Source organism: Pseudomonas sp. MB-090624, from assembly GCF_003205245.1.
GTDB classification, from domain to species: domain Bacteria; phylum Pseudomonadota; class Gammaproteobacteria; order Pseudomonadales; family Pseudomonadaceae; genus Aquipseudomonas; species Aquipseudomonas juntendi.
On sequence record NZ_QJRK01000002.1, the window covers coordinates 54306 to 111599 of the forward strand.

Here is a 57294-nt window from a genome sequence, read left to right on the forward strand (position 1 = left end):
CGGCCAGGAAGCTCGCATCATCGCCGGTGGCCAATCGCTGATGGCGGTGCTGAACATGCGCCTGGCTCAACCCAAATTGCTGATCGATATCAATCATGTGGATGAGCTGGCCTATATCGAGCTGCGCAACGATTGCCTGGCTGTCGGTGCCGGGGTGCGACAGGCGCAGTTGCTGGCGCGTTCGAGCCTGATGGACGAGGTGCCTTTATTGGCGCTGGCCATGCCCTGGATCGGTCACTTCCAGACGCGTAACCGCGGCACCGTCTGTGGCTCGGTGGCTCATGCCGACCCCAGCGCCGAGTTGCCACTGTGCCTGGTGACGCTGGGCGGCGAAATCGTCCTGGAGTCGAAAAAAGGCAAGCGCATCGTCAAGGCTGCCGACTTCTTCCAGGGCATTCTCACCACCGACAAGCGTGCGGATGAACTGGTCGTCGAGGTGCGCTTTCCGCTCAAGCGCGAAGGCATCACCTATCGCTTCCGTGAAATCGCCATGCGCCACGGTGACTTCGCCATTGTTTCCCTGGCCGCGGCCATCGGCACGGACCAGGTCGAACTCGGCATCGGCGGGGTCGCCGACCGTCCGCAACGTCGCAGTCTGCCACGTGGTGCGGCGCTGCCCGACGCGCTCAATCAAACCGCCTGGTCGCTCGATGCACAAGACGACGTGCAGGCCAGTGCTGCCTTTCGCCGCCAACTGATTCGCGAGCTGGGTCATCAGCTGATCGAAGGAGCCTGACATGCGTGTAACTGCCGACCAAACCTTTCCGATTCGCCTGGAACTCAACGGCCGCTCCCGCCAAGCGTTGGCTGAACCGCGCACCCAACTCTGCGATTTCCTGCGCCACGACCTCGGTGCCACGGGTGTCCATGTTGGATGCGAACACGGTGTCTGCGGTGCCTGCACGGTGCTGGTGGACGGAGTCGCCATGCGTTCCTGCCTGATGCTCGCGGTACAGGGGCACGAGCGGCGTATCGAGACCGTCGAGTCCCTGGCCGACGACGACACACTGAGCGACCTGCAACAAGCTTTTCGCCGTCATCACGCCTTGCAGTGCGGCTTTTGCACTGCGGGCATTCTCATGTCCTGCGTGGATTTCCTCGAACGGGTACCCAACCCGGACGAGACCCAGGTACGCGACATGCTTTCGGGGCATCTATGTCGCTGCACGGGCTACACCGGCATCGTCCAGGCCGTGCTCGAAGTCGCCGCCCAGCGCCAAACGAACAAAGGGGTATAACAAAAATGTTCGATCTCGGACGCAGCTTCCTCGCAGCCGTTGAACGCCGACCGCACGCCGTGGCGGTCAGTGACGGTGCATTGAAGAAAACCTATGAAGACTGGTTCGTCGATATCCAGAGCGCAGCCAGGGGCCTGCAACGCCTGGGGCTGCAACGCGGCGACCGACTGCTGGTAGCGATGCAGAACCGCTGGCAAATGGCGACCCTGCATTGGGCCTGTCAGTTTGCGGGCGTCGTCATGACCCCGTTGAACTGGCGTTCGACTGCCGATGAGCTGGGCTACTGCATCGAAGATGCGCAAATCCGCGCGTTGGCCTACGACGACGCGACCGTGGCCGCCGTAGCCGGCTGCTGTGCCGCCACAGGGCTGCCACGGATCGCCGCCGGTCTGCGTGCCGCCGACTCCGACCTGAGTTTCGAGGAACTGTGTTCGCAAGCGCCTGCGGCAATCATTCTGCAGGCCAACGCCGAAGACTTTTCACTGCTGCTGTACACCTCCGGCACCACCAGCAAGCCCAAGGGCGTGCCCCGTCGCCACCGTAGTGAACGCGCCGCGGCGGTTGCCCACGTAGCGCAAAACCTTTACCGCCAGAGCGAGTGCACGCTGGGAGTCATGCCGCTTTATCACACGATGGGCGTGCGTTCGCTGTTGTCCATGGCGCTGATCGACGGACATTTTGTCTGTGTGCCGAAGTTCGACGTCGAAGCCACGCTGCAGGCCATCGAGCGGGAAAAAGTCAGCAACCTGTACCTGGTGCCGACGCTCTACCACATGCTCATCGAACACCCGGCCTTCGCCCGCGAGCGAGTCGCCAGTGTGGAGAAAATCGGCTTTGCCGGTGCGCCGATGAGCGACGGCTTGATGCGTCGCGTCGAGGCGGCGTTCCAGCCGCAATTGTTCGTCAATCATTACGGCAGCTCGGAAATCTACACCTTCACCATCGACCAGCAAGCCAGCCGCAAACCCGGTTCGTCAGGGCGTAGTGCAATGAACCAGCGAGTGCGCGTGGTGCCGCTCGATGCAGAAACGGCAGACGTGCAGGCCAATCCGTTGGAGGAGGGCCAGATCATCGCCGACCTGGCGAGTGACGAGGCGTTCGAAGGCTACCTCAACCGCCCCGAAGCGACCGCCAAGGCGTTGCGTGACGGATGGTATTTCACCGGTGACATCGGCTACTTCGATCTGGAGGGCGATCTGTTCGTTACGGGTCGGGTCGATGACTTGATCATCACCGGCGGCGAAAACGTCAGCCCGGCGGAAATCGAAAACATGCTCTCCCTGCACCCGGCAGTGGAAGAAGTGGTAGTGGTCGGCCTGCCCGACGAGCAGTGGGGCAAGATCATTGCCGCGTTCATCAAACTGCGCGCCGAAGTCTCGGAATGCGACCTCGATGCCCATTGCATTGCTTCGGGCCTGGCCAAATTCAAGCGGCCACGGCGTTACCAGTTCATCGACCAGATTCCAAAATCTCCCGTTGGCAAGGTGCTGCGGCGCGTGCTGCTGGCCCCATTCCAGGAACAGGCCTTGAAGGCCATCAGCTAATCATCCAGAGGACACTCCCATGCAACAACAATCGATCCAGCAATTTCTCGAGACTCAATTCGATGGCTTCCAGGTAGAAGTCGATGTGTCCCGTGAGCGCGCCGACATCATCCTCAACCGGGCGCCGTTGAACGTCATTTCCATGGGGCAGCGTGATGAACTGCGCCTGGTCTTCGAAGCCCTCGATGCACACAAAGAGGTGCGCGTCATCGTGCTGCGCTCGGTGGGTGAACACTTCTCCAGCGGCGGCGACATTAAGGGTTTTCTCGAAGCGTCGCCAGAGCACGTTTCCAAGCTGGCCTGGAACGTCGCGGCACCGGCACGTTGCGAAAAACCGGTGATCGTTGCCAACCGCGGTTACACCTTCGGTGTCGGTTTCGAACTGTCCCTGGCCTGCGATTTCCGCATTGCGTCGCAAACCACGCGCTACGCCTTGCCTGAGCAGAACCTGGGGCAGATCCCGGGCTCGGGTGGCTCCGCACGCCTGCAGAAAATCATTGGCATCACCCGCACCAAGCAGATGGTGATGCGCGCCAAACGCATCACGGGCGACCAGGCCTATGCCTGGGGTATCGCGACCGAGGTCGTGCCGGACACCGAACTGGAAAGCACCGTCGATGCCTTGGTCGATGAGCTGCGTCGCTTCTCGCCGCTGGCTCAGCGCACGGCAAAAAAACTGATCAACGACAACGAAGATGCGCCGCTGACCGTCGCGATCGAAATGGAAGGTCACTGCTACAGCCGTCTGCGTAGCTCCAAGGACTTCAAGGAAGGCGTCGAAGCCTTTCACAGCAAGCGTCCGGCAGTGTTCACCGGCGAGTAAATGTGTACCGGCGAGCAGGCCCGGGAGCATGTCGGCTACGGCGTGCGTCTCTACGGAGCAGGGCCTGCCCCCCCTTCACTGAAACTGATAGGGCACATCAATATTCGTTAATGGAAAACCTGTCGCGAGGCTCTTAGGGTGAGATCGGCTGCACCGAAATCCGTCCAATAAATATAAGAATCGGAGTTCCACTTATGGCTTCTAGCTGGCTGGTTTTAACCATCGTGGCCGTCTACATGGTGGTCTTGGCGTTGATCAGTTTCTGGGTTCGACGCTCTACACAAAGTGCGAAAAACTTCACGACAGGAGGCAAGGACTTCCCGGCGGTGCTGATCGGTTTTCTGATGATGTCCGAGTTCATCGGCACTACCGCGAGCATTGGTACGGCCCAGGCGGGTTACACCTATGGCATTTCCGCCGCCTGGAACATAGCCGCCCTGGGCGTCGGGTTCGTGATCTTCTCCATGTTGTTGGCGAAGAAGTACAAGGAGCTCGGCGAGAACACCATTTCCGGGGCGCTGGCCCGCACTTACGGCGAGCCGGTACGTTTTGCCACATCGGTGATCATGATCTGCGCACTGTCGATCGTCGCGGTCTCGATCTACGCCAGCGGTGGGGCAGTGCTCGCGACCTTGCTGAGCATCGAGCGGACGTCGGCGATCATCATCGTCGGTATTGTCTCGGTGCTGTATGTCGGCATCGGCGGCATGCGCTCGGTGATCTATACCAACGTCTTGCATGCGTTGATGATGTACGCCGGGATCATCCTCGCCCTGGGTTTTGCCTTGAGCAAAGTGGGCGGCATGGGCGAGTTGGTGGCGCGACTGCCAGCGCCGATGTTCGAAGTCGGCAACGTCGGTTGGCCGAAGATTTTCGCCTGGCTGGTGGCCGGCATCGGTGCGACGTTCGCCACCCAGTACGTGGTGCAGGCGGTGAATACCGTCAGCGACGGGCGCAAGGCCCAACACGCGAGTTTCTACTGTGCATTGATGTTGATTCCCTACGGCCTGATCGCGGCAATGGTGGGGATGTGCAGCGCGGTGTTGTTTCCACAGATTCCCACGTTGCAGGCCTTTCCGCAAATCCTCGGGCACATGCAGGAATGGATGGCCGGGATCGTCGTCGCCGGACTGGCCGGGGCGCTGTTCGGCACCATGGCCGCGCTAACCATGGGCATCGCCACATTGTTGCTCAAGGACTTCTATCAGCCGTTCTTCAACCCACAACGTGATGATCGCAAGAACCTCAACTTTGCCCGGACCGCGACCATCGTCGCCGGCCTGCTGCCCATCACACTGGCGCTGTACGCCTCCGACGTTCTGGTGGTGACCTTCCTCGCCAAGGCCTTGCGTGCCTCACTCGCGGTACTGGTGCTGATGGTGTTTTACGCGCCGACATTCGGCACGCGGCGGGGTGCGTTCATCAGCATCATCGCGTCACTGACCATCACCATCGGCTGGTTCCTGATGGGCAATCCCTACGGCATCGACAACGCCTACATCGCACTGGCCACGCCACTCGTGATCATGACCCTGAGCCACTTGCTGCGGGGTGGCAAGCCCGAGCGAACCGACAGCGCCAAACCCATTGGTGCGACCGCAACCGGAAGCTGAAGCCCAGCGATTTCAACGGGCGTGCCGTCGGGTGACCGGGCATGCCACCAGAACAATAATGACGAGGTAAGGCCATGCAGCCTGTGACTCTTTCCACCCCCGAAGCCGACATGGCCGGGGACCTGCCAGCAGGCGCCAGCCTGCGTGGTTGGCTCGACCATTTGCAGCGCCAGCAGCGCTTGGCAATGATACGCCCCGGCGTGGACCTGCGTTTCGGCGTTGCAGCGATTGCCAATCGCCTGGACGGCAAGAGCGCTTCACTGTTTCCCCAGCCTGGCGGCCACTCGATTGCGGTGGTGTCCGGCCTGCTGTCCGACCGGCAGTGGATGGCCGAAGCCATGGGCGTGGAGTCCGCTGAAGTGTTGGCGCGTTTCCAAGCCGCCAGCCTCAATCCGCTGCCGTGGCGCGAAGTCAGCGATGCAGCTTGTCAGCAAGTGGTGCATCGCGAGATCGACCTGAACAAACTGCTGCCAATTCCCACCCACAACGAGCACGACAGCGGCCCTTACATCACCGCTGGCCTGCTGATTACCCGAAACCCGCGCACCGGGGTACAGAACGTTTCGATTCACCGCTTGCAAGTGAGCAGCCCAAATCGCCTGGGCGCACTGCTGTTGCCACGCCATGCGCTGGCCTTCTTTCAGGAAGTCGAGGCGCTGGGAGAGGATCTGGACGTGGCGGTGGTCATTGGCGCTGATCCGCTGACCTTGCTGGCGTCCCAGGCCATCGTGCCGATCGATCACGACGAACTGGAAATTGCCGGTGCGCTGCATGGCCGTCCGCTGGCGGTGACGCGCTGTGTCACCAACCAGATTCGCGTGCCTGCCGATGCCGAGATCGTCATCGAAGGCCGGTTGCTGGCCAAGGCGCGGGAGATGGAAGGGCCGTTTGGCGAGTTTCCGCAGTACTACGGCGAGCGCGCCGAACGCCATGTGATCGAAGTCGACGCCGTGACCCATCGTCACAACCCGATTTTTCACACCATCGTCGGCGGCGGCCTGGAGCACTTGCTGCTCGGCGGCATCCCGCGCGAAGCGACCATGCTCGCGCACTTGCGCCGCAGCTTTCCGTGCGTGCGTGACGTGCATCTGAGCAAGGGCGGAGTGTGTCGTTATCACCTTTATGTGCAGATCGACAAACGCTCCGAGGGTGAGGGCAAGAACGTCATCCTAGGCGCGCTGGGCGGTCACTACGACATCAAGCATGTCACCGTGGTGGATCTGGATGTGGACATTCATGACCCCACCGAAGTCGAGTGGGCGATTGCCACCCGCTTCCAGGCCGATCGCGACCTGGTGCTGATCCACGAATCCCAGGGCTCGAAGCTCGACCCGTCCACCCGTGACGGTGTTGGCTCGAAGATGGGCTACGACGCCACGGTGCCGCTGTCGGCACCGACCATGCGCTTCAAACGAATCCAGGTGCCAGGCCAACAGGAAGTCGAACTCGACAAGTTGGCGCACGCGGCCCCGCAGGACTGGCAGCGCGTGCTCCAGATGCACGATTGAACCCGGTGGCCGCTGGAGTTCGACGGCCTGTTTCCGATAGTTCCAACCAACTCAAGACACGTCTTGCGTGAGGCAACCATGACCACGACAACAACAACAACAACAACTGCATCGCCAACCAGCGCCGCTATCGATATACCGCAGATTCCACCTGGCAAGGCCTTGCTCGCGGCATTTGCCTCGACATTTGGCTGGGCGCTGGATTTGTTTGACCTGTTCATTCTGCTCTACGTGGCGCCGATCATCGGCCGCATGTTTTTCCCCTCGGACACCCCGACTCTGTCGCTGGCCGCGGTATACGCCTCATTCGCCGTGGCCCTGCTGGTGCGCCCCCTGGGTTCGGCAATCTTCGGCGCGTATGCCGACAAGCACGGCCGCAAGCGAGCGTTGATGGTGTCGATGGTCGGCGTCGGTATTTCCACGGCACTGTTTGGCGCGCTGCCGACCATTCATCAGGCCGGCATATTGGCGCCGATACTGTTTCTGCTATTGCGGGTGATTCAGGGCATTTTCGTTGGCGGCATCGTGGCCTCCACTCACACCATCGGCACCGAATCCATCTCCCCGCGCTATCGCGGCCTGATGTCCGGGTTGATCGGTGGTGCCGGTGCCGGCATGGGCGCGCTGTTGGCGTCGTTCACTTACCTGGTGTTGTCGGAAATTTTCCCTGGGGATGAATTTGACGTCTGGGGCTGGCGCTTCATGTTCTTCTGCGGGCTGCTCAGCACGTTTTTCGGGCTGGTGATGTTCCGCTATCTGGAAGAAACCCCGGTCTGGCAGCAACTGTAACAAGCCCGCAAGACCAAGGGGCCGGCGGTAGTGGTCGTGTCGCCGCTCAAGCGTCTGTTTGGTCGCGAGTACCGCAGCGTGATGCTGGTCAATCTGCTGATTACATTCGGCGGCGGAGCAACGTATTACCTGGCCTGCGGTTATCTGCCGACCTTGCTCAACGTGGTCGCCAAAGTGCCCCATACGGAAACTTCGCAGATGCTCATGTACGGGTCGGTGGCAACCATTGTCGGAGCACTGGCCTTCGGTTTCCTGAGTGACCTGATCGGTCGCAAGAAGACCTTCATGCTACTGGGTGTGATTAACCTGGTGAGCTTGCCGATGATGTTCCTCGGTGTCGCCGAGCCGGGTTCGCTGGCGCGCACTGCGCTGTATTGCGTGGGCATCGCCTTCATGGGCGGGGCGATCATCGCGCCGATCCTGATCTTCCTCAACGAACGCTTCAGCACCGAGCTGCGCGCCAGCGGCACAGGATTGTCCTGGAACATCGGTTTCGCCCTCGGTGGAACCATGCCGACCTTTGTGTCCCTGTTCAGTAGCAGTCCCGCGCAGATCCCGATGGTGCTGGCGATTTTCGCCGCCGGCCTGTCGGTGATCTACCTGATCGGCAGCGTGGTGATTCCGGAAACCCAAGGCAACTTCAAGTAAAGGAAAACGCAATGAGCAGACTGAAGGGAAAAGTCGCGATCATTACCGGTGCCGCGCAAGGCATCGGTGCCACGTATGCCCAGGCCCTGGCGGTCGAGGGCGCGAAGGTGGTGCTTTGCGATTTGAAGGCGCCTGATGACACCGCTGCCGCGATCCGCAACAAGGGCGGTACGGCCCTGGCAATCGCTTGCGACGTGACCGACGGTGCCGCGGTTCAAGCCATGGTCGAGGAAGCCGTGGCGCAGTTCAGCGGTGTGCACGTACTGATCAACAACGCGGCGTTGTTTGCCACCCTGGAACTCAAACCGTTCGAGCAGACCAGCTCGGCGGAATGGGACCGGATCATGGCGGTCAACGTGCGCGGTTCTTTCGAGTGCGCGAAGGCGGTCATGCCGGTGATGCGCCGTCAGGGCTACGGCAAGATCGTCAACATTGCCTCGGCAACGGCGTTCAAAGGCGCGCCGATGATGGCGGCGTATGTCGCGTCGAAGGGCGCGGTGATTGCCCTGACTCGCTCGATAGCGCGGGAAGTCGGCGACGCCGGCATCCGCTGCAACTGCCTGGCGCCCGGCCTGACCATGAGCGCCAACGTCCAGGCCAATGCCGCCTGGGCCGGGGATATCGTGCGCAACAACATTGCCAGCCGTTGCATCAAGCGCGAAGCGGTGCCGCAGGATCTGATCGGCGCGCTGCTGTTTCTGTCCAGCACCGACAGTGATTTCATGAGCGGCCAGACCATTGTGGTCGACGGCGGTTCGGTGACCCATTGATTCAAGGAGGACTCATGCAAAGCCAACACTTCATCGATGGACAATGGACCGCTACGGATCGTTGGACCGACAGTCTCGATCCGGCAAACGGTGAGCTGATCGGACGCTTTGCCGACGGCGGCGAGGCCGAAGCTGAAGCGGCGGTGGCCGCCGGCGCCCGTGCCTTCAACGACCCGCAGTGGGCGCAGAATCCACGCCTGCGTCAGCAGCTATTGCTGGAGTGGGCTGCCGGCCTGACAGCGCGTCAGGAACAACTCGCGCATTTGCTGACCCGCGAGAACGGCAAGGCATTGGCGCAGTCCCGAGGAGAGATCGGCGGGGCGATTTCCGAGATTCTTTATTACGCCGGCCTGGCCCGGCACAACCCGGGGCACATGCTCGAAGTGGCACCCGGTGAGTTCTCCAGCATGCTGCGCGAACCCGCCGGAGTGGCGGGGCTGATCATTCCGTGGAATGCCCCGGCGGTGCTGCTGGTGCGTGCTCTGGCGCCGGCGATCGCGGCGGGTTGCACGGTGGTGATCAAACCCGCGCCACAAACCGCGCTGTTCAACGCGGCGATGCTCGAACCGCTGTTCGCGTTGCCGGGCCTGCCGGCAGGGGCAGTCAATCTGTTCACCGAGAGCGGGCATGCCGGGGCAGCGCATCTGGTGGCTTCGCCGCGGGTGGATGTGCTCAGTTTCACGGGCTCGACCGCTACCGGCCAGCGCATCATGCGCGCCTGCGCGGCGAGCATGAAAAAGCTCTCTCTGGAACTGGGTGGGAAGTCCTGCTGCCTGGTCTTTGAAGATGCCAATATTGCCGCCATCGCGCCGAAACTGGCCGCGGCAGCCACCATTATCTCTGGCCAGCAATGCACTGCCGCCCGACGCGTGCTGGTGCATGCCAGCCGTTTCGCCGAAATGAAAACCGCGCTGACCACCGCTCTGCAGCAGGTGCGTCTGGGCAATGGCTTCGATCCAGCGACAACTATGGGACCGCTGATCGACTGGCAATCCAGGGATAACGTCGAGCGACGCATTAGCGAGGCACTGGACAGCTGTGACGAAGTGCTGCTGGCCGGTGGTCGTGGGCAGGGTGAACTGAGCAAAGGCGCATTCCTCGCACCATCGCTGATTGCCCACCGCGACAGCAGCGCGTTCTTCTGTCAGGAAGAAATTTTTGGTCCGTTGCTGATACTGGAGTCTTTCGAAGACGAAGCCGAGGCTGTTGCGCGGGCCAACCATACCGAGTTCGGCCTGTCTGCGAGTGTCTGGACCGAACAGGGTGCGCGCGCCTGGCGTGTCGCTCGGGCATTGCGCAACGGCACGGTGTGGCTCAATGAGCACAACAAATTGTTCGCCGAGGCGGAAACCGGTGGCTACCGCAAGAGCGGCCTGGGGCGCTTGCATGGCGTCGATGCGCTGCTGGATTTCAGCGAGCTCAAACACATTTATCAGAACGTCGGCACGCTCGGTTGAGCGCGCACGCGAGGGTGACTATGGAGCTGCGCCATCTGAAGTATTTCACCTGCCTCTATGAAGAGGGCTCCGTCACCCGGGCTGCACAGCGCTTGAATATCGTGCAACCGGCGTTGTCGATGCAGATCGCCAGGCTTGAGGAAGAACTCGGGCAGACGTTGTTCGAGCGCAGCTCCAAGGGCATGGCGCCGACCGAGGCCGCAGATCAGGCTTATCGCTTGTTCATGCCGATTCTTGGCCAGCTGCTGGCGGCGCGTCAGGCCCTGATCGACCGTAGCGGCCAGATTGGTGGACGCATCAGCGCCGGGCTGATCGCGTCTGCCGCCAACAACGCGTTGGCGAGCACGCTGGCGCATTTCGTCGAGCATCAGCCACAGGTTGAATTGAGCGTCACCTCGGGCTACAGCCAGGAATTGATCGCGAAGGTCCTGACCGGCGTGCTGGATTTCGCGGTCATCAACCAAAGCTTTCAGCATGAGCACCTGATCGGCCACGACATCTTCGATGAGGAGCTACTGGTCGCCACCGGTGCAGCCAATCGCCTCAACGGAGCGTTGCCCTTGCCGTTGGCCAGTCTGGCGGGATTCAGACTGGTGCTGCCCTCGCCTCGTCACGGGTTGCGCAGGGTGATTGACCAGCACCTTGCTGCCCAGGGCATTGAAGTCACCCCGCAGTTGGAGGTGGACGATCTGGCGGTCATCGAGGACTTCTTGCGTCGCAGCGACTGGGTCGGCGTGCTGCCGGCAACCATCCTGCATCGCGGATTGCACGAAGGCGCGTTGCGCGCCTATCCGCTGGCCGCGCCAGGAATCAGCCGGCGCATGGTCTGTGTGCACGACGCCCGTCGACCATTGACCCCGGCGGCAATACTGTTCATCGAGATGATCGGCAAAACCATGACCACCGCACTCGACACCATCCATTTCTACAAAGAAGGTCCGATAGAGGAAGGCAACCATGGGCACTCCCGGTAATAGCCGGCCGCAGCGGCTGATCGTAGGAATTTCCGGTGCCTCAGGCGCCGTCTATGGCGTGCGTCTGTTGGAGCTGTTGCGCGACACGCCGATTGAAACCCATCTGGTGGTCAGCAAATCGGCGCTGATTACTTTGGCCCATGAAACCGAGATGTCCTGGTCCCGGATCAAGACCCTTGCGGACGTCAGCTACGTCAATCAGGACATTGGCGCGGCAATCGCCAGTGGCTCGTTCAAAACCATGGGCATGATCATCGCGCCGTGTTCGATACGCAGCTTGTCGGAGATTGCCAGCGGCGTGACTTCAACACTGCTGACTCGCGCCGCCGACGTGGTGCTCAAGGAACGCCGGCGCCTGGTGCTGATGGTTCGCGAGACGCCACTGCACCGCAATCACCTGCGCAGCATGACCGAGTTGGCCGAACTCGGTGCAGTGATCGCGCCGCCAGTGCCAGCGTTCTATGCCAAGCCGACCAGTCTGGAAGACATGATCGATCACACCGTTGGCAGGGTGCTGGATATGTTCGATATCGAACTGGGTGTCGTCCGTCGCTGGCGTGAACGGCCGGAGCGCGTAGCAACGCTGGATGAGGTGGTCGATGGTTGAGTCACGTTCGGTACATTCAGGCGGGGAGGCGCTCCAGGAATTCGCAGACCAGTTCCAAGGTCCGCTCGGTCGCTTCGGTCTGGGGAAAGTGCCGGCAGTCATCCAGCAACACACAGCGGCACGGCCCAGGCACCTGTCGTTCGATGACCACCAGTTGCTCGGGCGTGGCGTAGTGGTCTTCACGACCCTGAATGACCAGCAGCGGCTTTTCGATATAAGCCAACTGCGCTTCAAGATCGTCCAGGGAAAAGTCCGGGTGCAACCAGCTGTCGCTCCAACCGTGAAAGGCGCCATCGACATTTGTCCCATGGTGACGTACCAGGCGTTCGCGCAATGGGCCCCGATGCCAGGCTTCAGTGGTATGGCGAATGCCATCGAGGCTTTCGGCCTCGACAATTACGTGGGGTGCCAATGCAATGCTGCCCAGCACCCGTGGGTCGTTGGCGGCGGCATAGGCGAGGACGATGGATGCACCGTCGCTGTGACCGAGCAAGACCACTTGCGGCAGTTGCAAGGCATCGAGCAATTGCTGCAGTTCACGAGGGCCGTCGCTGGTCAGGTAGTTCAGCGGGCGCGGCAGGGTCACCGGGCTCGATTGCCCATAACCCTGACGGCTATAAGTGACCACACCGCAACCGCTGACCTGGGCCAGACGCCGGGGGAAGTCTTTCCATTGGTCAGCGCTGCCAAGGCCTTCATGCAGCAGTACAAGTGTCGGTCGCGATGGGTCAGCCGCACGAATGTGGCGATATTCCAGGCGCAGCGACCCAAGGTGCAAAAACGGTTGTGGCGACATGTTGAACCAACGTTTAAACAAGGTTGCTCGCAGGTTACCGTAAACGTAACCCTGCAGGCAGCACCACGCTTTGCTTGAGGTGTAGAAATCATGCGTCATCTTGATGTTCGGGTGATCCAACAGGCACTGCAATGGGCTCGCGAAGGGCAGGCGCAGTGGCTGTGCACAGTGCTCTCCACCTATGGTTCGGCGCCGCGTGCACCGGGTGCGATGCTGGTGACCAATGGCACGGGCGAACACGTCGGTTCGTTGTCCGGTGGCTGCGTCGAAGAAGAATTTCTTGAAAGCCTGGCGCGTGGAGAATTACGTGAACCGGCACAGATCGTCAGTTATGGCGACAGCGTAGAGCAACGGCATCGTTTGCGATTGCCTTGTGGTGGCGTGCTCATCGTGTTGGTCGAGCACCGCGCTGCCAGTGTTGAATGGATCGTACATCTGGAGAGTCTGCAAGCGGCATTGCTGGGTCAGCGCCGTCTGCAGCGCCATATCGAGTTGAGCAGCGGTGCAGTGCGCCTGGATCCAGACAGCGGACACGGTAGCGAGCGGGTGCAAGTCATTGATGAGCGAGTGCGCATCAGTGTTGGCCCGGCGTTACGCCTGATTCTGGCAGGGCTCTCGCCGGTCGCGGAAGCCTGCGCCAGTTTTGCCCGCGCCATCGGCTGCGAAGTCATCGCCTGCGACCCTCGGGAAGAGATGCTGCATGTCCAGCTCGAAGGCGTGGAGATGCAACGTGTGCTGCCTTCAATGTTTATTGCCGCCGCAGGTTGCCACGCGGCGACCGCCGTGGTGGCGCTGACTCATGATCCACGAATCGATGATCTGGCGCTGATGGAAGCGGTCCATACCCCGGCGTTTTACATTGGCGCCATGGGGTCTCAGGCAACCTCGGCCAAGCGCGCCGAACGACTCAAGCGCATCGGTGGTTTGACGGATGAACAGATCGCCCGTTTGCACATGCCCATCGGCCTCGACCTGGGGAGCAAGGCCCCGGCGGAAATCGCTCTGGCAGTGGTGGCCGATATCCTGCGTGTTTATCACGGCAGAGAACGCCATGCCTTGTGAGTCGGTTTTTCCGACGAGCGTGGGGGCTGCGAAAGTCGAGGTAGACGCTCGGTCATTCGCGCGCGATAGTGGCCAGCCAACATTGAGAGATCGCCGGGGTCTAGAAACAGATAGGCGCCGCGATTATTCTTCATTGTGGCCGATAACAACATCGCTTCAAGCGAGCGGAGGAATCTGATGTCCATAGCCCAACGGGTTTTCCACGGCAGGTTTGGCCGGGTCGCCTTGCTGAATATGGATCGTTCGCTGGTTACCCACACCCATTCCGAATGCCATGTGCTGGTCAAGGTGTCCGGCGAAGACACTTATTTCAACGTCAACGGTCGGCGGGTTCCACTCAGCGATCGCACGGCGGTGCTGGTCAACGCCTGGGAGCCGCATTTCTACGATCCGCAGCCAGGCGCCGGTGCCACCGTAATCCTGGCGCTTTACATCGAGCCCGCTTGGCTGGCCACTGCTCAGCAGTCGCTGGCACTCAGCGCCCGACCTGACTTTTTTGCCCAGTCGTGCATCGAATTGAAGAGCCGTAATCGCACCTTGGCCGACATCCTGGTCGCCGAAGCCCATGGCTGCGGGATCGTGCCGAAGGAGCGCATGGAATTCATGCTGTTCGACTTCCTGATTGAACTGATCGAGGACTTTTCCAGCTGGCGGCATTTATCGCTACTCGGTGCGCCGAACTCAGCTGAGTTCCGTGACGCGCGCGTGCGTCGTGGCACCGCATGGTTGCTTGAGCACCTCGATGATCCGAACCCGATCGACAACGCCGCGCGGGCTTGTGGTCTGTCGCGGGCGCACTTCTTTGCGCTGTTCAAAAAAGATACCGGCCTGACGCCTACCCTGCTGCTTAACGATGCGCGCATGCGGCGGGCTTTTGCCTGGCTGGAACGTGAGCGCAGTGGAACGTTGGGCCTGTTGTCGGAGAACCTCGGGTTCTCCGAGCAAGGTCATTTCACACGGTTTTTCCGTCAGCACATCGGAGCTTCACCCAGCCAGTATCGGCGCGTAGTGGATTGTTATACGACGGCTTGAACCGAGAGGAGGGCGGGGGGTATTGGGTAATACTCCCGCCGATGAAGTTAGTCTTTCATCTTGAAATTGCCGGTTTTTATAGACGATCAAACTTGTAGAGTCTATTAATTGTCGAGAGAATCATAGATCTCTTTCATGCGTTCTTCGCGCATCAACTCAAGTTCTTCTTTGGTTTCAGCTACCCACTGCAGGATAAAATCCCAGCAATCGCAGTCGTGAGCATCCGCTTCTGTTTCAAAAGCTTCTTTGAGAAATTTAAGGCGATATTCTTCTGGCGAGAGCCTGCAGTTTTCAGCGAGGCTGTAATTCAGCTCGCTGAGTTCAAGCTGAATCCATAGATTGGCGTCCAGGAATTTCTTTAGGGCAAGTTCGGCTCTAAGTTCTTTTGCGATCATGAATGCTCTCTTGTGGCATGCAATAAGTAGCTGGTTGTTCAAGGTCGGTCCAGCGCTAAATTGGACTATGTCAATTTCCTGCCGTCATCCATCCTCGAACGCCATGACTTTCACTCAGCTCTTTCACGACTCGAGCCGCGTCCTGCTTATGTTTATATGGGCCTATGACGACAAAGTTGTTTTCTTTACGCGCTACCGGCAACTCCAGTTGCTGAATGGCTTTTAGTGCGCGATGGCGGCTGGGCGTATTCAATGCAATTTCGATCACCCAAAGGCCGAATGAAGGCGTGGCTGAAGCTGCTTTTTTAGCGTGGAAAATGTAGCCGCCGCACGTCAAGCACGTGCGTTCCAGCGTGATTAGCGAGCCTGGTACGGTGCCAAAGACATGCCATTGCGGATCATCGGTTCTTTTGCGGGCGAAGATTGCCAAGAGCAGGCCGGTAAAGGCAATCAGCCCGCTGAGGATGATTGTCCATATGCGTGCCTGTGCGGGTAAAGAGGACAGCGTAAGTACTGGTGTTTCGTCTGGCTTTTCGTACAAAAACTGTACGGCGTCAGCCTCCGTTGAGTCGGGTGTGCGGGATTCGTTTTTTGCAAGGGGTGTGAGTTCGTCGGGAAGATTTGTACTGATCTCTGTCGCAACTTTATTAGCAATGTCGTTAAATTCGTGCTCGAAGTCTGTCACTTTTTGCTGGATGTATGAATTGTCGACGTTATTTTCACAAGTTGGTCCTGTGGACGTGTAGATACATAGTAGAGCTGATAGTTGCCCTAAAACGTTAGTTGCCAGTAAGCCCAAGCTAAGCTTTCGCACGGCGCCCTCTCCAAATCAAGTGAATAGTTATTTGTGCCATTTCTTTTTATAAAGAAAGGTTTAATTTCTGATCCTGAGATGGTCTGAGTTCTCGAGCGCGTCAGTGTGCCCAAGCGCCAAAATTAGTTGGCTGCTTTTTGTTGTTTTAAAGAACATCGGGCGTGCACTTTATAGACTACTGATTCACGAAAAAGGCTCAGATAGTCGAAAAAAACCATATCAGAATGGGAGGGGTTAATCCTATGAAATACATGTATTTAAGATAAATATCGTGACCAAAGTGCCTTGTGGAAAACCGCGAAGGATCTGCATTCGCCACTTATGTGATGAACACTCAAAATTCAAAAGTTATAGAGCCCGGTCGCTATCCATAAAGTCATCGAAGTCGTCGAACATGACCGGAATTGTGTCGGGTCCCAGCCCCTTAAATCAGACGCAAAGACAAATTTCCAGACTTCGGCGCAAAACTCCATCTCCCCAGGCAAGGCGCTCCCTGCGCCTTTCACACACACTTGGCTCTAGCGCTCTCGCGCTGTAAAACAACAAGAGCCACGAAAAATGACCAGATTCCCACCTGCTATCGAAAGGCAGACCTGCCATATCGGCGCCCTCCGGGTACGCTACATGCGACGATCATCCGTTCACCTCATGCTCATGTGCAGGTCACCTCGGTGGTTTTTTCCAACCCGCTGCCATGGAGCAGGATGTTCAGAAGAATAAAATGGCGTGCCAATTATCGGGTTAGTTGAAATTGACTAAGTACCGGTCCTTCGTGTGCGTTGCGTTGACCTCTAAGATTTTGCGTTGCTTCTATTACTTTAAAATAACAAAGGGAGCGCTATACAATTGAGTAGGAAAAAAATTGCTGCAAGTTCGGTGTTTCTTGGTATCACCCTGAGTGCACAGGCGCATGCTGACTTTCTAAGTGATAGCAAGGCCACCTTGGGGATGAGGAACTTCTACTTCAATAACGACAACCGCGATGGCACTGCCGCCCCTTCCAAAACCGAAGAATGGGCGCAGGGTTTCATGTTGGACTTCAAATCGGGTTATACCGATGGCATGGTTGGCTTTGGTGTCGATGGCCTGGGATTGCTGGGGGTTACCCTGAACAGCGGCAAAGGACGGCATGTCGGCAGCACCATGATGCCTTCTGACAGTGACAACCGTGCCGTCGACGAGTGGAGCCGGGTGGGGCTGACCGGAAAAGTCAAAATGTCGAAAACTGAACTTCGCTACGGCACCTTGATTCCGAAACTCCCAATTCTGGTTGCCAACGATGGGCGCGTACTTCCACAAACCTTCGAGGGCGGTCAAATCACCTCGAGCGAGTTCAAGGGGCTGACCTTGACTGGAGGTCGGATCGAACATGCGACAGGGCGTGGTTCAAGCGATCAGACGGGGTTGGCCGTTGCTGGTGGTACGCGTGAGAGCAATCAGTTTGACTTCGCCGGGGGCGATTGGAGTGTCACCAAGGATCTGACAGCTCAGTACTACTACGCAAACCTCGATAACTACTATACGCAGCATTTTTTTGGATTGATTCACACCCTTGCGCTCTCGGACAATCAGTCCCTTAAAACCGACCTGCGCTACTTCAAAACTGACTCGTCAGGTGCAAATAGCTCCGGTACGTCAGGCTACAGAATTAATGGCTACACCAAAAACGGTGATGGAGAGATCGACAACCGTACCTGGAGTGCCGCGTTGATTTACACGCTGGGTGGCCACGCGATTACTGCGGGGTACCAAAGTGTGTCGGATGGCAGCAACTTCACTCAACTCAATCAGGGCAGCCTGATAGACAAGGGCGCCGGTGGAGCAAGCCTGTATCTGTATACAGACCGCCTGATCCAAACGTTCACCCGCGCAGGCGAGCGCACAGCTTTCGGTCAGTATGCTTACGACTTTGCCGCTCTGGGAGTTCCTGGCCTGAAAGGCTCGGTCATGTACCTCTCCGGCGATAATATTAAAACTACGTCCGGCGACAACCAAAAGGAATGGGAAAGAGACATTAGCCTGGACTACGTCCTTCAGTCCGGAGCGCTTAAAGGTGTCGGGTTCGGCTGGCGTAACGGCAAGTCCAACAGCGAAGCGGCTCGTAACGTAGATCAGAACCGAGTTTTTGTAAGCTATAGCATTCCGCTTCTCTAACGAGTGTCATGAGGACGAATAGCCGCTTTCAGTCCGGCCACGCTGAGGAAGGCACCCGATAACACGGGTGCTTCTGTGCAGGATTATCCGCCCGACGCTCAGGACATTAGGTAGGTGGTGCAGCCGGTTTGATTTATTTTGTCTACGCCCTCTTAGAAGCCTTCCAGCACGATCTTGCCCTTCGCCTTGCCGCTTTCCAGCAGAGCATGGGCTCGACGAAGATTTTCTACGCTGATGCGCCCGTAGTTGTCGCCAACGGTGGTGCGCAAGTCGCCCCTATCAACGCGCCGCGCAATTTCATTGAGGATGTTGTGCTGCTCCTGCATGTCCTCTGTCTCGTAAAGCGAGCGGGTGTACATCAGCTCCCAGTGCAACGACAGGCTCTTGCGCTTCATCGGTACGACGTCAAGCGTGGCCGGGTCATCGATCAGGCCCAGCCTGCCCTGAGGTTTCAGTGACTCGATAATTTGCTCGAAGTGCCGATCGGTCTGGGTCAGGCTGGCGACATAGCTGACTTGTGCGATACCGAAGCGTTTGAGCTCCTCGCTGAGTGGCTTGGTATGGTCAATGACATGATGCGCACCAAGCTCGGTGACCCAGGCCTGCGTTTCAGGGCGCGAAGCCGTACCAATGATCGTCAACCCGGTTAGCTGACGAGCCAGCTGAGTCAGGATTGAACCCACCCCGCCTGCAGCGCCGATGATCAGCAGCGTTTCGCCTCGGTCGGTGGTATCGCGTGCAACACCCAGGCGATCAAAAAGTAATTCCCAGGCGGTCAGGGAAGTCAGCGGCAATGCCGCAGCCTGGCTGAAATCCAGCGACTGGGGCATTGAGCCGACGATGCGTTCGTCCACCAGTTGCAGCTCACTGTTGCTGCCCGGGCGGATCAGCGATCCGGCGTACCAGACCTTGTCACCGGGCTTGAATAGCGTCACGTCGCTGCCGACCGACTTGACCACGCCGGTAGCGTCCCAACCGAGGATACGCGGCTGGCTTTCGTCCTCGTGCGGTACGTATCCCTGCCGCACCTTGGTATCGACAGGATTGACCGATACGGCCTTTATCTCTACGAGCAAGTCGCGCGGCCCCGGCACTGGCTCGGGTATATCGATCTCCACCAAGGCGTCGGGATGTTCAATAGGCAGGCATTTGAAGTGTGCAATGGCTTTCATTCGAAGATCCTCAGGAGATGCGATACATTTTCGTGATGGTGAGCTTTTCAGCAGCACGTTCGATGAAAGGGAGCGCTGTCTGAAAATGCGGTGTCGCTTCGTGAGCAGTCAGCGCCGCTTCGTCCCGCCACTGCTCGATCATGTGGAAAGTGCGAGCCTGCTCGGCATCACGGTGGAAATCGTACTGGATGCAGTCCGCTTCGCTTCGGCTTGGGCCTTGCAGGCCCTGCAGCGTCTGCTCGAGCTCGACTTCGAAGCCGGCCTTGGCGACCAAGGTGGCAATCAGTGTCAGAGGGGTGGTCATCAAACCTCCTGTCTGTGTGCGATATGAAGAGGGAGCATTGGCTGGCACGGGTGTATCGAAGATGTCCATGCCGGCCATGCGGCCAAAAACCTGAATCCGGGTGAGAGCGCGACAACAATCTTGCCCACTTGGGCATTCGACCAAGTTGATAGCCCTAAGGCCACGCGAGCGCTCTCGCTCCGGCGGGATCACCTGTAGCGTTCAAGCCAATGGGCATAGGGAGCGGGCAAGGTCCAGGCAGCACGCTCTACACCCAGCGCCTGGGCGGCTGAATAGGACCAGTTAGGATTGCCCAGGTGCGCCCGGCCAATCATCGCCAGGTCCAGTTGACCACTTCTCACCGCTTCTTCGGCGACGCTCGGCGTGCCGAAGCCCCATGCCGAGGCCACCGCAATCCCCGCCTCGCGCCTTACGCGCTGAGTAACTTCGCCCATGAATCCGGGGGCCCAAGGAATGTTGGATTCAGGGATGGTGAACCCGATACTGACGCTGAGCAAGTCCAATCCACCGTCCTTGAAACGACGTGTCAGTTCGATAGCCTCTGACAAGGTCTGCTCGTCCCGGCCGTCGTATTCGATGACACCCAGGCGAGCGGTGAGCGGCAAGTGCTCTGGCCATACTTCGCGAACCGCCGCCAGTGTTTCCAGCAGAAAGCGGCTACGGTTATCGAAGTTTCCGCCGTAGGCGTCGTCACGAAGGTTGGAGTGTTCAGAGAGGAATGACTGGGCCAGATAGCCATGGGCGAAATGCAGCTCCAGCCACTCGAAGCCGGCCTCACGTGCACGGCGAGCGGCTGAGACAAAATCCTCGCGCACCCGGGCGATATCCTCCAGCGTCATGGCTTTGGGCAGCTTGGCGAGATGAGCGCCAAAGGCAACAGCCGACGGGGCGATGGTCTGCCAGCCACGCGCATCATCCTCGCCGATATGATCGTCACCTTCCCAAGGGCGGTTCGCACTGGCCTTGCGCCCCGCGTGGGCAATCTGGATACCTGGCACTGCGCCGGCAGCCTTGATCGATTGCACCACCGGCACGAAGGCGCGGGCGAGCTCATCATTCCAGATACCAGCGCAGCCAGGCGTGATCCGTCCTTCGGGGGACACGGCGGTCGCCTCGACGACCACCAGTCCCGCCCCGCCCCGCGCGAGGGTAGCATAGTGCACAGTGTGCCATTCGTTGATCAGGCCATCATCAGCCGAGTACATGCACATGGGGGGAATCGCGATCCGGTTGCGAAGGGAAATATCCTTGAGCGTGAAAGGTTGGAACAGCGCAGACATCAGGTTTTTCTCCGAAGTTTATATTTCTGTTGTTCGATAATATTCGAACTATTGGCATAGAGCAAACCCGTGTGTGATTCGCTCATGCGCCCCTTCAAACACCTTCCTCTCAGCGAATTCGTTCTTGAGCGTCTGTTTTACGCCTTGAGCGACCCTGTGCGCCTGGAGATAGTCCGGCGTCTCGCCGAGCTGGGAGAGGCCAGCTGTGGCGAGCTGGACGGTGGCCGAGCGAAGTCCACCATGTCCCACCATTTCCGGGTGCTGCGAGATGCCGGACTGGTTCAAACCCAGACCATCGGCACGACCCCCATGAACTCGTTGCGTAGGGAAGATTTGAGTCACCGTTTTCCGGGCCTGCTGGAAACGATCCTGTCCCAGTACGACGAAAAAGGAAGATGAGGCTCACGGGTGTTTTTCCACACAACTCTTTCAGCGCGCGCTCTGCGCAAAAACACGCGGATCTGAGAAGCAGTTGACCAGGTGGTCGTACACCAGCCTCACTCTCGGTGCCACGGGCCCTGATTGCGGGCGATACATGATCAATTCGGAAGGCGGCGGGGCATCGTGTTGCATGACCTCGACCAGTCGCCCTTCAGACAGATAGGGTTCTGCCAGATAACCGGGCATTTGCCCAAAGGCGATTCCCGCCAGAACAATCTCTCGCTCGGTTTCTGGATCGTCGCAGGTAAATGCCGGGGAGGCAGGCAGGAACGTTTGCCCCTCAGCAAGCACCCACGGCCAGGGGCGGCCGTTGTTGCGATCGATCAGCATCGACAGGGGCAAGCGTTTCAGATCCTCGATGCTGCCAGGGCATTGCACGGTGTCGAGGAGTGACGGCGCCGCGACGATTTTCAGGTCGACATGGGCCACCGTTCTGGCGATATAGCGCCGATCCCGCACAGCTCCAACACGAATACCGATGTCAATCTTGTTGGCCACCGCGTCGGTGAGCTGGTCATCCAGGCTCAGGTCGATGCTCAGGCCCGGATTCTCAAGCATCAGCGGTTTCAGAAACTCAATCAGATACAGCTTGCCAATGGCGTGGGGGGCCGTGATGCCGACGGCGCCTTTTACCTCCTGTTTACTGTTGGCGATAAACAACTGATCTACCCCATCCAGGGTTTCCCGGGCTTGCACGGCAAGTTTGGCACCAAAAGCGGTGACGTGAACCTGCCGCGTGCTGCGGTGGAACAACAGCTCCCCAAGCGTGCGCTCCAGTTCTTTGATGGCGCGTGTCACGGTCTGCGGAGAGGTGCCGAGACGGGTGGCTGCATCGCGAAACGTGGTCGATTGCGCCGCCACCGAAAAGATCCGAATCAGCTCCATGCGATTGAGCATTGGCGTCAACTCCCGTTGCAGAAAATGGAATTCTCAAATCCGAACTCTTCCATTTTCTGACGAATAAAACCAGCGCAGACTGCACTCATCAACCCAAACAGGTCTCAACAGGAGCGCTGAACATGAGTAAAAACATCCAGGGTAAAGTGGTCGTTATCACCGGTGCGAGTAGCGGTCTGGGCGAAGCAACGGCGCGTCATCTGGCAGCGCTCGGGGCCCATGTGGTGCTTGGCGCCCGTCGCCAGGACCGTCTGGACGCGATTGTCCGGGAGATCGCCGCAGCAGGCGGCAAGGCGATTGCCCATCCGATAGATGTCACAAACAAAGAGGACTTGTCTGCGCTGGTCGCCAAGGCTGTCGAGGCATTCGGTCGCATCGATGTGATGATCAACAATGCAGGGCTGATGGCGATCTCTCCGATTTCGCAACTGCGCACCGAAGAGTGGGATCGCATGATCGACATCAACATCAAGGGCGTGTTATATGGCATTGCGGCCGCGTTGCCGCTTTTCGAACAACAGGCCAGCGGTCACTTCATCAACATCTCGTCGGTTGCCGGCATCAAGGTGTTCAGCCCCGGTGGATCGGTGTACAGCGGTACCAAATTTGCGGTGCGCGCTATTTCCGATGGCCTGCGTCATGAAGTCGGCGGGAATATTCGCACGACGACCATCGAGCCGGGCGCGGTGGATTCCGAGCTCAAGTTCGGCAGCGGGCACCAGCCGAGCGCCGAGGTTGTTGGCGAGTTTTACAAGAAGGCCATCCCGGCTGATTCGGTTGCACGGGCCATCGCTTACGCGATCGAGCAACCTGCCGATGTCGATATCAACGAGATTGTTCTGCGTCCGACGGCGCAAGACTTCTGATAGGTACCCTGTGCCGTTTGTGCCCTTGCACAAAGGCACGGGTGTGAGCGATTAAGCTTTAGCACTATTGGATACTTCGAATGAATGGCCGGGAGCCAAACTTCCACGCAAGCCAACCAATATCGGTGATATCAACCCGTTTGTTTTTACTGTGAAGGCGGGAAGCTTTACCGCCGCGGCGATTACACTGGGCATGGACCGGCATTGTTCGCTTGGAGGGCCGGATGGGCGCACGGTTGCTCAATCGCACGACGCGCAAACTGAGCCTGACGGACGAGGGACAGATTGCGTATGAGCGCTGGCGGCAGATTATCGAGGATCTTGATGAGGTCGAGGTGACCATGGTCCGGGCCGTGGGCGGCCGACCGGTACCTTTAAACTCACGGTCCCGCTGTCCTTTGGTCAGCGCCATGTCCTGCCGATCCTTGATGCCTATCTGAAGCAGTGGCCGGAGCTGCACGTGGAGTTGTGGTTTACCGATCGCTTTGTCGACGCCCTTTTTACCACAGATGTAGCCGACTCCTCATCCTTCCTCGGAGCGTCATCCCATTTTTTCAACGCCTGTTTCAACCAGAAGCACTCACTATCGGTCCGATTTTGCCGCTGGAAACCCATCCCGGTCGAGCGGCCCCGACCATGCGCGGTCATTTCGAGATGGTGCAACGCGTCGAAGCGCTGGACTTTGGTGCGCTCTGGATGCGTGACATTCTTTTCTACGATCCGGATTATGGCGACGTGGCGCAGATGTTCAAACCGCTGGGCCATCCACAGCCAGCCAAGCGATTATGCCAACAGCCAGCCGATGATGGTTCTCACCGACACGGCCGTGTTCCCAATAATGTGAATATAAGCAGCTCGCATGTTGTGGTCACGGCTATCCACTTCAAGGTTGTTGTGAGCATGCTCCGTGAATTCGACGGTCCGTTCACCAGATGGCAGAGCAACGGCTACTTTTGAACCCATGCGGCTCCGGAATTTCGCTGGTGGTTTCCAGAAAGCCGGCTGTTTGCATAGTTAAACACTTGCCTCGAACCGTCCTGGCGTATCGTCGTAACAGTGACATAGCCGGCCGAGAGAATACCATTCATCCGGAAGTCACTGTTGATGGGGGGCGAGCCTGTGAAAAGCTTACCATTGACTGGTCTAATCTCATTCAGTCTGGAATCTTCAGCATGCGAACTGTCGACATCCAGCAGGCAAGAATAAACCTGTCCCAGCGTTGATGAGGCTGTCAAAGGATGTCATTCCTGATTTCCAAGTCCGGCAGGCGGCTCTCCTCATCTGTTGTACAGAGTTGGTAACGGGCCGTGTTGGCAACGGGTGCCACCTTAAGTTGTAGGCTGGTTTCTACGGAGAGCGGCGGTGCAGTGGCGGTGAGTCGGGCGAGAACATTTAGGATGTGATCGGCACTCAGGGCGCCAGACAATCCTCGCAAGCGCCAATCGATTTCGCGCGTGCAGCGCTCAGCGATTCACACAGGAGGACCGAAGGTCACGACTCAAGCACCAGTTCTACCGCTACCAGCACCGGGTCGAGACCAGCGATGGGCACAGCAGCCAATACCTACGTCATAATTTGATCACCGTTGCTGTGATGTCTCAGGCCCCGCTTGAGAAGCCGCAACGGAGTGGGCAGATCTGCAAACGGCGTGCCATTGCACAGTGCACTGGGTTTGCGTTCGATGAGTGGGATGTAATGCTGCCAGTCAAACCTGACCTGATCTCAATCAAATAGGCACTCGTGGCTGGCAATCATCGTGTCATCGGCGATGACCCTGATCCGGGAGGGATATAGACGACTGCTGACCCATTGGCCGACTCGCTCACACGGCACCGAATCGCGATTTCGTGCCACGCAGATCAGGCAGGTGCTGGAGACCCTTACGGTGTGCTCGACGTAGCCATCAAAGGCGGTCGGCATCCATTTCGACCCGCTCCAGCTCCAAAACGTCCGCCACCGTCAGCCCGTTGCACTAGGGGTGTAGCAGCTCGCTCCAGAGCGCACGCACGACAGCGTTGGCCCAGCCAGGCATTCAGTTCCTCGAGGGTGTGGAACATGCAGTTTGAGCGTCAATCCTGATGCGCCGTCGACTGCCTTGAACGTTCTTATCGACAATGCCCTTTTTCCAGCCAGAGGCTACGTTGCAGAATTTTGCGAGTTTGCCGGGCACGATGCTTCCGACGTCCTTTTCCAGCTGGAGCGAGTACGCAGCATCCAGCGTCACCGCTTTCAGGGCGCCGAGGCGACTAACCCGTTGTTCGGGGCCGCGCAGGTTGCCATCGTTGGTGATGCGATTTACGCCGGTCCACATCAGGAAAAGCGGCTGGCCGGGGGGCATCGGCATATCGGAGTGGAAAGAGTAGGAAATGCCGGCCCTCTCGACATCACCCATGCGGGCCAGGTTATCCGCCCGCGCGGGGTCGAGCCCGTTGGTACGGTAATTGTCTGCAAGTGCCACTGGGTAGTACGGGTTCCCGCTCACGATGGCACCCAGTCGTTTAATACGCGCAACTTGTTCAGGCGTCGAGACCGCGAAGTGAACGATCACAGTGCGGTGGTCGGGGGCGAGGGTGACGGCGCATATTGAGCTCAAGCTGGTCGAGCAACATGTCGAGGCCGGCGTCACCGTTCACGTGCACATGGATCTAGTACCCGAGGTCCCAGTACACGCGGAACGACGGGCAAACAGATCGGGATCCATCATCCACTCGCCTTTATGCCCGTCGGTGTAGCCATCCTTAACCTGCATGAGCTGGGAGAAGATGGCGCCGTCCGCGAACAGCTTCACTTGCTTGGGAAGATACGCGGTCATACCCTGTCCCCAGGTCAGGATCTTCTCGCTTTCCTCGGCGATCTTTTCATCGGGGTAAACGCCGGTGATCGATTGGCCGTCAACGATGTAATAGAAGCGGAAGGGCGACGAGGAACTGCTCAGCACTGCATTTTGGGCTTCCTGCAACTTTTTCGACGAAATGCCGCCCGCCGGGCTCGCACCCAACGTTACGCCGTTGGCGTGGTAGTAGGTCTGAACGAACTCGAGCCCTGCGCGTAACCGTTGCGGCGAGGCGATTACCGGACCGATCAGCGGCAGGACAGCGAATCCGCCCGGTTCCCAACTGTGGCCATTGGCAAAGTCCGACTGTCTTTTTGCGCTGTCGGACAGCCTGTCGTGCCAGGCTTTCGTTACACCATACTTTTTTCGGCAGCGGAGTTCACGTAAAACTCATGACCCGACCGGTGCCAGATGATAATCGGTCGAGTCTTGCTCATTGTATCAAGGTCGGCCTTCTTCAGCGCAGCATGGAAGTATTAGTATAGCCCCAACTGATCAGAGGCGCATCTGGATCCTTCAGCGCAGTGTTGGCAGCCTTCAGGCGCGCGAGGTATTCCTCATGGTTCTTGGCTGCTTTCGATGTTCCCTTCGGCAGCACCCAGTCTTCGATGGAGATGATCTCGCTGGTCATTGTCAGTGCGGCCAGCAATGGATGATCGTGCTGGGCAATGAAGCCTGGCACGATGACCTGGTCGGCAAAGGTGTTGTTGACCGTGTAGGACTGCTTGCCAGCCGCGGCCTTGAGTTCGTCAAGCGATTCCGTCTCGAGAATGCGATCGCCGACGACCGCCACGGCCTGGACGGTGGGTTTCGCCGGGTCAAGGGTGACGATTTCCTTAGCCGGGTAAAGGATGATTTCGGGCAGTGTCTCCACCGCCTCGACCATATCCTGCAGCGATGAGGTGGTTCCTGCGGTCGCCGTACTCGCACCCTGCCGCCAAGAAGATGGCAGCTAATAGACCTGACCGAAGATGATGGACAGTTGGCATGTTCGCTCCTCGCTCACTCATTCCTGACCGTTAGGACCGGTGGCATTGTTGAACCCACTAAGTAGGTAACGAAGTTAGTTTCCGTATCCAAAGTCTGTGCCCGACAGCATTCCTTGCTCTTTCCTAGTGCCAAAATATAACTTGAGATGAGCAGAAAGCACGACAGCGTTTTGGGGCGCATCACCGAGTCTAGCAGCGACCCTCCAGCCTGCTTTTTTTATCCCCAACGCAGAGTTATCTATGATCAAGAAAACCCTATCCGTTGCGTGGACGGTAGGCAGCGACTGCTACCACCTCCAACAGGCTCGTAAAAGCTTCCCCGAGCCCGAGTAACTATTCAACCGCAAAGGCGAGCCACCAAGGCCCAGTGCCTCGCTTTCCACGACGTAGGCCCTGTAACGCCAAGCTGCGTGTCAGCGCAAAGCTGGCAGCGCCCCAACGGCGGCCAGCATTTCATCAAATACCACTCGAACCCGTCCCGGAACGGGGCCACGCTGGGGTCGATAGACGTACAACCCCCATGCCGGAGGCTCTTCGTCTTGCAACACTTGCACGAGTTTCCCGCTGGCAATGTAGGGGGCCGCCATGTAGTCCGCTAGTTGGGCGCAGGCGACCCCGGCCAGTGCGGCGCCTATTTCCATGTCGGCATTGTCGGCAATGAGGGTGGGAGCTGCGGGTATCCACTGCTGCCCCCCTTTGAAGTGCCAAGGCCAGGGGCGGCCGGTATTGGTATCCAGGGCTGCGGCGATCGGTAGGCCGGCCAACGCATCGATATCGCCAGGTGCGCCCACTTTCTCGATAAGACTTGGAGCGGCAACGATTGGCAACCTCATATCGGCTGCCTTGCGCGCGACGAAGCGACTATCGCGCATGAAACCAACTCTGATGCCAACATCGATCCCGTCGTCAACCGTGTTGCTGATGCGATCGGACAGGCGCACATCCAGGTTGATCCCAGGATGACGTGCGACAACGCGCTCCAATGCAGGTAAAACTGCTCTGGTACCCAGGCTGTGCGGTGCAGTGATGCGGACCGTGCCCGACAGGGTAGTCTGCTGGTCGGCCGCAGGCGTTCGCCATAGATCCTCGAACCGCTCCAGCACAGGGCGCACCTGTTCCAGCAGGCCTTCGGCAAAGGCGGTGATGCGCACCTGTCGCGTGCTGCGATGGAACAGCACCTCGCAGTAGTGTCTCTCCAGTTGTTGGATAGCTCGCGTGACGCCTTGAGGGGAAGTCCCCAGACGCACGGCTGCGTCGCGAAAACTGCTGCATTCGGCCGCCACCCGAAATATGCGCAGCAGTTCGATATCTTTGGTCATTACCCATACCTCATGTCCAGCTTCGTTGATCGTTAATTGTTCCACAAATGGAATTATAAAATCGAAAAAATTCCATATTTTGCAGCTTTGTCGTCTCCTATACTGACAACTCAGCGGAATGCTCCGCTCCTGTGCCCCCTGATAAGGAAACGACATCATGAAATCCCGTGCAGCAGTCGCCTTCGAGCCTGGAAGGCCGCTGGAAATCGTCGAGATCGACGTTGATCCGCCTCGCAAAGGCGAAGTGCTCGTAAGGATCACAAATACTGGCGTTTGCCATACCGACGCCTTCACCCTGTCGGGCGATGACCCCGAAGGTCTATTCCCGGTCGTGCTGGGTCACGAGGGGGCGGGTATCGTCGTGGAGGTGGGTGAAGGTGTGACCAGCGTGAAGCCTGGCGATCACGTCATTCCTCTTTACACCGCCGAATGCGGCGAATGCCTGTTCTGCAAGTCCGGCAAGACCAACCTGTGTGTCGCTGTTCGCGCAACCCAGGGCAAGGGGCTAATGCCCGATGGTACGACCCGCTTCTCGTACAACGGCCAGCCGCTTTACCACTACATGGGCTGCTCGACCTTCAGCGAATACACGGTAGTGGCTGAGGTATCGCTGGCCAAGATCAACCCCGACGCCAATCCCGAGCACGTCTGCCTACTGGGTTGCGGTGTGACCACGGGCATCGGCGCCGTTCACAACACGGCCAAGGTGCAGCCAGGTGACTCGGTGGCCATCTTCGGTCTCGGCGGCATCGGGCTCGCAGCGATTCAGGGTGCGCGCCAAGCCAAGGCAGGTCGCATCATTGCCATCGATACCAATCCAGCGAAGTTCGAGCTGGCTCGTACCTTCGGCGCGACCGAATGTCTCAACCCGAAGGACTTCGACAAGCCGATTCACGAGGTTCTCATCGAGATGACCGGTTGGGGTGTCGATCACACCTTCGAGTGCATTGGCAACGTCAACGTGATGCGCTCGGCACTGGAAGCAGCACATCGTGGCTGGGGCCAGTCGATCGTCATCGGCGTGGCTGGTGCAGGCAAGGAAATTTCGACGCGCCCGTTCCAGTTGGTCACCGGTCGCACCTGGAAGGGTTCGGCTTTCGGTGGGGTCAAGGGCCGCACTCAGCTTCCCGGCATGGTGGAAGACGCAATGAAAGGCGAGATCGATCTCGCCCCGTTCGTCACCCACACCATGGGCCTCGACGACATCAATAAGGCCTTCGACCTGATGCATGAAGGCAAGTCGATTCGCACAGTGATCCACTACTGATCACTCACTGTCCATTCAACACCAACCACCAAGGAAATTAACCATGTCCAATCCTGTCATTTCCGGCGACGGCATCTTCTCGCATGTCTTTATCGGCGCCGCCGACGTTCAGAAGTCGGCAGCGTTCTACGACGCCGCTCTGGGTGCTCTCGGCATCAAGAACCTCGGTCCTTTCGGCAACGGATGGGTGCTTTTCGGTCGCGAAAAGCCGGCTTTCATCATCGCCCGCCCGGGCAATGGTGAAGCGCCTTGCAGCAACGGCGTGACGATCGGCTTTGCGGCCGCCACTCCCGCTGAAGTGGATGCTTTCCACGCCGCCGGCCTTGCCGCAGGCGGCACCGACGAGGGCCAGCCTGGCGCACGTGGTCACCTGCCGGGTGCCTATGCGGCCTACCTGCGTGATCCGGCGGGCAACAAGGTCTGCTCGTACACCTTCGTCTGAAAGCAAGGCAGCTGAGGGCGTTCTGACAGGGCCAGCACAAGCCTCTGTACGGCGAGCCTATTAGACAGACCGTGCAGGCGGTGCCTGCTCATGAAGGTCGGCCCGCAGCCATGTGCGAAACGCATGGCTGCGGGCATTTGCCTTGAAACGCGTCTTTCATCTAATGAGAAATGAGGTCGTTATGAAAGAGCCGGCCAACATCAATACGACGACCATACCACCCGCCCCGACTGCCATCGTGTACGGCATGCCGGCCTATGTCGATCTTGCTGCAGCCGTTGACGAAGTGCACGCGCGCCCGCATCTGTTGCTTCAGGCCCCCCGGAGCATATTGCAGCTCGCTTTCATGACCGAAGGCGACGTGGCCAAGGATCAGATGGCGATCAGCACGTTATTTCATCGTTTCGGCGTTGCCGAGCCCGACCACGCTACGCTGCTTCACGACTTGACATGGGATGAGGGGGACCTGCACTGCGAAAAGCACGCCGAGTTCTCGACGTATCTCTGGTGTGCTTCGCTGGATTCCGAGACGGAGAGCCGTGCGGCGAAAACCCGTTCAAGCATGGATTGCTCCAGGCCCGGTCGTCTCTGGCATCCATTTGAGACTTTTTCCATGGACGCCGGAAACGGAGAAGGAGGCCAATCATTTTGATCCTGCCAGCATGTGCTACTCAATTGTGGAGAACGGTTCTGCCGTCATCCTGACCGATTTCCGATAGGATGAGGACGGCTTGACGCAGATCCTCATCCTCACCCGCGATTTGACCCCGGCGCGGGCGGGTGCGCTGGTTCAGCGTCTGCTGGAGATCGAGACTTACCGTACCCTGGCGTTGCTGTCTCTGCCGTTGACACGATCGATGACGTCGCAACTGCGACGTATAGAGTCGCGGCTCGCCGCGATCACCGACGAGATGTGTACGAGCTTGGTGGAGCGGCGAGACAGCGACGTGCTGCTGTCCGAATTACCCGGCCTGGCTGCCGAGTTGGAAGCTGGCGTTGCGGCGAATTTCTATCGAATCGGGGCTAGCCGCGCCTACTACGAGATCGTCGAGGAAAGGCTGGCAGCGCTTTCGGAAGAGGCCGTATCCGGGTACTGCACCTGGGCGGAGTACCTGCAGCGTCGCATCGCTCCAGCCATGCGGACATGTCAATCCGTAAAGGAGCGCCAAGCCAAGCTCTCCGACAAGTTGACCCGGGCCATAGCATTGCTGCGTTCCTGGGTCGACGTCGAACTTAAACACCAGAACCGCGATCTGCTGGCGTCGATGAACAACCGGGCCAAGATGCAATTGCGCTTTCAGCAAACCGTCGAAGGTCTGTCGGTCGCGGCAATTTCTTATTACGTCGTGAGTCTTCTCGGCTATTTGCTCAAGGGCATTCCGATCGTTCACGACAATGTGGCGCAGGTGACGGCGGTTCTGCTGCCTGGGGTGATGCTGACTATTTGGTGGATCGTGCGCAGGATCAGACACGCCCACGGCGACACTTCAGCGGAAGAGAAATATTCCTGACGAGCTGCCGTCCTGGAGCGCGAAAGCTGCGCCGTTCGTTTGAACATAGCAGAGCCACATGGAACGCATCGTACATCACGCCAATACTCAGCAGTGACAGCTGCACCCAGCGCATGCGGGTGAGCGGTCGTCAGTGGAAAGTTACGGAACACGAACTGCAAATCATCGCGAAAATACTGTTGTAGCTTTTTGACCACTCAATACGCTTCACCGCAATAGGGACATTGATAGTCACCAAAATCCACCAGTGTGACCTTGGCTTGCGCACTTCCCTGGCGATGGTCGGTTGCACTTACCGGGACTTTGAGATTGGCCATGTGATCACCTATTAATGTTAGGTTGGCGTGCTTTGTGATGAATTCGCCAGAGCATCCAGAATGCCGTCCGCCCCGGGATTGATTGCCATCGGGGAGACGTAGCTCCAGGCGACCACTCCCTCCTTGTCAATCACGAACAGCGCCCGCTTACAAGCCCCCAGGTGGGACTCGTACGCCCCATACTGTCGTGCCACAGCCCCTTTGGGCTCGAAATCGGTCAGCAGGCTGAAGTGAAAATTCCGATCTTTGGCAAAGGCCTGATGACACCAGGCGCTGTCAACTGAGATACCCAGTAGCGCTGCACCGTATTCTCTGAATGTGGGTAGCAACTGGTTGTACAAATTCAGTTGGTCACCGCACACCGAAGTCCAGTCAGCGGGATAAAAAGCCAGTATCACGGGGGTTTCCCTTTAGCTCGCGCAGCGACAACTGTTGATCAGGGGTTGCGTACAGAGTGAAGTCGGGCGCGACAGTGCCGGCCGGCAGCGGCCCTTGAACCAGGTCGCCATTCGTTTCTTTTGCATCATCCAATTCTGAAGTGTGCATTGCTTGAGCCCTAATAGATGGGCGGTTGGGGTCTGCTCAGCGGGATACGACTTGCCCGGCGGGATAATTCCATCCACCGCAAAGTGGTTTATAAATGGCGACGATGCCGCGATTCACCTCGATCTCAGCCTGAGCCTGAGCCTGATTGTCTTCGGCTGCGAGACGTTCACGTTCCGCATCAAGAAGCAGGAGGAGATCCGCCGTGCTTTCGCGGTATTGGATTGAGGGCCAAGTGTGTAGCAGAACCGCAGGATTCGCTCTGGCTCATCGATGACTATAGTCGCTGGTGACGCTTACCGTAGTCGCTGAACGAATTTTCGGTATCCTCCAGTGCCAGCAACACTTCGGGCGCTTATTTTGCTGCCAATTTAGGCAACTGTTTTACCCGATGGTTTGGCACCTGACTCGACGCTACCCTTCATCCCCGCCACGCTGGAGCTGGGCGGCATATCGGCGAATATTGCGTTGCGCTTACTGGAAAGCATGGGGCATGATGATGTAGTCCTAACAACAGGAGGCACGTCATGGTCAACGTAGCGTTGTTCGTTCGTCTGGAAGCAAAGCCCGGGAAAGAGAAAGAGGTAGAGAGCTTTCTCTTGGGTGGCCTTCCAATAGTGGAGGAAGAACCAGCCACTACGGCTTGGTTCGCCATCCGCTTGGGGCCGTCCACCTTTGGCATCTTTGACGCCTTCCCGGATGAAGCAGGCCGGCAGGCTCATCTTTCAGGCAAGGTCGCAGCGGCGCTTATGGCCAAGGCTGCCGAGCTGTTTGCCACACCACCGTCAATCGAGAAGGTTGACGTCCTCGCGGCCAAGCTACCTGGCTAAGCAAGTCAAGCAAGGCGCTCCAACCAACGCTCCTGCCGCCACTTTGCAGCGTCAGGGGCGCGGCTGAGTTTGGACGTGTAGCGATGCCAACTGGGATAAAGCCGTGGAGGCGGGGCTGGCGATCCTGCTTAAGCCCTTATTGCCCGATGCCCTGTGATGGGATATGGAGCCGGACGCAGCACCGAAACTCATTAAAGCGCGAGCCTGACTCCGGTTTTCTACATCTTCCAGCAACGAATCCACCAGCGCCTGGCACATCTACAGCGAATGTTCGGTCGCTGGATTGACAGCGACAGGCGAAAGGTTCCCGGGGCAGGGCAGGGGATTCAACGCGGGCGCCGAACTTGCAACACTAAACTCCGGTCAATATGAGCGTTCGGCCCACCCGGATCAACAGCACGTTGCCATCACGAACAGCGGGACGGGAGCCCATGCCAAACCCTTCATTCGGTGAATCCTCCTGCAACACTACGGCCAGCGGCCTGGTGGAAGTGCGCGGCGCGCGGGAAAACAATCTCAAAGACGTCGATGTCGCCATTCCACGCAATGCGCTCGTGGTGTTTTCCGGTGTGTCGGGTTCCGGCAAGTCCTCGCTAGCCTTCGACACGATCTACGCCGAGGCGCAGCGGCGCTACTTCGAGTCGGTTGCCTAAGCGCAGCGATTGATCGACCAGGCGGGCGTTCCGGATGTCGATGCGATCGACTGCCTGCCGCCAGCGGTCGCATTGCAGCAACAGCGTGGGGCGAGCAATGCGCGCTCTTCCTTAGGCAGTGTGACCACGCTGTCCAGTTTCATACGCATGATGTACTCGCGTGCCGGCGCCTATCCCGCCCATCAACCGATGTTGTACGCATAGGACTTTTCGCCAAACACGCCGCAAGGGGCCTGTCCGGCGTGTCATGGCCTGGGCCACGTGTACGAGGTGACGGAGGCGAGCATGGTACCCAACCCGTCGCTGAGCATACGTGATCGGGCCATCGCCGCCTGGCCACCGGCCTGGCATGGTCAGAACCTGCGCGACATCCTAGTCACCATGGGTTTCGACGTCGACCGCCCCTGGAAGGACCTGTCCAGAAAAGACCGTGACTGGGTCCTGTTCACCGAGGAGACGCCCACGGTACCGGTTTACGCGGGCCTCACACCTGCCCAAACCCGTGACGCACTCAAGCGCAAGCTCGATCCCAGCTACGTGGGGACCTTCACCGGCGCGCGACGCTATGGGCTGCAGACCTTTGCCAATACCCAGAGCGCATTGATGAGAAAGCGCGTGTCGCGCTACATGGAAGGCAAGCCATGTCCGACCTGCCACGGCAAGTGGCTCAAGGCCGAGGCGCTGTCGGTCACCTTTGCCGGGGTGGACATCGGCGAGTTCATGCAACTGCCGCTGGACCGCCCGGCTGCATTGCTCGAGCCCATCGCCCAGGGCGATTTTCGCGCGCACGCAGCCGGGGAGGGCACCGACCTGGCCGCGACCCGTTGTGATCGATCCGAACGCGCCGCACGCGGTCGTGCGGTGCATGCCGAATCGCCTGACGTGCGCCGGACCTCGGCGCTCTCGGAGGAGAAGCGCCTTGCCGCGCAGCGCCTGGTCGGGGGTGTGATGGCGCGACTGCGCCAGCTGCGCGGATTGGGCCTGGGTTACATCACCCTGGATCGGGCCACCCCGACGCTGTCGGCTGGCGAGCTGCAACGCTTGCGCTTGGCCACGCAAATGAGTTCCATGCTGTTTGGCGTGGTGTATGTGCTCGACGCTCAGCAGGCCTGCCCCCCTCAGACAGCAAGTCGCTGTACGACGCTCTGGACAAGCTGCGCGATGCTGGCAATTCGGTGTTCGTGGTGGAACACGACCTCGACTTGATGCGCCGCGCGCAATGGCTGGTGGATGTGTGGCCGGATGCGGGAGAGCGGGGCGGCCATGTGCTTGACAGCGGTGTGCCGCAAGGGCTGCGTGAGATTGCCGAGTCGCGCACCGCACGTTGTCTGTTCGATGAAATCCCCGCGCCGGCTAGCCGTGGGCGCGAACCCGCCGGCTGGCTGGAGTTGCGAGGTATTCGGCGGCACAACCTGCATGGCGTGGATGCCAACATCCCGCTCGGCGTGCTGACGGCGATGACCGGCATCTCGGGTTCGGGCAAATCCAGCCTGGCCGCTCAGGCCTTGCCGGAACTGTTGTTGTTGTTGTTGTTGTTGTTGTTGTTGTTGTTGTTGTTGTTGCACCTGGGGCACGAGCCCGAGGACGATGCGGCCGAAAACGCCAGCAGCGAAGGGCCGGCGATGATCGAAGTCACCGGTGGCCACCTTGCAGGCGATGTGGAGGTGATCCAGCGCCTGGTCCAGGTCGACCAGAAGCCGATTGGCCGCACGCCACGTTCCAACCTGGCCACCTACACCGGTCTGTTCGATCACGTGCGAAAACTGTTTGCCGCGAAGCCGGACGCGCGCCGTCGTCGCTTCGACGCCGGTCGGTTTTCCTTCAACGTGTCGAAGGGGCGCTGCGTACGTGCGAAGGCGAGGGTTTCGTCAGCCTTAAGCTGCTGTTCATGCCCAGCGTCTACGCACCCTGTCCCACGTGCCATGGCGCGCGCTATAACGAGGCTACGCTCGCCGTGCGCTGGAATGGAAGCAGCATCGCCGATGTGCTGAACATGACGGTGGAAGAAGCCCAGGACTTCTTTGCGAGCCAGGACGCCATCGCGCGGCCGTTGCAGCTACTGCGGGACATCGGGCTGGGTTATCTGCGCCTTGGGCAGCCCGCCACGGAGTTGTCGGGGGGCGAAGCGCAACGCATCAAGCTCGCCACGGAGCTTCAGCGAAGCCAGCGAGGTCGCAGCCTGTATGTGCTCGACGAGCCAACTACCGGCCTGCACGCGTCGGATGTCGACCGCTTGCTGGTACAATTGCAGCGCCTGGTCGATGCTGGCAATACCGTAGTGATGATCGAGCACGATATGCGCGCGGTGACCCAGGCCGACTGGGTAGTCGACGTCGGGCCCGGCGCGGGAGGGGCGGGCGGCCGGATCTTGGCGGTCGGCACGCCTCGGCAGGTAGCGGTCGCGCCAACAAGCCAGACAGCTCCCTTCATGGCTGAGGCGCTCAGGCGCGTGCCACAGTCAGTCGACTGATCGCACAAGACCGACCTTGTTCTCGTTACGATCGCAAGGTTGGTACGCGTACTCCGCTTGAATCGAAAATGGCACTTCACAGCCGGCCGCTACCAACCGATTCTATTGAAAAAGTTGGTCCTTCCAAACTGCCGGATCATCGACTGGTGAAACGCCTTTTTTGCAAGCTGGTACGTGAATTCCGAGTCCGCAAGCCTCTGCCGAAGGTAAAGATCTCAATCTCGGACGCGTACTTTTCTGATGCGCAAGCCACGGTTACGTGTGAAAAACCCACGGGGGCAGCCAGGCCTGATAGATTTAAAAGTCAATTTTCATAGTCTTCTCTTCGCAGTGCCGTTCAAAAAGTGCCAGGGACCAGAATTGTTCGATCGACGTTTCTGATATCGGTGTGACCGCATGCGCCATCGACACATCCAGCTCCTTGTGCAGGGTCTGCAACGCCTTACTGACACCTGACTCGCCCATTGCGCCGAGTTCGTAGACCATGGCGCGAGCTATCAATGTGCCGCCTGCGCCAAGAGCCCATGCGTTGAGCACATCCTGGCCGCTACGAATGATCTGGCGTGTTGCTGGGGCGGTTTAGCTCACCAGGAAGGGACATCGTACCCTGATCAGGCTACGAAGCCGGACAGCTACTGGCCTTGGAAATCGAAACGGGATTTAGCGTCTTTAAACACTCTGTGCCGATTGCTGCCGATCAATCCGAGCCGGAGTCGACCTGAAACAAGCGCTCCGCGTGCGCCACAAAACTTTAAGTGATTCAGTATTGAAGAGTCTGACTTAGGAGAGAAACGGCCTGAGCACGACGGTCGGCAAGTGATCTGGCAGATCGCTGCGCGACGCAGCACCTACAAGCATTTGAGCAAACGCAGTGCGCTGTAGAAGGCCAGGCGCAAGATCGAGAAGGCCAAAGCCCAGGTACGTGCGAAGGTCGAACATCCGTTTCGGGTGATCAAGCGTCAGTTCGGTTATGTGAAGACCCGCTTCCGTGGCCTGGCCAAGAATACGGCGCAATCGACCACCATGGCCTTCGGCGGCGGTGTCGGGAAGGTGTGTTGGCCGGACGGATACTGTTGAACTACGCTGTCTGGGGCAACGGAAGTGTTTCGGCCCGACTCTGGAACGCGATCCGCAGCGACGACTGGGCAATTCCGCACGTTGGCCTGAGCAGTTGACCTGCATCAATGGGGCGGGAGATCGCTGTACATTGACTCTTGAAGTTTGTCCTGGTAAGCGCAATATCTTGCAAAGTCTTGCAAGGATTTCCTTGGCCGGAACCGCAAAGCGACGCGATTGGAGAGGGTGAGATGAAAGCGCACCTACAGGTGATTTTCACGCTCGATGAATTGGCTGCGTACTTGAAAGTCGGCAAGCGGACGCTTTATCGGCTCGCCGCGCACGGGGAAATTCCGGCTTTCAAGGTGGGCGGGACGTGGCGGTTTCGTCAAAGTGAAATCGATCAGTGGATCAATGATCAGACCCGAGCCGGAGCAAAGAAGGAGGTGATGCGCAAGCGTGAACAGCAGAAGTCATCCGAGCCGCCCGTGTCGCCTGGGCGCACTGCCCGTCGCAGCAGGTAAAGGGCTTGAGTAACTCGTTTTTCAATTTTTCTGGAGGTATGACATGGACATCGATTTCAAGAAGTTGGCTCCCTGGAACTGGTTCAAGAACGAGCAGCAAGAGCAGCAGACCGCCTCTTCCCTGCCGGTGCAGCGCAATGACATGCCAGCGGCGAGCGGGCCAGTCAGCCCGATCCTGCAACTGCATCGCGAGATCGACCGGCTGTTCGATGACGCGTTCCGGGGCTTCGGTTTTCCGGCGCTGGCCATGCCGCGGCTGCCATCCGATTGGTCGGGCATGCTGAAGCCGGCCCTGGACATCCAGGAAACCGACAAGCAGTACAAGATTGCCCTGGAAGTGCCCGGTGTCGAGGAAAAGGACATCCAGATCACCCTCGACAACGACGTGCTGGTGGTGCGTGGCGAGAAGCGCCAGGAACAGGAGAAGAAGGAAGGTGGCTTCCACCGTGTGGAGCGCACCTACGGCAGCTTTCACCGCGCCTTGAACCTGCCTGACGACGCCAATCAGGATTCGATCAAGGCATCGTTCAAGAACGGGGTGCTCACGGTCACGATCGACAAGCGCGAGGTCAGCGCGCCGAAGCAGGGACGTTCGATCCCGATCAACAGCTGACGTCGCCGGCTCGTTCGTCACAAGAAAAACCCGGTACGAGACGAGGTGTCGCGGCTCGCGATGCCTCGTCGCCTCAACCTTGTCAACCTTCTCAGGAGCATCAGCATGGCCAGAAAACAATGCCAGGTCTGCGGCCAACCCGCCACCGTGCGGGTGGAAGCCAATCTCAACGGGCGTCACAGCACCATGCTGTTGTGCGACGACCATTACCGCCAACTGGTGCGCCAGCAAAAGCGCACCGTCTCGCCGCTGGAAGCCTTGTTCGGCTCGCGCAGCGGCCTGTTCGAGGACTTCCTCGGCAGTGACTTCTTCCGCATCGGCGACGACGCGACGCCCTTTGCCGCCGATACCGATGACGTGGTCGATGCCGTGTTTGGCGAACCCGCCGCCGCAGGTTCGGGTGCACCGCGCCGGCGCGGCAGTGGGCTGGCCAGCCGCATCAGCGAACAGTCGGAAGCCCTGCTGCAAGAGGCCGCCAAACACGCTGCCGAATTTGGCCGCTCCGAGGTGGATACCGAACATCTGCTGCTGGCGCTGGCCGACAGCGACGTGGTCAAGACCATCCTGGGTCAGTTCAAAATCAAGGTCGATGACCTCAAGCGGCAGATCGAGTCCGAGGCCAAGCGCGGGGACAAGCCGTTCGAGGGCGAGATCGGCGTGTCGCCGCGCGTGAAGGATGCGCTCAGCCGCGCCTTCGTGGCCTCCAATGAACTCGGCCATTCCTATGTCGGTCCGGAGCATTTCCTGATCGGTCTGACCGAGGAAGGCGAAGGGCTGGCCGCCAACCTGCTACGCCGCTACGGCCTGACGCCGCAGGCGCTGCGCCAACAGGTCAGCAAGGTGGTCGGCAAAGGCGCCGAGGATGGCCGCGCCGAGACGCCGACCAACACGCCAGAACTCGACAAGTATTCGCGCGACCTCACCAAGATGGCGCGCGAGGGCAAGCTCGATCCGGTCATCGGCCGTGCGCAGGAGATCGAGACCACCATCGAGGTGCTGGCCCGGCGCAAGAAAAACAACCCGGTGTTGATCGGTGAGCCCGGCGTCGGCAAGACCGCCATTGTCGAAGGACTGGCGCAGCGGATGGTCGCCGGCGAAGTGCCCGAGACGCTGCGCGACAAGCGTCTGGTGGAACTCAACATCAACGCCATGGTGGCCGGCGCCAAGTATCGCGGCGAGTTCGAGGAGCGCGTGCAGAAGGTGCTCAAGGAAGTGACCGAGCACCAGGGCGAGATGATTCTCTTCATCGATGAAGTGCACACCATCGTCGGTGCCGGCCAGGGTGGCGGCGAAGGCGGGCTGGACGTGGCCAACGTGTTCAAGCCGATGATGGCGCGCGGCGAGCTGAACCTGATCGGCGCCACCACGCTCAACGAGTATCAGAAGTACATCGAGAAGGACGCCGCGCTGGAGCGTCGTTTCCAGCCGGTGATGGTGCCCGAGCCGACGGTAGCGCAGACCATGATGATCCTGCGCGGCCTGCGCGACACCTTCGAGGCGCACCACAAGGTCAGCATCACCGAGGATGCGATCATCGCCGCCGCCGAGTTGTCGGACCGCTACATCACCGCGCGCTTTTTGCCTGACAAGGCCATCGACCTGCTTGACCAGGCGGCCGCACGCGTGAAGCTGTCGGCCACGGCTCGCCCAGTGGCCGTACAAGAGCTGGAGTCCGAACTGCACCAGTTGCGGCGTGAGCAGGACTACATGGCCTCGCGCAAGCAGTACGACAAGGCCGCCGAGCTGGGCAAGCGCATCGAGGCAAAAGAGGCCGAACTCAAGAAGCTCATCGAAGATTGGGAGCGCGAGCGCGCCTCGGGCAGCGCCGAAGTCAAGGCCGAGCATGTCGCGCAGATCGTCTCGCGCCTGACCGGCATTCCGGTCAACGAGCTGACGGTGGAAGAACGCGAGAAGCTGTTGCATCTGGAACAGCGGCTGCACGAGCGCCTGGTGGGCCAGGACGAAGCGGTGCGCGCGGTGGCCGATGCCGTGCGGTTGTCGCGCGCGGGGCTGCGCGAAGGCGGCAAGCCGGTGGCGACTTTTCTGTTCCTCGGGCCGACCGGCGTGGGCAAGACCGAGCTCGCCAAGGCGCTGGCCGAGTCCATCTATGGCGATGAAGGTGCGCTGCTGCGCATCGACATGTCCGAGTACGGGGAACGCCATACCGTGGCACGCCTGGTGGGCGCGCCTCCGGGTTATGTGGGCTATGACGAGGGCGGCCAGCTCACCGAGAAGGTGCGTCGCAAGCCCTACAGCGTGTTGCTGCTGGACGAGATCGAGAAGGCTCACCCCGACGTCTACAACATCCTGCTGCAGGTGTTCGACGACGGGCGGCTCACCGACGGCAAGGGCCGGGTGGTGGATTTCACCAATACCATCATCATCGCCACCTCGAACTTGGGCTCGGACATCATCCAGCGTCGGCTGAAGGCCCGTAGCGCCGCCGGCGAGGAATACGAGAAGACCAAGTCCGAGGTGATGGACGTGCTGCGCGGACACTTCCGCCCCGAGTTCATCAACCGCATCGACGAGATCATCGTCTTCCATGCGCTGGGCAAGGAGGAGATCCGCCATATCGTCGGCCTGCAGCTCGATCGTGTGGCCCGCAACGCCGCCAGCCAGGGCGTGACGCTGACCTTCGATCAGACCTTGATCGACCACTTCGCGGAGGAAGGCTACAAGCCCGAGTTCGGTGCGCGTGAACTCAAGCGCCTGATCCGCAGCGAGCTGGAAACCGCGCTGGCACGCGAGATGCTCGGCGGCGGAATCGGCAAGGGCGATCACGCCAGCGCACGCTGGGACGACAAGGCCGAACGGGTGGTCTTCGAGCGCCAGGAGCCACCCGCAAAGCCGGCCGAGCCTGAGAAGCCCGATGCCGCGAACGTGGCCGAGACGCCGCCGAGCGACGCGAGCAAGCCTGCGCGCAAGAAAAAGTCAGCGGGCGGCGAATCTTGAGTCATGGGGAGGCTGTCGTGATCCTTCAATTGACCCAAGGACTTGTTCTTGATGGAAACGAAAAGTAGCAGGCGCTATTCAGAGTGCGCCGGCGGCTCTGTTCGGTGCGTCATCCAATTCGCCGGCATTGTTCAAGGAGAACCGATATGTCTGCATTGACTCCGTGGGACCCCTTCCGGGAACTGGATGAATTGCAAAACCGCCTGGCGACGATGTTGGGACGGCCCCCCCAGCGACAGGGCGCCCGTACCGGCAACGAAGCCATGACCACGGCGGACTGGGCACCAATGGTGGACATCAGCGAGGATGAGAACGCATTCCTCCTCAAGCTGGATCTGCCGGAGGTCCCCAAGGATGCCGTGCGCGTCAGCGCGGAAAACGGCGTACTCACCATCAGCGGCGAGCGCAAACTGGAAAAAGAGGAGCAGGGCAAGAAATTCCACCGCATCGAACGTGCGTATGGCCGCTTTGTGCGCAGCTTTGTCTTACCTGACAACGTTGATCCGACCAAGGTGACGGCTTCGATGAAAGACGGCGTGCTGGAAGTGCGGCTTGTCAAGGCCGAGCAAGCCAAGCCGAAGCAGATTGAAATTTCAGTCAATTAACTTCAATTGGAGTCCAACATCATGAATATCAAACAGCCCCAATACATCCGTTCCGCACTTGCCCTGGCGGTCTGCATCGGACTGAGTGGACCGGTTTTGGCCCAATCGGCGGCAAGTCCAAGCGCTGCAGCGCCCTCTGTCGCACCCAAGGCGGCGCAGCCACAAGTAGACGACAAGGCCGCCCAGGAAGCCGAAAAAAAGCGTTCCGAGCTCACTCAGGACGCCATCACGGCGCTCACCAAGACCCAGGAGGCTTTGACCCTCCTTGATGCAAATAAGACCAAGGAGGCGCTCGCTGCGCTGGAACTGGCCACCGGAAAGCTGGAACTGGTATTGGCACGCGACGCCAAACTTGCTTTGGCGCCGGTCGATGTACGCGTCATCACCCATGATATCCACGCCAACGTGGAATCGGTAAAGAAAGCGGTCAAGTTGTCTCGGGAGTTGTTGGGTGATGGCGAGGTGCAAAAGGCCCGGCCCATCGTTGCCAATCTGGCCAGCGAAATCGTGATCGAAACCGACAACCTGCCCATGGCAACGTACCCGGCAGCGATCAAGTCGGCTGCACGGCTCGTCGACAGCGGCAAGATCGACGAAGCCAAAGCAGAGCTCGCCCGAGCACTGAACACGCTGGTGGTCATCCAAGTTGTACTCCCTCTGCCCGTGCTACGGGCCGAGGCCGCGATAGCAAAAGCTGAAAAGCTGGCCGAGACTGACAAGCGCGATGCCAAGCAGAACGAGGAGCTCAGCACCTTGCTGTCGTCCGTGCGCACGGAGATCGAGCTGGCGCAAATCCTGGGTTATGGCAAGAAGGAGGACTTCAAACCCATCTTCGATCAGGTGAAGTCCATTGAGCAAAAGTCGGCTGGTGGCAAAAGCGGCAATGGATGGTTCGACGAGTTGAAGACGCGCATCCAAAAGCTGTTTTGAGGTGATGAAGGGGCCGACTGCTCCATCGGTCAGTCTCGCGATATTCGCAGTCGGCCCCAATAGATTCCCCTATTTTCACTATCTCATACGAGGCATATCACCATGAATGAGCAAACATCGAATCCCAACGCGATCAACGAAGGCACGAACGAACAGGCCGCGGTAAGCAGCCTTCCTGCCAGACCAGAGCCCAAGCCTGAAGTCGTCACGGAGGTACAGCCTGAGGTTCAGAAGGAAACGGACTCGCAAGCGGCAGACAAACGTAAACAAGTCCTCGATGAGGCCGTCTCGGCCTTGGCGCTGACCAAATCAGCGCTGGCGGCCCTGGACGAAAAAGAATCCGCGCGAGCACTGGCAACGCTGGCCGAAGTGACGGGAAAGCTGGAGCTGATCGTTGCACGCGAACCCACGCTCGCCCTGGCCCCCGTTGATGTGCGCACCATCGTGCACGACTTGTTCGCCAACACGGAAACCGTTGAGGCGATGACTGACGAGGCGCTGGATGCCCTCAAACATGGCGAGGTGCAACGCGCTCGTCGCGTGTTGGCATTGCTGGCCAGCGAAATCGTGATTGCGGTCACCAACATCCCTCTGGCGACTTACCCGGCAGCCGTGAAATCCGTCGTGCCGCTGATCGATCAGGGCAAGATCGAAGAGGCCAAGGCCGCGCTGCAGTTGGCGCTCGGCACGCTCGTCGAGACACTCAGCGTCATCCCGCTGCCCATCCTGCGCGCCAAACTGCTCGTCAAGCGCGCCGAGACCTTGACAGAAGATGGCCAGCGCAGCGAGGCGTCCGGTGAACGCCTGCAGGACTTGTTAAACGAAGCCCGGCAGCAGTTGGAAATGGCAGAACTGCTGGGCTATGGCAAAAAGAAGGACTTTGAGCCCCTGTACTCTGAACTCAAGAAAGTCAAGGAAAAGACGGCCGGAGGCGGGAGCGGAAAAGGCTGGCTCGATGAAATCAAGGCGAGACTGTCAAAGCTGTTCTAAAACCGCAAGAGAGGGGCGAATAGCCCCTCTCTTCGCCATGAAGGCTTGATTTTCCTGATCTCATGATCCATCAAGGAGATATCGCATGAATGCAAATACCATCGCCGATTCGAATGCGGATAACCCTGCCGATGCCGTGTGTTCACTGACCCAAAATTGGTGGTTGTTTGCGCTGCGCGGCATATTCGCGTTGATTTTTGCAGTCCTCGCATTCTGGATGCCACACTCGGCTTTGTTCGCCATGACGATAGTGTTCGGCGCATTTTCTTTGGTCAATGGTGCGTTCAACCTGGTTGCAGCGGTGCGGCAAATGCGGCAAAAGCAGCGCTGGGGCTGGCTGTTGTTCAGCGGCATCGTCGGCATACTCACCGGTGTCGTTGTGGTAGTTGCCCCTCTGGCTGCCACTTTGGCGTTGGCCTATTTCTTGTGGGTAAGCGTGGCATTCTGGGCAATTTTCACCGGTATGCTGGAGATATCCGCCGCCGTTCGTCTGCGCCGGGAAATCAAGGGCGAGATCTGGCTTGCCCTCAGCGGGCTGCTTTCCGTGCTCCTCGGTGCGATCATCCTATGGATGTTTTTTACCCGCCCGATCGAATCATTTCTGGCCGCGGGCTGGGTATTGGGTTTCCATGCTGCGATCTTCGGTATGACTCTTTTGCTTCTTAGTTGGCGTTTGCGCAAAGCGCGTCAGCGGTAAGGGCGTGAAAAACCAAACCGTAAGATCATCTTTGAAAATCAACATATCCAATCACCCGGGTCCACTCACCTGGGCGGACAACCCTAAAGGGCTTGAGCATGCGTATACAATATAGCTATCGACTCGTCGAAAAAGAATTTCATGAACCTTGGCGAATGTCTGTAGAAAAAGCGGTTGAACCCGCTCTCAAGCCGCTGATCGAAAAGCGCTCCGAAGATTCGGTACGTCTTCAAATCGTCCTCGAACGCGCGAAAAAAGGATCTCGCTTAACGGCCAGTGGCCACATGCACTTGCCGGGCAAAAAAATCGTCAGCGTCACTGCATCGCATAACGATCTGACGCCTCTCGCGCACATGCTAGCGCAGGCGTTGTTCCGGCAGGCCAAGAAGCACTTTGATCGGCTGAGCGCTCAGGATCAAATCAAGCGTAAGGCGCGTCGTGAACGCTTGCGCGAGCTCAAGGCGCGGATCGACACTCAACCTGCCTCTGTCGTCCAGCAAGCACGCGGGATAATCGAGACGCTGCTGCCGAAGGTTGAGGCCGTTGCGCAACGCGAGTTGGCTTATCTGCATGCCGCCGGTGATTTGCCTCGCGATTATCCGACGCTGCACGACGTGGTGGACGAAGCGATTGCTCTGGCTGAATCGGTATGGACATCCGTTCCAGAAGAAAATGCCGCTTACCTCGATCTTTTGAAACATCTTTTTGCCGTCATTGATCGCGAAGTGGCAAACAGCCGGCAATATGGCGAGGCCGTTTCGCTGGATGCGCCGGTCGAAGCGGATGCGCAGGACATGGCGGAGGCCATGGTAGAGGAAGAGTTCTACGAGTTTTATCAGCCTGATGACGCACTCAGCCTGGCCGACGTCATGGCTGATAGTCGGCTTCCCGACCCAGCAGCAATCGCCGAACAGGAGGAAATTGGTGACAGATCGAGCGAATTCGCATTTGCATTCGACCTGATGAAGGGTATGCCGCACTTGTGGCGCCGCATTTTTCTGCTTATCCGGGTGGATGGGCTGGATGCAGGCTGCGCTGCTGAAATCCTGCGGATGCCTAATAAGATAGATGCTGTCAGAGCGGGGCTCATTCAAGCCGAAGCCTTCATTGCGGCTCACGTGGAAGATGCCGGCGTGAGCGAAGACGGGAACGATTGGATCAAAGGCGTAAATTGGTCGGCGATGTCGGTGATCCGAAGCGAGGCAACCTCACCGCAGTCCAAGGAAGCGAACCATGAAAAATGAACTCCACATCGTCTGCCCACATTGCCAGTCCATCAACAGCGTGCCGGCCGCCAAGCTCGCGGATCGTCCCAACTGCGGCCGCTGCCAGCAGCCCTTGTTCACCGGCGAGCCCATCGAGTTGACGACGGCGACGTTCTCGCGCCACGTGGAGCGCAGCGATCTGCCGCTGCTGGTCGATTTCTGGGCGCCCTGGTGCGGGCCGTGCAAGATGATGGCGCCGCAGTTTCAACAAGCCGCGCGCCAGCTCGAACCCGGGATCAGGCTGGCAAAGGTGAACACCGAGGCTGAGCCCCACCTGGCCGCGCAGTTCGGTATCCGCAGCATTCCGACGCTCGCCCTGTTCCAGGGCGGACGTGAGATCGCCCGCCAGGCAGGCGCCATGGGCTCGCAGGACATCGTGCGCTGGGCCTCTGCACAGGTGGGACGCTGACCGATGCAGGATTTGCTCGGCACTACCCTGATCCTGCTGGCGGCGTGCAGCCTCGCGGTGGTGGCGACGGCGGCGTTCAGAGTACCCGCCTTGCTGGGTTACCTCGCCGTCGGCGCCTTGCTGGGCCCCTCGGTCAGCGGTGTGATCGCGCCGGGAGAGGCGTTGACTTTCATATCCGAACTGGGTGTGGCCCTGCTGCTGTTCATGGTCGGACTGGAATTCTCGCTGGGGCACTTCTGGCTCACTCGCAAGACCGTACTGGCGTCCGGCAGCTTGCAGATGGTCGTCGTGGCCGCGCCACTGACCCTGGTGCTGATCGGGTTGGGTCAGCCAGCTCAGAGCGCTGCACTGCTCGGCGCCGCAGCGGCCATGTCGTCCACGGCGCTGGTCAGCCGACAGCTGGCCGACCAAGGCGAGCTCACCACCCGCCACGGCCGCAGTGCCATCGCCGTGCTGGTCTTTCAGGACCTGGCCAGCGTGCCCCTGCTGGCCCTGCTGGCGATCTGGGCGCGCGGCGACTCGCCGAAGATCGAGAGCGTGCTGCTCGAAGTGTTGGGCGTGCTGGTGTTGTTCGCGGCAGCGGCGGTTGCCTCGCGTCGTCTGTTGCATGGCCTGCTGGGCTGGGTGGCGCGGCAGGGCCACGAAGAATCCTTCGTGCTGGTCTCCTTGTGCGTGGTCGTGGCGGCAGCCGCTGCTGCACACGCCGTCGGCGTATCCGCCGCCCTGGGGGCCTTTCTCGCCGGCATGGTCCTGGGCGAGAGCGACTTCCGGCACCACATGGAAAGCCACCTCAAGCCCTTTCGTGATGTGCTGTCGGGCCTGTTCTTCGTGACCATTGGCCTGCAGCTGGACACCGCGCAGATCGTGGCCGCACCGCTGGCGGTACTGGGTTGGCTGTTGGCCTTGGTGCCTCTCAAGATGGGGCTGAACTTTCTGGCGCTGCGCGCAACCCGCCTGTCGGCGCTCGACGCCTGGCGCGCAGGCATCGTGCTGGGTCATGGCGGCGAGTTTGCGCTGCTGCTCCTGGGCATGGTCATGCAGCAGCACCTGATCGCCGCCACCATGGTGCAACCGATGCTGGTGGCGCTGGTGTTGAGCATGGGGTTGGCACCGCTCCTGATCCGACACCATGACCGATGGGCGCGGGCTTTCAGCCGCTCGGGCGCACTCGGTCAGCCACCGCAGGCCGAAGAAGGCGAAGTCGCCGAGCGGGCGCGGTCGTTACGCGACCATGTGATCATCTGTGGGGCGGATGACGTCGGGCTGCTGCTGAGCCGAACGCTGCGCCTGGCAGGCATACCGCATTTGCTGCTGGAATCGGACCGCCAACGGGTCGAAGCGGGGCGTGCGATGGGGGCGCCGGTGTCGTATGGCGATGCCAGTCGGCTCGACACCCTGGCCGCCGCCGGATTGGCCCATGCCCGCCTGGTGGTGCTGACGTTTGCCCGTCCGCAGACGGCCCTGCGTATCGCTCAGGCGGTTCTCGACCGCCGCCTGAGCTTGTCCGTGGTGGTGGCCACTGAGCGCGTAACGGATGCCCAGCTTTTGCGTAATCTGCCCAATGTCAGACTGTACCCGTTGTACCTGGCTGCGGGACTGGGACTGGCCGAGCAGGTACTGTTGATGTTGGGCATCAACGCCGACCAAGTCGACCACCGGATCGAGGAATTACGGCAGACACTCAGTGAGTCAGGTGGGGATAGACCATGAACGGGCCGACCATTTGACTGATGGTGTCGCTACTTGCCAATATTGGCATGGCGGTTGCGCTATGGCGTTTTGTTCGTACCAATCGCCAGAGGCGTGACGAGCTGAAGCATCGCCAACAAGCGCAAATCGATGACAAGGAACGGATCGCCATCGCCCTGGAGGGCGCAGGGCTGGGATTCTGGGAGTGGGATATCGCTACCGACAGCTTCAGGCTTTCTGCCCGCAGTCTGGCGATGTTCGGCTTGACCTCCGACGAGGAGGTTGGCGCCACCCATGCCGCATGGCAAGCGCGTACTCACCCGGAGGATTTGCCGGTCGCTCTGGCAAAGGTGCGCGCTTACCAAGAAAACCCGTCGGAGCGATTGGAGTGCGAGTACCGCGTTCGTCATCGATCTGGCGTTTGGATTTGGGTGCTGGATCGCGGCCGTTGGCTGGGTGGCGCGGGCAGGCAACTGATAGTCGGCACTCTGCTCGACATCTCTTCTCGCAAGGAAATGGAGCAGCAGTTGCTGCGTATGGCGATCACCGACCCCTTGACCGGCTTGTCGAACCGGCGGGCTTTTAACGAACGATTACAGCTGGAATGGGAGCGCCTCAAACGCAGCACCGAGATACAAGCAGCACTTGTGCTCTGCGACATCGATCACTTCAAGCGTATCAATGACACCTATGGACACGGATGCAGCGATGAGGTGCTCAAGCACTTTGCTTCACGGTTGAGGGAACATGTTCGCGCAACCGACATGGCTGCCCGGATTGGGGGGGAGGAATTCGCTGTGTTGTTGGAAGCGGCATCGATAGAAGACGCCCAAGTATGGGCGGAGCGATTTCGTCAGGACACTGCGGCGACAGCGGTGGTGTGTGGAGAGGTGTCGATCAGCTATAGCGCCAGCATGGGGGGAGGCTCTCCTTGACCCCCGTTTGCACTCTGTCGAGCAGGTGATGCAGCAGGCGGACAGCGCGCTCTACCAGGCAAAAAGACAAGGGCGCAACCAAGTTGTGGGTGCACAAGTATTTCAGAATTGAGAGGAGTGGCGATGAAGGAAAAGCAAGCAGACCCGATCAAAACATTTCGCGCCCAATGGGCAGTGATGACGTTCTACGAGCGCTTCGAACAGGTGATCGCGCTCGCGCTGTCCGCAATCATTGCCGTGATTATCGTGGTCTCGCTGCTGCAGCTGATCTCGATCGTCTTCAGCCTGCTGATCATTGATGCGTTCAATCCGCTCGATCACAAGGTCTTCCAGACCGTGTTCGGCATGATCATGACGCTGCTCATCGCCATGGAGTTCAAGCATTCCATCGTGCGGGTGGCCTTGCGGCGCGACAGCATCATCCAGGTCAAGACGGTGATCCTGATCGGGCTGATGGCCCTGGCGCGTAAATTCGTGATCCTCGACCCGGAGACCGGCCCCGCCAAGGTCGCGGCGCTCGCAGGCGCGACACTGGCCCTCGGGGCGACTTACTGGCTGCTGCGCGAGCGCGATGACCGGACAGCCGGGGAAAGCTCAGATGATCAGTCGTGATCTGCGCCACGCGCAGAATGTCGGCGCGCGGCATCGCTGGCTCAATCGCCTGCAAACCGCGCTGTTGGTGCTGACCCTGCTCGGGATTGCCGCCGTCGCTGGCAGCCTGCTGTTGGGTGACGGCGGGCTTTGGCTGGCGCTTGCGGCCGCGGGGTTCACCCTGCTGCTCGAACCGGCGGCCGCCTCCGGGCTGACCTTGCGGCTGTATGGCGCACGCCCCCTGCACCCGGATGAAGCGCCCGATCTTTGGGCTGTGTTGCGCGGAACTGGCGGCGCGGGCCGGGCTGCCTGCCGTGCCGGTACCGCACTACGTGCCCAGCGGGGTCGTCAACGCCTTCGCCACCGGTTCGAAGCATCACGCGGCCATCGCGCTGACCGACGGCCTGCTGCGTAGCCTCACGCCCCGCGAGTTGACCGGCGTGCTCGGCCACGAAATCGCGCATATTGCGAACGAGGATTTGCGTGTCATGGGCTTGGCCGATTCCATCAGCCGGCTCACCCATCTTCTAGCCTTGTTGGGGCAGCTTGCGATCGTGCTCAGCTTGCCAGCGCTATTGCTTGGAGTCACGGAAGTCAATTGGCCCGCGTTGCTTCTACTGGCGGTCGCGCCACAGCTAGCCTTGCTGGCTCAGTTGGGCTTGTCCAGGGTGCGCGAATTCGACGCCGACCGGCTCGCTGCCGAATTGACCGGCGACCCGCACGGGCTGGCCTCGGCGCTCGCCAAGATCGAGCGGGTGAGCCGCTCCTGGCGCGCCTGGCTGCTGCCCGGATGGGGCAATCCGGAACCCTCCTGGTTGCGCACGCATCCGGCGACGGCTGAACGCATTGAGCGCTTGCTGGAACTTGCTCCGCCGCCCGCGATGCCGCCGTTTCCATCGGCCCGTTTCGTCCCCGAGGTGACCGTATCACCACGTCCGCCACGCTGGCGCACCGGCGGCCTTTGGCGCTGATTTCAACATGGAGAATGACGTGACCTACCCCGACCCCTACAGCCGCCCGGCGCCGGACCGCTTCAGCCGGCGCTGGCTCGTCATCACTGGCTGCATCGCCGCACTCATGCTGCTGTGGCAGTTCCTGCCCGCCATCGAAGCCTGGTTCAGTCCCCACGAAACGCAGGAGCGCACGGTGACGCCGCGCGGCGACCTGGCCGCCGACGAAAAAACCACCATCGAGCTGTTCGAAAAATCGCGCGGGTCGGTGGTTTACATCACCACGGCACAACTAGTGCGTGACGTCTGGTCGCGCAATGTCTTTTCCGTGCCGCGCGGCACCGGCTCCGGCTTCATCCGGGACGATGCCGGCCACGTGGTGACCAACTTCCACGTGATCCAGGGGGCATCGTCTGCCACGGTCAAACTGGCCGACGGTCGCGATTATCAGGCTGCGCTCGTTGGCGCCAGTCCTGCGCACGACATCGCGGTACTCAAGATTGGCGTCGGCTTCACCCTCCGTCCAACTACCCTCTACAAGCCCTCCATCCCATGAGTCAGATGAGCTTTTCCGATTTCGAGTACGCCGGTAAGCGCAAGCAAACCCGTCGCGAGCGTTTCCTGGCCGAGATGGAGCAGGTGGTACCGTGGAGCGGTTTGGTGGCATTGATCGAGCCGCACTACCCAAAGGCTGGCGGTGGTCGCAAGCCGTATCCACTGGAAACCATGCGACGTATTCATCTGCTGCAGAACTGGTTCTCGTTGAGCGACCCAGCCATGGAAGAGGCGCTTTATGAGATCACTTCGATGCGCCAGTTTGCTCGCCTGACGCTCAGTGCTCCGATCCCCGAAGACACGACAATCATGAATTTCCGGCACCTGCTGGAGAAGCACGAACTGGCCTCGGGGATTCTGGAAACCATCAACAATTACCTGCGCGACAAGGGGCTGTCGTTGCGCCAGGGCACCATCGTCGATGCCACCATCATCCACGCTCCCTGTTCGACCAAGAATAAGGAAGGTAAACGCGATCCTGAAATGCACCAGACGAAGAAGGGTAATCAGTATTTCTTCGGCATGAAGGCGCATATCGGTGCCGATGCTGAGTCGGGCCTGGTGCACCACGTCCACGGCACAGCGGCGAATGTGGCTGATGTAACAGAGGTCGCCGACCTGTTGCATGGCGATGAAAACGTTGTCTGTGCCGATGCGGGTTATACCGGCGTCGAGAAACGGCCGGAGCATGAGGGGCGGCCGGTGATCTGGCAGATTGCGGCTCGTCGTAGCACCTACAAGCACTTGAGCAAACGCAGCGTGCTCTACAAAGCCAGACGCAAGATCGAGAAGGTCAAAGCGCAGGTGCGAGCAAAGGTCGAGCATCCATTTCGTGTGATCAAGCGCCAGTTCGGTTATATGAAGACCCGCTTCCGTGGCTTGGCCAAGAACACGGCGCAATTGACCACGCTGCTTGCCCTGTCGACTCTGTGGATGGCACGCCGCCAATTATTGTCTGGTGCGGGAGAGGTGCGCCCGTGAGGGCAGATAACCAAGGCGTTGCCTTGATTATCCAATAATCAGCGTCTGAAATCGGGCTTTTCGTCGTTCCCAAGCCGTCCATTTTCGGATGATGAGTAACTTGTTCGGAGTTTCCCTAACGCGGTGTGGTAGCTGCTGACGAGTCGGGAGCAGTGCGGTGAAGCGGGGCCGAGAATTACGCTCTCAGCCCCTTAAATGCCGGTCAGACAGTTACCACGATTTTGCCGATTTGTTGATTGGCTTCAAGGAAGCGGTGGGCATTCTGAATGTCGCTAAGCGCGAATGTCTTGGCGATGATCGGGCGCAACGCACGAGATTTCAGCCCATGCAGAATAAAAGCCTTCGCTCTTTCCAAGGCTTCAAGGTCGGCCACAATTTCTGCATAGATATAGCCCTTCAAGGTCAAGCTTTTGCCCAGCACGGTAAACAGTGGGAATGGCGTCGGCTCAGAGCTAAGCGCGCCGTATTCCAGCAAGATTCCGCCTCGCGCCATGCTCTGCGTGAGGGGTTCAAAGGACGGCCCGCCTACAGGATCGAACACAACACGGGCGCCTTGACCGGCAGTTGTCGCCATAACACGCTCGACGATGTCCTCTTCATCACTGACGATGACGTGCGCAGCGCCAGCATCAAGTAGGGCTTGCTTCTTCGCGCTGGTGCGAGTGATCGCAATCGATGTGGCTCCGACCATACGAGCAAGTTGCAAGGCGGCCAGGCCAACACTGCTTGATGCAGCGGTGACGATGACAAAGTCGTCCTGCCGCAGCTTTGCTTGTTCGATCAATGCACCCCAAGCGGTAACGTACTGCATCCAAGACGCAGCAGCCTCTTCGAAGGATAAGTTTTCAGGACTCTTTACCACCAGGTGAGCCGGTACATTGGCCAGCTCGCCGTAAGTGCCCCATCGAGCGATATCCAAAGGCGGGATTACAGCGACCTCGTCACCAATCTTGATCTCCGTTACGTCGCTACCAACTGAAACCACGATGCCTGCGGCCTCGTAGCCTAAGCGGCTGGGGAACTCGGCATCCTGTAGGTAGGCGTGATTGCGAAACATCACTTCGGCCCGGTTCAAGCCAATAGCTTTAACGCCAATCTGCACCTCGTTTGGTGCCGGTGCCGAAACCTCCAAATCTTCCAGCTTCAGAACGCTGGCATCACCGTATTCGTGGATTCTGACAATGCGTGCCATGTTGGATACCTCGTTTATTAATGGGCCTCGATGTAAATCCGGAATGTTCTCCGGCCACTCGAAGGGTGACGAGAATTTAGACATTGATAAGGAGGGGATAAAGGCCTACGATGGCTCATTACTAGAAACATGGTGTTTATAATGGATCGTCTAACGCAGATGGCTACGTTCGTCAAAACGGTTGAGCTGGCTTCATTCAGCGCCGCTGCGGACGATCTGAACCTGTCCCCTCAGTTGGTAGGGAAACAGGTAAAAATGCTCGAGCAACATCTCGGTGTCTCCCTACTGCTACGGACAACTCGCAGGCAAAGCCTTACTGACTTCGGCAGGACGTTCTACCAGCGCGCGAAACTAATCCTTGCAGACATGCAGTCCGCCGAGAGCCTGGCTGCCCTTGCTCGTGGCACACCAATCGGTCGCCTTCGTATCAACGCACCGGTCACGTTCGGAATTCGCGCGCTTTCGCCACGCCTGCTGGAATACATGGTTCGATATCCACAGGTGTCTATTGACCTGACTCTATCGAACGAGCTGGTCGATATCGTCGATCATGGTTACGACGTGGTCTTTCGCATCGGCGAGCTGGTGAACAGTGGGTTGAAGGCGATGCCGCTGGAGCCCTATCAAATGGTTTTGTGCGCTGCGCCGTCCTACCTTGCACGTCGCCCTCCCATCACGAATCCATGGGATCTACAGCAGCAGGAGTGTCTGGGTTTTACCTATTCTGATGGTCGTTCGCACTGGAGCTTCGACAGCCAAGAGGGGCGTATCGATGTTCCAATTACAAGCAAATTGATGATTAATCAGGGTGATCCACTGCTGGTAGCAGCTGTAGCGGGTTTGGGGGTAGTTCTACAGCCGATAGAACTGGTTAGCGATGCGTTGCGTGATGGGACGTTGGTGCGTCTGCTACCGCAGTACCCGGTGCCGACCACCCCAATGCATATGCTTTACGCCCCTGACCAAAGAATGACCCCAAAGCTGCGCAGCTTCTTGGAGTTCGCACGTGAGGCGTTTGGGCAACGTGGGCCTCTCTAATTACAGGAGAATCAACGTCCGCTAATGGCCCAGGCTGTGTGAAAACGCCAGTGATTGTCTAACCTTCTGATCGTCGAGATCGTAGCGGGGGCGACCATGAAGCGATTCATTGAAGGTGAGGCTCGGACGCAAATCACCTTGCTGCCTGAGTGCTTGGACGATTACGTAGCCGAAGAAAATCCAGTGCGCGTGGTCGATGTTTTTGTCGATGAACTCGACCTGGGCGCCCTTGGTTTTGAGGGCGTCGATCCTGCCGCAACTGGTCGTCCGGCTTATCACCCATCGGTGTTGCTGAAGATCTATATCTAAGGCTATCTCAATCGGATTCAGTCCAGCCGCCGGCTTGAACGTGAGGCCGAGCGCAACGTCGAGTTGATGTGGCTAACGGGGCGTTTGGCTCCGGACTTCAAAACCATTGCCGACTTTCGCAAAGACAATGGCAAAGCCATTCGTAGCGTAACGAAACGACTGTTGATATGTCTCGCCGCCGCCCTTGCAGGGCAGCGGTATCGCCCTCGGTGGCTTGGTGTTGAGTACCTGGCTACCGCCGCTGGTGGCCAAAAGCGCAGCCGCCGAGGCGGCTGCGGCAGGTCGGCTTGGTGATCACTCCGCGGAGGATTACGGTGCCTTTGTCCGCGTTGGCCCCGATGGCGTGGTCACGGTGATCTCGCCGAAAATTGAAATGGGCCAGGGTGCGCAAACCGGTATTGCCATGATGGTCGCAGAGGAGCTGGAAGTGCCCCTGGATCAGGTGGTGATCCAGGAAGCGCCACCGAACTCGGCGCTGTATACCGACAGCCTGATGCAGTTTCAGGCCATCGGTGGTTCGACTTCTACTCGTGTTACCTGGGAGCCGCTGCGTCGGGCGGGCGCTACGGCGCGCATCCTGTTGATCCAGGCGGCTGCTCTGCAATGGCGCGTCGCGCCGAGCCTGTGCCATGCGCAGAACGGCCAGGTGTTTGGCCCCAATGGCCTGCAGGCGGCCTATGGCGACTTGGTCGAGGCGGCTGCGACGCTGCCATTGCCCGACGCAGTGCCGCTGAAAACCCCCGAGCAGTTCAAGTTGCTGGGCACCCCCGCGCAGCGTCTGGATACGCCTGCGAAGGTCAACGGCAAGGCGCACTTTACCATCGACCTGCAAATCCCCGGCATGCTGGTGGCCTCCAGTATCACCTGTCCGGTGTATGGCGGGCGGCTGCTCAACGTTGATGACAGTCAGGCGCGACGAGTGCCTGGGGTGCGCGACATCGTGCGCCTGGACAATGCCGTGGCCGTCACCGCGAGCAACTTCTGGGGCTGTCAGCAGGCCATCAGGGCGCTGAAGATCGAGTGGGACCTCGGCCCACATGCCGCGATTGGTTCAGCGCAGTTGGACCAGGAGCTGCTCGCCGCCAGTAGCCGTGATGGCGTGGTCGCCAAGCGCAGCGGCGACATTGAGCAAGCCAAGCAGCAATCGGCCAGCCAGTTCGAAGCGGTTTACGAGCAGGCGCTGTTGTCCCATTCGCCGCTTGAACCCATGAGTTGTGTGGCCCATGTGCGCAAAGATGCCTGCGAGCTGTGGGTCGGCACCCAAGTGCCGGTGTTTGCCCAGCAGACGGCCGCCCAAGTCACCGGGTTGCCCGTGGAAAAAATCCAGGTGCACAACCAATTGATCGGTGGCGCATTCGGCCGGCGTCTGGAGTTTGATTTCATCACCCAAGCGGTGGCCATCGCACGCCAGGTCGATTACCCGATCAAGCTGATCTGGAGCCGTGAGGAGGACATGACCCACGACCTCTACCGGCCGCTGTATGCCGACCGTATGCAGGCCGCTCTCGACGAGCAGGGACGGCCGCTGGGTTGGGAGCACCGCATCGCCGGCGCCTCGATTCTTGCCCGTTATGTCGGCAGCTTGCCGCCCAATGGCGTGGATAGTGATGCCGTGGAAGTGGCGGTAGACCCCATCTACAGCCTGGCGCATTTGCAGGTTCGTTATATCCGCCAGGAGCCGAGCGTTGTGCCCGTGTCCTGGTGGCGCGGCACCTATGCCCTGGAGTGTTTTATTGATGAGCTGGCGCACAACGCCAAGGCCGACCCGGTTGCCTACCGCCTGGAACTGATGGCGGAGCAGCTACGTGCCCAGGCGGTGCTGCGTTTGCTGGCCGAAAAGACTGATTGGAATAATTCGTTGCCCGCAGGGCTGGGGCGTGGTGTGGCGGTCAGTGCGGTGTTCGGCAGCTATGTGGCGACCTTGGTTGAACTGGAGATGCAGGGCAACTTGGGCATACGCATCAAGCGGCTGGTCAGTGTGGTGGATTGCGGCTTTGCGACTAACCCGACCTCGGTTAAGGCGCAGATCGAGGGCGGCACGCTGTTCGGCCTGTCCGCCTCGCTATTCAACGAAATCCTCATCGAAAACGGCCAGGTGCAGCAGACCAACTTCCACAACTACCGGCAGCTGCGCATCAGCGAAGCGCCGGCGGTGGAGGTGCACCTGCTGCCTAGCTTGGAGGCGCCGGGTGGCGTCGGCGAGGCCGGTACTGCGTTGATCGGTCCAGCCCTGGTCAACGCCCTGTTCGCCGCAACGGGCCAGCGCATTCGTCGCTTGCCGCTGAGCCGTTTCGGCTACTACCCGGTTTAAGGAGCACCTGATGAAATTAATAAGCAACCTACTGCTGCTCGCCAGCGCTGCTCTGCTGGCGCAAGCGGCCTATGCCCAGGACGATTCGCTGGCTAAGGGTGAATACCTGACGATACCGTGCCCTGCGGTGAACCTTTCGCCGGAGGCGTTGAGTTCAAGCTGCCGTTCGGCTCGCTGTTTTCGCCCAACATTACCCCGGACACGCAAACCGGCATCGGTGCATGGACCGATGACGAGTTCGTCAGTGCGCTGCAGGCCGGCATTGGCCGTGACGGCAAGCACTACTACCCGGCGTTTCCCTATACCTCCTACAGCAAGATGTCGCGCGATGACATCCTCGC

47 protein-coding genes and 14 pseudogenes (2 of these 61 running past the window's edge) are annotated in these 57294 nt (G+C 59.4%); 44 read left to right on the plus strand and 17 right to left on the minus strand.

Going from position 1 to position 57294, the window contains the following annotated elements; genetic code table 11:
• The 11 genes and pseudogenes from DMX12_RS01450 to DMX12_RS01500 form a co-directional block, all read left to right on the plus strand.
• Positions 1-736, plus strand: the 3' portion of a protein-coding gene (locus DMX12_RS01450) for a xanthine dehydrogenase family protein subunit M (RefSeq protein WP_110675849.1). 71 nt of this gene lie to the left of the window's left edge; 736 of the gene's 807 nt are visible here — the last part of the coding sequence; the start codon falls outside the window, past its left edge; it ends in the stop codon at positions 734-736.
• A 1-nt stretch (position 737) separates the two neighbouring features.
• Positions 738-1238 carry a (2Fe-2S)-binding protein gene (locus tag DMX12_RS01455; protein WP_110675851.1) on the plus strand — a complete coding sequence of 167 codons (501 nt, stop codon included), beginning with the start codon at positions 738-740 and terminating at the stop codon, positions 1236-1238.
• Between the two features lie 5 nt (positions 1239-1243).
• The gene (locus DMX12_RS01460) at positions 1244-2782 is read left to right on the plus strand and encodes an AMP-binding protein (RefSeq protein ID WP_110675853.1); all 1539 of its coding nucleotides are present in this window, start codon (positions 1244-1246) and stop codon (positions 2780-2782) included.
• 19 nt (positions 2783-2801) lie between these two features.
• Entirely contained in the window at positions 2802-3605 is an 804-nt protein-coding gene (locus DMX12_RS01465) for an enoyl-CoA hydratase/isomerase family protein (protein WP_110675854.1), read from the plus strand.
• 194 nt (positions 3606-3799) lie between these two features.
• Complete coding sequence (locus DMX12_RS01470; protein WP_110675856.1) at positions 3800-5218, plus strand: sodium:solute symporter family protein; 1419 nt, start codon at positions 3800-3802, stop codon at positions 5216-5218.
• 74 nt (positions 5219-5292) lie between these two features.
• Positions 5293-6726: a UbiD family decarboxylase gene (locus DMX12_RS01475; RefSeq protein ID WP_110675858.1), complete on the plus strand. Its 1434-nt coding sequence runs from the start codon at positions 5293-5295 to the stop codon at positions 6724-6726.
• A gap of 78 nt (positions 6727-6804) precedes the next feature.
• Positions 6805-8163: pseudogene (locus DMX12_RS01480) on the plus strand (MFS transporter).
• 11 nt (positions 8164-8174) lie between these two features.
• On the plus strand, positions 8175-8933 hold the full coding sequence (locus DMX12_RS01485) for an SDR family NAD(P)-dependent oxidoreductase (protein ID WP_110675860.1): 759 nt from the start codon (positions 8175-8177) through the stop codon (positions 8931-8933).
• A gap of 14 nt (positions 8934-8947) precedes the next feature.
• On the plus strand, positions 8948-10390 hold the full coding sequence (locus DMX12_RS01490; RefSeq protein ID WP_110675862.1) for an aldehyde dehydrogenase family protein: 1443 nt from the start codon (positions 8948-8950) through the stop codon (positions 10388-10390).
• A gap of 20 nt (positions 10391-10410) precedes the next feature.
• Positions 10411-11364 (plus strand): LysR family transcriptional regulator, encoded by a 954-nt coding sequence (locus DMX12_RS01495; RefSeq protein ID WP_110675863.1) that lies wholly within the window; start codon positions 10411-10413, stop codon positions 11362-11364.
• Positions 11348-11971 (plus strand): UbiX family flavin prenyltransferase, encoded by a 624-nt coding sequence (locus DMX12_RS01500; protein ID WP_110675865.1) that lies wholly within the window; start codon positions 11348-11350, stop codon positions 11969-11971. Before DMX12_RS01495 ends, DMX12_RS01500 begins: the two co-directional genes overlap by 17 nt.
• 16 nt (positions 11972-11987) lie before the next feature.
• Here DMX12_RS01500 and DMX12_RS01505 read toward each other — a convergent pair whose 3' ends face one another.
• Positions 11988-12767 (minus strand): alpha/beta fold hydrolase, encoded by a 780-nt coding sequence (locus DMX12_RS01505; RefSeq protein ID WP_110675867.1) that lies wholly within the window; start codon positions 12765-12767, stop codon positions 11988-11990.
• Positions 12768-12857: 90 nt separating this feature from the next.
• Here DMX12_RS01505 and DMX12_RS01510 point away from each other — a divergent pair, with 90 nt between their 5' ends.
• Together DMX12_RS01510 and DMX12_RS01515 are read left to right on the plus strand one after the other, a co-directional pair.
• Entirely contained in the window at positions 12858-13829 is a 972-nt protein-coding gene (locus tag DMX12_RS01510) for an XdhC family protein (RefSeq protein ID WP_110675870.1), read from the plus strand.
• Between the two features lie 177 nt (positions 13830-14006).
• Positions 14007-14861 (plus strand): AraC family transcriptional regulator, encoded by an 855-nt coding sequence (locus DMX12_RS01515; protein WP_110675872.1) that lies wholly within the window; start codon positions 14007-14009, stop codon positions 14859-14861.
• Between the two features lie 104 nt (positions 14862-14965).
• On the opposite strand, the gene DMX12_RS01520 is transcribed toward DMX12_RS01515, so the two are convergent.
• On the minus strand, positions 14966-15256 hold the full coding sequence (locus DMX12_RS01520; protein WP_110675874.1) for a DUF6388 family protein: 291 nt from the start codon (positions 15254-15256) through the stop codon (positions 14966-14968).
• A 70-nt stretch (positions 15257-15326) separates the two neighbouring features.
• Complete coding sequence (locus DMX12_RS01525; RefSeq protein ID WP_110675876.1) at positions 15327-16070, minus strand: SPOR domain-containing protein; 744 nt, start codon at positions 16068-16070, stop codon at positions 15327-15329.
• 846 nt (positions 16071-16916) lie between these two features.
• Here DMX12_RS01525 and DMX12_RS01530 point away from each other — a divergent pair.
• Positions 16917-18224 (plus strand): OprD family porin, encoded by a 1308-nt coding sequence (locus tag DMX12_RS01530; protein WP_110675878.1) that lies wholly within the window; start codon positions 16917-16919, stop codon positions 18222-18224.
• Between the two features lie 152 nt (positions 18225-18376).
• Here the strand turns inward: DMX12_RS01530 and DMX12_RS01535 are convergent, their stop codons facing one another.
• The 3 genes from DMX12_RS01535 to DMX12_RS01545 form a co-directional block, all read right to left on the minus strand.
• Entirely contained in the window at positions 18377-19396 is a 1020-nt protein-coding gene (locus DMX12_RS01535) for a zinc-binding alcohol dehydrogenase family protein (protein WP_110675880.1), read from the minus strand.
• 10 nt (positions 19397-19406) lie between these two features.
• Positions 19407-19778, minus strand: coding sequence for a putative quinol monooxygenase (locus DMX12_RS01540; protein WP_256590366.1), 372 nt, complete (start codon positions 19776-19778; stop codon positions 19407-19409).
• 110 nt (positions 19779-19888) lie between these two features.
• Positions 19889-20980, minus strand: coding sequence for an NADH:flavin oxidoreductase/NADH oxidase (locus DMX12_RS01545; protein WP_110675882.1), 1092 nt, complete (start codon positions 20978-20980; stop codon positions 19889-19891).
• A gap of 84 nt (positions 20981-21064) precedes the next feature.
• Between DMX12_RS01545 and DMX12_RS01550 the strand changes: the two genes are divergently transcribed.
• The gene (locus DMX12_RS01550) at positions 21065-21379 is read left to right on the plus strand and encodes a helix-turn-helix transcriptional regulator (RefSeq protein WP_110675884.1); all 315 of its coding nucleotides are present in this window, start codon (positions 21065-21067) and stop codon (positions 21377-21379) included.
• Between the two features lie 30 nt (positions 21380-21409).
• Here the strand turns inward: DMX12_RS01550 and DMX12_RS01555 are convergent, their stop codons facing one another.
• Positions 21410-22318, minus strand: a complete 909-nt coding sequence (locus DMX12_RS01555; RefSeq protein ID WP_110675886.1) for a LysR family transcriptional regulator — start codon at positions 22316-22318, stop codon at positions 21410-21412.
• A 122-nt stretch (positions 22319-22440) separates the two neighbouring features.
• Here DMX12_RS01555 and DMX12_RS01560 point away from each other — a divergent pair, with 122 nt between their 5' ends.
• From DMX12_RS01560 to DMX12_RS29690, 3 genes and pseudogenes are all read left to right on the plus strand, one after another.
• Positions 22441-23184, plus strand: a complete 744-nt coding sequence (locus DMX12_RS01560) for an SDR family oxidoreductase (RefSeq protein ID WP_110675888.1) — start codon at positions 22441-22443, stop codon at positions 23182-23184.
• 67 nt (positions 23185-23251) lie between these two features.
• A pseudogene (locus DMX12_RS29685) lies at positions 23252-23677 on the plus strand (LysR family transcriptional regulator); the annotation flags it as partial.
• A gap of 143 nt (positions 23678-23820) precedes the next feature.
• A complete protein-coding gene (locus DMX12_RS29690; RefSeq protein WP_232248996.1) occupies positions 23821-24141 on the plus strand; it encodes a hypothetical protein in 321 nt (106 codons plus the stop codon).
• Between the two features lie 274 nt (positions 24142-24415).
• Here DMX12_RS29690 and DMX12_RS29695 read toward each other — a convergent pair.
• The 5 genes and pseudogenes from DMX12_RS29695 to DMX12_RS01580 all read right to left on the minus strand — a co-directional run.
• Positions 24416-25333: pseudogene (locus tag DMX12_RS29695) on the minus strand (hypothetical protein); the annotation flags it as partial.
• Between the two features lie 6 nt (positions 25334-25339).
• A pseudogene (locus DMX12_RS29585) lies at positions 25340-25810 on the minus strand (amidohydrolase family protein); the annotation flags it as partial.
• Between the two features lie 3 nt (positions 25811-25813).
• Positions 25814-26182: a hypothetical protein gene (locus DMX12_RS29590; RefSeq protein ID WP_197889157.1), complete on the minus strand. Its 369-nt coding sequence runs from the start codon at positions 26180-26182 to the stop codon at positions 25814-25816.
• A 292-nt stretch (positions 26183-26474) separates the two neighbouring features.
• Positions 26475-26903: a hypothetical protein gene (locus tag DMX12_RS29595; protein WP_197889158.1), complete on the minus strand. Its 429-nt coding sequence runs from the start codon at positions 26901-26903 to the stop codon at positions 26475-26477.
• Between the two features lie 516 nt (positions 26904-27419).
• Positions 27420-28325, minus strand: coding sequence for a LysR family transcriptional regulator (locus tag DMX12_RS01580; protein ID WP_110675890.1), 906 nt, complete (start codon positions 28323-28325; stop codon positions 27420-27422).
• 157 nt (positions 28326-28482) lie between these two features.
• On the opposite strand from DMX12_RS01580, the gene DMX12_RS01585 reads away from it, so the two are divergent.
• The 3 genes and pseudogenes from DMX12_RS01585 (at position 28483) to DMX12_RS30205 (ending at position 31545) form a co-directional block, all read left to right on the plus strand.
• Positions 28483-29592, plus strand: coding sequence for an S-(hydroxymethyl)glutathione dehydrogenase/class III alcohol dehydrogenase (locus DMX12_RS01585; protein ID WP_110675892.1), 1110 nt, complete (start codon positions 28483-28485; stop codon positions 29590-29592).
• 43 nt (positions 29593-29635) lie between these two features.
• On the plus strand, positions 29636-30034 hold the full coding sequence (locus DMX12_RS01590; RefSeq protein ID WP_110675894.1) for a VOC family protein: 399 nt from the start codon (positions 29636-29638) through the stop codon (positions 30032-30034).
• 181 nt (positions 30035-30215) lie between these two features.
• Positions 30216-31545 (plus strand): annotated as a pseudogene (locus DMX12_RS30205) (DUF3422 family protein).
• Between the two features lie 197 nt (positions 31546-31742).
• Here DMX12_RS30205 and DMX12_RS29710 read toward each other — a convergent pair.
• From DMX12_RS29710 to DMX12_RS29715, 3 genes and pseudogenes are all read right to left on the minus strand, one after another.
• Positions 31743-31862, minus strand: coding sequence for a thioredoxin domain-containing protein (locus DMX12_RS29710; protein WP_232248989.1), 120 nt, complete (start codon positions 31860-31862; stop codon positions 31743-31745).
• Between the two features lie 17 nt (positions 31863-31879).
• Positions 31880-32260 carry a redoxin domain-containing protein gene (locus tag DMX12_RS01605; RefSeq protein ID WP_256598375.1) on the minus strand — a complete coding sequence of 127 codons (381 nt, stop codon included), beginning with the start codon at positions 32258-32260 and terminating at the stop codon, positions 31880-31882.
• 184 nt (positions 32261-32444) lie between these two features.
• Positions 32445-32754 (minus strand): annotated as a pseudogene (locus DMX12_RS29715) (TolC family protein); the annotation flags it as partial.
• 178 nt (positions 32755-32932) lie between these two features.
• On the opposite strand from DMX12_RS29715, the gene DMX12_RS01615 reads away from it, so the two are divergent.
• Together DMX12_RS01615 and DMX12_RS01620 are read left to right on the plus strand one after the other, a co-directional pair.
• A complete protein-coding gene (locus DMX12_RS01615) occupies positions 32933-33235 on the plus strand; it encodes a putative quinol monooxygenase (protein WP_110675896.1) in 303 nt (100 codons plus the stop codon).
• A 431-nt stretch (positions 33236-33666) separates the two neighbouring features.
• Positions 33667-36358 (plus strand): annotated as a pseudogene (locus tag DMX12_RS01620) (excinuclease ABC subunit A).
• A gap of 337 nt (positions 36359-36695) precedes the next feature.
• Here the strand turns inward: DMX12_RS01620 and DMX12_RS01625 are convergent.
• A pseudogene (locus DMX12_RS01625) lies at positions 36696-36913 on the minus strand (alpha-hydroxy-acid oxidizing protein); the annotation flags it as partial.
• 231 nt (positions 36914-37144) lie between these two features.
• Between DMX12_RS01625 and DMX12_RS01630 the strand changes: the two are divergent.
• The 17 genes and pseudogenes from DMX12_RS01630 to DMX12_RS01710 all read left to right on the plus strand — a co-directional run.
• A pseudogene (locus tag DMX12_RS01630) lies at positions 37145-37384 on the plus strand (transposase); the annotation flags it as partial.
• Positions 37385-37665: 281 nt separating this feature from the next.
• Positions 37666-37938 carry a helix-turn-helix domain-containing protein gene (locus tag DMX12_RS01635; RefSeq protein WP_034126242.1) on the plus strand — a complete coding sequence of 91 codons (273 nt, stop codon included), beginning with the start codon at positions 37666-37668 and terminating at the stop codon, positions 37936-37938.
• A gap of 43 nt (positions 37939-37981) precedes the next feature.
• Positions 37982-38551 (plus strand): small heat shock protein sHSP20, encoded by a 570-nt coding sequence (gene hsp20 / locus DMX12_RS01640; protein ID WP_110675898.1) that lies wholly within the window; start codon positions 37982-37984, stop codon positions 38549-38551.
• Positions 38552-38656: 105 nt separating this feature from the next.
• Positions 38657-41506, plus strand: a complete 2850-nt coding sequence (gene clpK, locus DMX12_RS01645) for a heat shock survival AAA family ATPase ClpK (RefSeq protein WP_095668238.1) — start codon at positions 38657-38659, stop codon at positions 41504-41506.
• A 146-nt stretch (positions 41507-41652) separates the two neighbouring features.
• A complete protein-coding gene (gene hsp20-GI, locus DMX12_RS01650) occupies positions 41653-42111 on the plus strand; it encodes a small heat shock protein sHSP20-GI (protein WP_016782889.1) in 459 nt (152 codons plus the stop codon).
• 21 nt (positions 42112-42132) lie between these two features.
• Positions 42133-43041: a heat resistance protein YfdX1 gene (gene yfdX1, locus DMX12_RS01655; RefSeq protein WP_016782890.1), complete on the plus strand. Its 909-nt coding sequence runs from the start codon at positions 42133-42135 to the stop codon at positions 43039-43041.
• A gap of 102 nt (positions 43042-43143) precedes the next feature.
• Complete coding sequence (locus tag DMX12_RS01660; protein WP_016782891.1) at positions 43144-44031, plus strand: YfdX family protein; 888 nt, start codon at positions 43144-43146, stop codon at positions 44029-44031.
• Positions 44032-44116: 85 nt separating this feature from the next.
• Positions 44117-44728, plus strand: coding sequence for an HdeD family acid-resistance protein (locus DMX12_RS01665; RefSeq protein ID WP_000993372.1), 612 nt, complete (start codon positions 44117-44119; stop codon positions 44726-44728).
• A gap of 98 nt (positions 44729-44826) precedes the next feature.
• Entirely contained in the window at positions 44827-45972 is a 1146-nt protein-coding gene (locus DMX12_RS01670) for a hypothetical protein (RefSeq protein ID WP_029611654.1), read from the plus strand.
• Positions 45962-46402 (plus strand): heat resistance system thioredoxin Trx-GI, encoded by a 441-nt coding sequence (trx-GI, locus tag DMX12_RS01675; protein ID WP_000787151.1) that lies wholly within the window; start codon positions 45962-45964, stop codon positions 46400-46402. The genes DMX12_RS01670 and trx-GI overlap by 11 nt, the downstream gene beginning before the upstream one ends.
• Before the next feature lie 3 nt (positions 46403-46405).
• Positions 46406-48112, plus strand: a complete 1707-nt coding sequence (locus DMX12_RS01680) for a cation:proton antiporter (RefSeq protein ID WP_034113490.1) — start codon at positions 46406-46408, stop codon at positions 48110-48112.
• A 20-nt stretch (positions 48113-48132) separates the two neighbouring features.
• Positions 48133-49026: a GGDEF domain-containing protein gene (locus DMX12_RS01685; RefSeq protein ID WP_176464243.1), complete on the plus strand. Its 894-nt coding sequence runs from the start codon at positions 48133-48135 to the stop codon at positions 49024-49026.
• Between the two features lie 28 nt (positions 49027-49054).
• A complete protein-coding gene (locus DMX12_RS29370) occupies positions 49055-49138 on the plus strand; it encodes a hypothetical protein (protein WP_193759561.1) in 84 nt (27 codons plus the stop codon).
• 11 nt (positions 49139-49149) lie between these two features.
• Positions 49150-49638, plus strand: coding sequence for a phosphate-starvation-inducible PsiE family protein (locus DMX12_RS01695; protein ID WP_047290147.1), 489 nt, complete (start codon positions 49150-49152; stop codon positions 49636-49638).
• Positions 49625-50588: pseudogene (locus tag DMX12_RS01700) on the plus strand (zinc metalloprotease HtpX). Before DMX12_RS01695 ends, DMX12_RS01700 begins: the two are co-directional and overlap by 14 nt.
• A gap of 19 nt (positions 50589-50607) precedes the next feature.
• A pseudogene (locus tag DMX12_RS01705) lies at positions 50608-51093 on the plus strand (S1C family serine protease); the annotation flags it as partial.
• Between the two features lie 26 nt (positions 51094-51119).
• Positions 51120-52103, plus strand: coding sequence for an IS5 family transposase (locus DMX12_RS01710; RefSeq protein ID WP_110675900.1), 984 nt, complete (start codon positions 51120-51122; stop codon positions 52101-52103).
• A gap of 202 nt (positions 52104-52305) precedes the next feature.
• Here the strand turns inward: DMX12_RS01710 and DMX12_RS01715 are convergent, their stop codons facing one another.
• Positions 52306-53295: a zinc-dependent alcohol dehydrogenase family protein gene (locus DMX12_RS01715; protein WP_034113311.1), complete on the minus strand. Its 990-nt coding sequence runs from the start codon at positions 53293-53295 to the stop codon at positions 52306-52308.
• A 141-nt stretch (positions 53296-53436) separates the two neighbouring features.
• On the opposite strand from DMX12_RS01715, the gene DMX12_RS01720 reads away from it, so the two are divergent.
• The 4 genes and pseudogenes from DMX12_RS01720 to DMX12_RS01735 form a co-directional block, all read left to right on the plus strand.
• Entirely contained in the window at positions 53437-54333 is an 897-nt protein-coding gene (locus DMX12_RS01720; RefSeq protein ID WP_110675902.1) for a LysR family transcriptional regulator, read from the plus strand.
• Between the two features lie 96 nt (positions 54334-54429).
• Positions 54430-54810: pseudogene (locus DMX12_RS01725) on the plus strand (transposase); the annotation flags it as partial.
• Positions 54810-56953 (plus strand): annotated as a pseudogene (locus DMX12_RS01730) (molybdopterin cofactor-binding domain-containing protein). The pseudogenes DMX12_RS01725 and DMX12_RS01730, both read left to right, overlap by 1 nt.
• Positions 56954-56963: 10 nt before the next feature.
• Positions 56964-57294, plus strand: a pseudogene (locus tag DMX12_RS01735) (cytochrome c); it runs 865 nt beyond the window's last position.

Coding starts and splice junctions, on each gene's coding strand:
- DMX12_RS01560 (WP_110675888.1), top strand. CDS start 22,441: ATGAGTAAAAACATCCAGGGTAAAGTGGTCGTTATCACCGGTGCGAGT.
- DMX12_RS01555 (WP_110675886.1), bottom strand. CDS start 22,318: ATGCTCAATCGCATGGAGCTGATTCGGATCTTTTCGGTGGCGGCGCAA.
- DMX12_RS01680 (WP_034113490.1), top strand. CDS start 46,406: ATGCAGGATTTGCTCGGCACTACCCTGATCCTGCTGGCGGCGTGCAGC.
- DMX12_RS01550 (WP_110675884.1), top strand. CDS start 21,065: ATGCGCCCCTTCAAACACCTTCCTCTCAGCGAATTCGTTCTTGAGCGT.
- DMX12_RS01465 (WP_110675854.1), top strand. CDS start 2,802: ATGCAACAACAATCGATCCAGCAATTTCTCGAGACTCAATTCGATGGC.
- DMX12_RS01515 (WP_110675872.1), top strand. CDS start 14,007: ATGTCCATAGCCCAACGGGTTTTCCACGGCAGGTTTGGCCGGGTCGCC.
- DMX12_RS01635 (WP_034126242.1), top strand. CDS start 37,666: ATGAAAGCGCACCTACAGGTGATTTTCACGCTCGATGAATTGGCTGCG.
- DMX12_RS01460 (WP_110675853.1), top strand. CDS start 1,244: ATGTTCGATCTCGGACGCAGCTTCCTCGCAGCCGTTGAACGCCGACCG.
- DMX12_RS01495 (WP_110675863.1), top strand. CDS start 10,411: ATGGAGCTGCGCCATCTGAAGTATTTCACCTGCCTCTATGAAGAGGGC.
- DMX12_RS01520 (WP_110675874.1), bottom strand. CDS start 15,256: ATGATCGCAAAAGAACTTAGAGCCGAACTTGCCCTAAAGAAATTCCTG.
- DMX12_RS01500 (WP_110675865.1), top strand. CDS start 11,348: ATGGGCACTCCCGGTAATAGCCGGCCGCAGCGGCTGATCGTAGGAATT.
- DMX12_RS29370 (WP_193759561.1), top strand. CDS start 49,055: ATGCAGCAGGCGGACAGCGCGCTCTACCAGGCAAAAAGACAAGGGCGC.
- DMX12_RS01505 (WP_110675867.1), bottom strand. CDS start 12,767: ATGTCGCCACAACCGTTTTTGCACCTTGGGTCGCTGCGCCTGGAATAT.
- DMX12_RS01470 (WP_110675856.1), top strand. CDS start 3,800: ATGGCTTCTAGCTGGCTGGTTTTAACCATCGTGGCCGTCTACATGGTG.
- DMX12_RS01540 (WP_256590366.1), bottom strand. CDS start 19,778: ATGGCCGGCATGGACATCTTCGATACACCCGTGCCAGCCAATGCTCCC.
- DMX12_RS01545 (WP_110675882.1), bottom strand. CDS start 20,980: ATGTCTGCGCTGTTCCAACCTTTCACGCTCAAGGATATTTCCCTTCGC.
- DMX12_RS01485 (WP_110675860.1), top strand. CDS start 8,175: ATGAGCAGACTGAAGGGAAAAGTCGCGATCATTACCGGTGCCGCGCAA.
- DMX12_RS01670 (WP_029611654.1), top strand. CDS start 44,827: ATGCGTATACAATATAGCTATCGACTCGTCGAAAAAGAATTTCATGAA.
- DMX12_RS01590 (WP_110675894.1), top strand. CDS start 29,636: ATGTCCAATCCTGTCATTTCCGGCGACGGCATCTTCTCGCATGTCTTT.
- DMX12_RS01510 (WP_110675870.1), top strand. CDS start 12,858: ATGCGTCATCTTGATGTTCGGGTGATCCAACAGGCACTGCAATGGGCT.
- DMX12_RS01580 (WP_110675890.1), bottom strand. CDS start 28,325: ATGACCAAAGATATCGAACTGCTGCGCATATTTCGGGTGGCGGCCGAA.
- DMX12_RS29710 (WP_232248989.1), bottom strand. CDS start 31,862: ATGGCCAATCTCAAAGTCCCGGTAAGTGCAACCGACCATCGCCAGGGA.
- yfdX1 (WP_016782890.1), top strand. CDS start 42,133: ATGAATATCAAACAGCCCCAATACATCCGTTCCGCACTTGCCCTGGCG.
- DMX12_RS01710 (WP_110675900.1), top strand. CDS start 51,120: ATGAGTCAGATGAGCTTTTCCGATTTCGAGTACGCCGGTAAGCGCAAG.
- hsp20-GI (WP_016782889.1), top strand. CDS start 41,653: ATGTCTGCATTGACTCCGTGGGACCCCTTCCGGGAACTGGATGAATTG.
- DMX12_RS01585 (WP_110675892.1), top strand. CDS start 28,483: ATGAAATCCCGTGCAGCAGTCGCCTTCGAGCCTGGAAGGCCGCTGGAA.
- DMX12_RS29595 (WP_197889158.1), bottom strand. CDS start 26,903: ATGGTCGAGGCGGTGGAGACACTGCCCGAAATCATCCTTTACCCGGCT.
- DMX12_RS01720 (WP_110675902.1), top strand. CDS start 53,437: ATGGATCGTCTAACGCAGATGGCTACGTTCGTCAAAACGGTTGAGCTG.
- hsp20 (WP_110675898.1), top strand. CDS start 37,982: ATGGACATCGATTTCAAGAAGTTGGCTCCCTGGAACTGGTTCAAGAAC.
- DMX12_RS01685 (WP_176464243.1), top strand. CDS start 48,133: ATGGTGTCGCTACTTGCCAATATTGGCATGGCGGTTGCGCTATGGCGT.
- DMX12_RS29690 (WP_232248996.1), top strand. CDS start 23,821: ATGCGCGGTCATTTCGAGATGGTGCAACGCGTCGAAGCGCTGGACTTT.
- DMX12_RS01715 (WP_034113311.1), bottom strand. CDS start 53,295: ATGGCACGCATTGTCAGAATCCACGAATACGGTGATGCCAGCGTTCTG.
- DMX12_RS01615 (WP_110675896.1), top strand. CDS start 32,933: ATGGTCAACGTAGCGTTGTTCGTTCGTCTGGAAGCAAAGCCCGGGAAA.
- DMX12_RS01490 (WP_110675862.1), top strand. CDS start 8,948: ATGCAAAGCCAACACTTCATCGATGGACAATGGACCGCTACGGATCGT.
- DMX12_RS01455 (WP_110675851.1), top strand. CDS start 738: ATGCGTGTAACTGCCGACCAAACCTTTCCGATTCGCCTGGAACTCAAC.
- clpK (WP_095668238.1), top strand. CDS start 38,657: ATGGCCAGAAAACAATGCCAGGTCTGCGGCCAACCCGCCACCGTGCGG.
- DMX12_RS01475 (WP_110675858.1), top strand. CDS start 5,293: ATGCAGCCTGTGACTCTTTCCACCCCCGAAGCCGACATGGCCGGGGAC.
- DMX12_RS01535 (WP_110675880.1), bottom strand. CDS start 19,396: ATGAAAGCCATTGCACACTTCAAATGCCTGCCTATTGAACATCCCGAC.
- DMX12_RS01660 (WP_016782891.1), top strand. CDS start 43,144: ATGAATGAGCAAACATCGAATCCCAACGCGATCAACGAAGGCACGAAC.
- trx-GI (WP_000787151.1), top strand. CDS start 45,962: ATGAAAAATGAACTCCACATCGTCTGCCCACATTGCCAGTCCATCAAC.
- DMX12_RS01665 (WP_000993372.1), top strand. CDS start 44,117: ATGAATGCAAATACCATCGCCGATTCGAATGCGGATAACCCTGCCGAT.
- DMX12_RS01695 (WP_047290147.1), top strand. CDS start 49,150: ATGAAGGAAAAGCAAGCAGACCCGATCAAAACATTTCGCGCCCAATGG.